The organism is Chryseobacterium hilariae (assembly GCF_051400735.1).
Taxonomy (GTDB): Bacteria; Bacteroidota; Bacteroidia; order Flavobacteriales; family Weeksellaceae; genus Chryseobacterium.
Genome location: NZ_JBLFFJ010000001.1, coordinates 570,432 through 628,102, shown reverse-complemented (window position 1 = coordinate 628,102; position 57,671 = coordinate 570,432). Strand labels below are relative to the sequence as shown.

Here is a 57,671-nt window from a genome sequence, read left to right as displayed (position 1 = left end):
TAATTACATTGACAGAAGGTCTCTGCGTGGCAACAATCAGGTGAATTCCTACTGCTCTTGCAAGCTGCGCGAGTCTGGCGATCGGAAGCTCAACTTCTTTACCAGCCGTCATGATAAGGTCGGCAAATTCGTCTACAACTAATACAATATATGGCAGAAAACGGTGTCCATTCTCTGGATTTAATTTTCTTTCTGTAAATTTTTTGTTGTATTCCTTTAAGTTCTTACAGAATGCATTTTTAAGAAGGTCATACCTTGTATCCATTTCTATACAAAGCGAATTCAGGGTATTAATCACCTTATTCGTGTCTGTGATGATCGCTTCCTCAGCATCCGGAAGTTTAGCCAGATAATGTCTTTCAATTTTTGAGTATAATGAAAGCTCCACCTTTTTAGGATCCACCATAACGAATTTCAGCTCGCTTGGATGTTTTTTATAAAGAAGGGAAGTGAGAATGGCATTAATCCCTACAGACTTACCCTGTCCTGTAGCACCTGCCATCAGTAAGTGAGGCATTTTTGAAAGATCGGCCATGAATACTTCATTAGAAATCGTCTTTCCGAAAACCACAGGAAGATCCATATCGGTATTCTGGAATTTGTGGGAAGCAATAACCGAACGCATGGAAACCATCGTAGGGTTTTTTCTAGGCACTTCAATCCCGATCGTTCCTTTTCCAGGCATTGGGGCAATGATCCTGATTCCTAAGGCAGAAAGGTTCAGGGCAATATCATCCTGAAGTTTTTTAATAGCTGATACTCTGATTCCGGCTTCCGGAACAATTTCATATAAAGTAACTGTTGGGCCTATCGTTGCCTTGATCTCGGAAATACCGACGTTGAAGTTCTTTAAAAGGCCTACAATCTTATTTTTATTTTCTTCTAATTCCTCCTGGTTAATTGAAATTTCTTCGCTGCCATAATCTTTCAGCAATTCCACTGTAGGCATCTGGAAACCCGCCAGATCAAGTTTATGATCATACAGGCCGTGTTTTTCTACAAGTTCCTGTGATTTTCTGTCTGAATCATCCAATACATCTACTACCGGAGCGATCTCTACATTAAATTTAATATTATCCTGAGCTGGTGTAGAAGCTGGTGGAACCGGGCTAACAACCGGACTTACCGGTGTCATATCAAATGCCTGTTCCGGAGTTGAAGCAGGAACAGAAGGTTTTGTATTCAGATTTAAGCTGACAGGCTTCTCTTCTTCTTCGAAAGAAGTCTGATTAGGCGTTACGATAGTTTCCAGATCTGTTACTGGCTGAACTTCAGGAAAACCTTTAGGAACGCTTACCGGTTCCTGCTCTTTAGCTTTAGCCTTATTTGAAACATCTGTAACAGTGACATTAAGACCCGCTTCTTCAGCTTCCTCCTGGAGTTCATCGTCTGCTTCAAAGTTTTCCTCTGAGCTAGGCATCATGGATCTAACTTTGCCGATCGTGCTATCATTAATCTTTTCCAGCTTAGCTTTAATGGAGCTTGGGCGAAGATTGAATTCCAAAATGAAATATAAAAGAATGCTTGAAACAAGTACTACCCAAAGTCCTACAGGTCCGATGATGGCATTCAGGTAATCCATGATCTGGTAACCGTAAACGCCTCCTAAAACACCCTGGCCTTTAGTTACAGCTCCCATAAAAATAGGAAGCCAGCAGATGAAAAACAAAGAATGTCCGATGGTTTTCCATGGTTTGAAGGTTCTTTTTTTAAGAATTAAGGTTCCCACAACCAAAAATAGAAAGGCAATGATGAATGATGCGATCCCTATGCTTTCGAATATGAAAATATTTCCCAGCCAGTCGCCCACCTTCCCAAAGATATTTGAGGATTTTATAGTTTTGTCGGTCATAGTTCCTGCCTGGCTCTGATCCGCTTTCCAGTTCATCAAATAGGAGACGAACGAAAATGCCAGAACGACAGAGAAAAGTATAAAGGTAAGCCCGAAAAATATACGCGGCTTAGATAATATTCTGCCTTTATCAGGCGATTCAGTCTGTTTTGTCTGTGTCTTTTTATCCATAATATCAATGTGGCAAATTTAATGTTTTTTCAACATTAATAGAATCTTTTTTTCTTCAAAAAGATAGCGTAATTTAGGGTTATTTTTTAAAATTATACAGCGTTTTTAAGATATTTTTTTCTTTGAAATGTAATACAGCAGGTACTTTTTGAATTAGTTCAAATGCCAGCAATTATTGCTCCACTAATTTTGTTCCATAAAGTTTAATAAACGTAAAAAATGAAAAATCTATTGCAAAACACTCTGGCGTTATGCCTGACTTTAATTTCATTAGTAACAATCAATGCACAACAAAAAAGAAACATGGAAAACACGGCTTTATTAATTATCGATGTACAGAATGATTATTTTCCTGGAGGAAAAATGGAACTGTCCGGAGCAGAACAGGCAGGTGGCAATGCCCGGAAGGTTTTAGACTATTTCAGGAAAAACAATCTTCCTGTCGTTCACATCAGGCATATTGCTCTGAATGAAGGTGCCGATTTTTTTCTTCCCGGTACTTCAGGATCTGAAATCAATTCTTTGGTTTCCCCTAAAGGCAATGAGAAAGTAATTATCAAACACTTCCCGAACAGTTTCCGCGAAACAGATTTGTTGGAATATCTACAGCAAGCCGATATTAAAAATTTGGTTATTACGGGAATGATGACCGATGTCTGTGTAGATTCTACCACAAGAGCAGCTTTCGATCTTGGATTTAGGAATACAGTGATCGGAGATGCTACAGCAACAAGGGACAGAGAGCTGTCCGGACAGATTGTAAGAGGGGCAGAAGTACAAAGATCATTTCTTGCCGGGATGTCTGCTTTAGGAAATCTATACGCAGAGATTATCAATACGAGAGATTTTCTGAACAGAAAATAATTCTAAAGCTATAAATCGGTAATAAAGGTATCCATAATATGGGTATCTTTATACTGTATAAGTAAAACAGAGCATGCTTGATCTCCTTTATAAAAATATCAGCAGATATCTTGAACTCTCCGATGAAGAATTTGAACGGTTTGGCAGACCTTTCAAACTTCGTAGATTTAAAAGAAAAGAGATTGTTCTCAGGGAAGGAGATTATTGCCTTTTTGAAGGGTTTGTGGTGAAAGGTTGTTTTAAGGTCTATTATCTGAATGAAAACGGATCTGAACAGACGTTATATTTTGCAGTGGAAGGATGGTGGATAACTGATATAGACAGCCTAATCAATAATATTCCATCTATCCTGAATATAGAAGCTCTTGAAGAAAGTGAAGTTCTGATGATTTCAAAGAAAGATAAAGAGAGGCTTTATGAAGAGGCGCCGCGGATAGAAAAACTTTTCAGAATCATGAATCAGCGGTCTTCGGTGGCTTTGCAGAGAAGAATTCTTTCTTTAACCGGGAAAACTGCAGACAAACGCTACCTTGAGTTTTTAGAAAAATACCTAGGACTTGAACAGAGAATTACCCAGCAGCAGGTAACTTCTTATCTGGGAATTAGCCATGAGTTTTTGAGTAAGATCAGAAAAAAGACTTCTCTGAATAAACAGCCTGAGGAATAGACAGTTTCAATCGTTGGAATAGGAATATTATATCCGGAATCCTATGATCTTAAAAATTGAATTTTCTTTAATAAATTTTATACTATTAAGAATGGTTCAAAATAACTGAAATAGGCTTTTAAATGACAAAAAACAGCTTTTTTTAGCCTCTTTGTTGTTTATCATCCTTATTTTTGCAAGTCAAGTAAAATAAATCATGAAGAAGCTCCAAGATATTCTTATCTCAACCAGAACAATGGCTGTGCTGTTACTGGTGTATGCATTTGCGATGGCATATGCAACGTTCTTAGAAAACGACTACGGAACTCCTACAGCTAAAGCGCTAATTTATGAAGCAAAATGGTTTGAACTAATCATGTTTCTGCTCATTCTCAACTTCATAGGAAATATCGCTCGATATCGTCTTTGGAAAAGGGAAAAATGGCCTGTTCTGGTATTTCACCTTTCTTTCATCCTTATTTTTATAGGAGGTGCTATTACAAGATATATCAGTTTTGAAGGTACAATGCACATCCGGGAAGGTGAAACTTCCAATGAGATTGTGACGGATAAGAATTTCTTTAAGATCCAGATTGAAGAGAAAGGAGATATTCTTAATTATCAGGATGTTCCTTATCTGATGTCTCCACTGCATAAAGATTTTAAGGCAACTTATGATTTCCACGGAAAGGAAATAAAGGTGTTTACAAAAGACTACATCCAGAGAAAAAAAGACAGCTTAATTGCTGAGCCCAACGGCGCAGAATACCTTCACCTGGTATCTACAGGAACTACCGGAAGACAGAATATTTACATCAAGCCGGGAGAAACAAAATCCATCAACGGAACTTTGGTAACGTTCAACAGAGCGATTGAAGGTGCAGTAGAATTCAAAAAAGAAGATGGAAAACTCTTCATCAAGACACCTGTTGATGCAGCCTTTATGACCATGGCAACACAGGCTACAGGAAGCACCAAGAAAGATGAATTCCAGCCTTTGGTATTAAGAAGCTTATATACCATCAACGAACTGAAACTGGTTGTTCCGGAAGGTCTTAAAAAAGGAAGACTGATGGCTTTTGAAGGTGATAAAAAGAAAGATGCCATGGTACCTGATGTAATGAGAATAGAACTTCAGGGGCCAAAAACAAAGCAAATGGTAGATCTTTCCGTAGAAAAAGGAAACCCGAATGCATATAAGCAGGTGACAATGGACGGTCTGAATATTATGGTAGGTTTCGGACCTAAAGTATATAATACGCCTTTTGCATTGAAATTAGATGATTTCGTGATGGAAACGTATCCGGGAAGTTCATCTCCAAGTGCTTACGAAAGCCACGTAAAGATCATTGACGAAGGAAAAGAAACCCCATATAAAATTTACATGAACCACGTTCTGAACCATAAAGGTTACCGTTTCTTCCAGTCAAGTTTTGATCCGGACAGAATGGGAACAGTACTTTCTGTAAACCACGATTTCTGGGGAACGATCATTTCTTACATCGGATACGGACTTCTGTTCTTAGGAATGTTTGTGATCTTCTTCTGGAAAGGAACTCACTTCTGGAAACTTAATAAAATGCTGACCGATGTTAACAAAAAGAAGACAGCAGCAGTACTTTTAGTGCTATTAAGTTTAGGCTTAAACGCACAGAAAATTGAAACACACGGGACCACTGACGGAAGCAGAGAACATGTACACGTAGAAGGTGACGGACATACACATGCACCAGCTCCATCTGTCCAGCCGCTTGATGCTGCTGCTCCCAAACAGAACTCTCTGGCAACACCAATGAACAAAATGAGATCTATCTCTCCGGATGAAATCATTGCAAGAAACAGAATCAGCAAAGAGCATGCGGACAAATTCGGATATCTTCTGGTTCAGAATTTTGAAGGAAGAATTGTTCCTATCAACACGGAGGCTCTGGATGTTTTAAGAAAGTTATATAAGAAAGACGAATTCAAAGGAACAGATGGAAAGTCTCTTACGGCTAACCAATGGTTCCTGTCGATTAATACAGATACACCGAGCTGGACTATGGTTCCTATGATTAAAGTAGGAACAAAAGGAGGTGACGAATTAAAAAACAAAACAAAGGCCGATGATGAAGGGTACACTTCGCTGATGAATCTTTTCCCGGCAGATGCCAACGGTAATCTTACCTATATTCTGGAACAAGATTACAATACGGCATTCCGTAAAAAACCTTCTGAACAGACTAATTATGATAAAGAAGTGATTTCTGTAAACGAAAGAGTACAGATCTTCAACGAGTTTTTCAGTGGTCAGTTTATGAGAATCGTTCCTGTAAAAAATGATGCCAACCACACATGGCATTCTTGGCTGGATCAAAAATTCGAGCCGGATATGGAATCGCAGCAGGTAATGGGGCCTTATTTTGCAGAAGCTCTTAACGCTCAGAAAACAGGAAACTGGAGCAAGGCAGATGCTGAACTGGCAAAACTTTCAGATTATCAGCAGAAGTGGGGTAAGGCAGTAGTTCCTGCAAAATCTAAAGTAGATCTTGAAGTTTTCATGAACAAAGTGAATATCAATTTCAAATTATTAATCTTCTACACTCTGATCGGAGGACTACTTCTGATCTTGGGATTTGTAGAGTTATTCAAATCTAATAAGCTTTTAAATAAAATAATCAAACTAATCATTGCTATAGGTTTAGTCGGATATCTTTGCCACTTCTTAGGCCTTGTAGCAAGATGGTATATTTCAGGGCACGCACCTTGGAGTAACGGATATGAAGCGATTATCTTTATCTCTTGGGTAGGTATTACGGCAGGACTTGTTCTCTACAGAAATGCCAATGCTCTGATCCCTGCAGCAGGATTTATGGTAGCAGTTATCATGATGGGATTTGCGCATGGAGGTTCAGCTCTTGATCCTCAGATCACACCGCTTGTTCCGGTATTGAAATCTTACTGGCTGATTGTTCATGTAGCGATCATTACATCAAGTTATGGCTTCTTTGCCCTGTCAATGATTATTGCTGTAATCTGTTTAGTATTCTTTATTATCGCCAATAAGGACACTCACAAGCTTCACCACGATACCACATTGAAAGAATTAACTATCGTTTCTGAAATGTCACTGACGATCGGTCTTTTTGCTTTAACCGTTGGAAACTTTTTAGGTGGTATCTGGGCCAATGAATCGTGGGGAAGATACTGGAGCTGGGACCCGAAAGAAACATGGGCTTTCATTTCTATCATGGTATATGCTTTTGTACTGCACATGAGATTGGTTCCGGGATTAAGAAGCAGATGGGCATTCCACGTAGCAACAATGTTTGCATTCTGTTCTATGGTAATGACGTACTTCGGAGTTAATTATTACCTGAGCGGACTTCACTCCTACGCAGCTGGAGATCCGGTTCCGGTTCCGGCTTGGGTATACATCGGATTAGGAACAATGTTTCTATTGTCAGCAGCTTCTTACTTCAAGTTTAAAGTTTTAACGAAGAAGTAGATTTCTATAAATATAAAATCAAAATCCTGGAATTTATTTCCGGGATTTTTTTGTGAGACAAAGTCCAGATTTACAAAGTTTATTTTATTTATCAATTTATCTGGGTCCTGATTCCATTTCCATGAAGGGGTGAATTTTTGCAAAATTAAAAGACGGTAGTCAAAAAGCTAATATCTTACAGGATCCGAATTGCTCCCATTTGCATCCTGGGGCCTACATTAAAAAAATCATTCCTCATAACTCAAAATTCAAAATTTATACATATCTTTATGATATCAAAATAATATCAAATTAAAAAATTACAATCATGGAAAAAGTATTAAAGCCCATGTCGGGCTATCTGGCATTAGTATTCTGTCTTGTTTTATTTGCCGGAGCGGTTTATTTTTTTATTTCCGGAGTTGAGAAGAGTATCACTTTTGTGATTATTTCGATGCTTTGTTTTCTGCTGTTCTGTTTCTTTCTGAAAGGCCTGATGATCATTCAGCCGAACCATTCGCGAGTGCTGAATTTCTTTGGAAAGTATGTAGGAACCGTAAAAGACAATGGATTGTTTTTTATCAACCCTTTGTACTCTTCACAGAAAATGTCGTTGCGTTCAGAAAACCTTCAGGGACAAACTCTGAAAGTGAATGATAAAATGGGTAACCCTATTGAAATAGCTGTTGTAATGGTTTGGAAAGTAGGAGATACTTATAAAGCGGCTTTTGATGTGGAGCGTTATTCGGACTTTGTAAGAATGCAGAGTGAAGCAGCAGTACGTCATTTGGCGATGAGTTTTCCGTATGATAATTTAGAAGATGATCATGCCCCGATTACTTTAAGAGAAGGTGGCGATAAGATCAATTCAATTCTGGAACAGGAACTTACGGACCGTCTTTCAAAAGCAGGAATCGTGATTCAGGAGGCCAGGATCTCACACCTTGCTTATGCCTCGGAAATTGCAGGAGCTATGCTTCAGAGACAGCAGGCAACAGCTATCGTAGCCGCAAGAACCAAGATTGTGGAAGGTGCAGTTGGAATGGTAGATTTGGCCCTGAAAAAACTTTCAGAGGAGAATATCGTAGAGCTTGATGATGAAAGAAAAGCGGCTATGGTGAGTAATTTAATGGTGGTGCTTTGCGGTGAAAAAGCTGCCCAGCCCATTTTAAATGCAGGAACTCTTTATAATTAAAATAAAAAGAGAAAAATGAATACTTAGATTTCATAACAAACTTAGCTGAGTAAAGCGCCTTTGCGAACTGGTACAAAAGTTTATTTAAACGAAATCTTTGCGTCTTTTGCGTTATTAAAAAAGTATTATTAAACAGGCAAAGAGAAAAAATGAAATCGGAAAAAACTTCAAAATCCTCTGAAACTAAAGGCAAAAAGTCATTCGTCATAAGAATCGACGAAGCTACCTATAAGCTGGTGGAGAAGTGGGCGAATGACGAATTCAGGAGTGTGAACGGACAGATCGAGTATTTGTTGCATCAAAGCCTGGTCAATTCAGGAAGGAAAAAGAAAGACGAAGAATAGAGTAAGTTGAAAAGATGAGACTGAAAATTGATCTTAATCCAACCTATAACAGTATAATAGCAATTCAGTTAACCTATTAAAAAGAAAAGCAGAGAAATTTCTCTGCTTTTTTATTTTATACAACTCTGAAGCGTATCCGCTCCAAAATAGAATATAACGAGCCAAATCAAGCCTTTGATCGTGAAAAAAGCAAATCCTGCCCAGCCTACACGCTTGAACCACTTCTTGAACTTAGAGTTGTTATTTTCCGGTAAATTTTCCATGTCTGAGTGTCAAAAGATTACATCACAAAGATAAAGCATGTTTATAATTAGTCCAAATAAAAAGCATGTTAAAAATTAAAATTTTGAGGTTCGCATAATATTTCTATCTTTAGAGGAAACGAAAAGTAAACATTTTATGTCTAAAAAAGTAAAGGATTTCGGAATCGAAAAAACACTCAAAAACCTTGGTATTAAAGAAGAAAATAAGGGGACTTCAGTGGGCGGAAAATATTTTGCTTCGGGGAAAACGATAGAAAGTTTTTCTCCTGTAGATGGCAGGCTAATCGCTAAAATTAAGACTTCCGGAGAAAGTGATTATGACAAAGTAATTGAGACGGCTCAGAAGGCGTTTCAGGAATTTAGATCCATCCCTGCTCCTAAAAGAGGGGAGATCGTTAGACAGTTAGGTCAGAAATTAAGAACATATAAAGATGACCTTGGAAAACTTGTTTCCTATGAAATGGGTAAATCTCTTCAGGAAGGTCTTGGAGAAGTTCAGGAAATGATTGACATCTGCGATTTTGCAGTAGGGGTTTCAAGACAGCTTCATGGTTATACGATGCATTCAGAAAGACCTGGTCACAGAATGTACGAGCAGTACCATCCGCTTGGTGTTGTGGGAATCATCACTGCTTTTAATTTCCCGGTTGCCGTATGGGCTTGGAATACAGCTTTAGCATGGATCTGCGGAAACGTTACGATCTGGAAGCCATCAGAAAAAACACCACTATGCGCTATCGCATGTCAGAACATTATGTCTGAAGTATTAAAGGAGAACAATCTTGCTGAAGGTATTTCAAGTGTACTGGTTGCTGATCACGAGATCGGGCAGAAGCTGGTTGATGATAAAAGGGTTTCCTTGGTTTCCTTCACCGGTTCTACAAGAGTGGGAAGAATGGTTTCTTCCAAAGTAGCAGAAAGATTCGGGAAATCTATCCTTGAATTAGGAGGAAACAACGCAATTATCATCTCTAAAGATGCAGATATAGACATGTCTATTATCGGAGCTGTTTTCGGTGCGGTAGGTACGGCCGGACAGAGATGCACATCTACAAGAAGACTGATCATCCATGAAAGCGTTTACAACGAAGTAAAAACAAGACTGGTAAAAGCATACGGACAATTGAAAATCGGAAATCCACTGGACGAAAATAACCATGTAGGGCCACTTATCGATGTAGATGCAGTGAATCAGTATGAAGAGGCTATCAAGAAATGTAAGAAAGAAGGTGGAAAATTTGTAGTTGAAGGAGGTATTTTAAGCGGAAAAGAATACGAATCCGGTTGCTATGTGAAGCCATGCATCGCAGAAGTGAAAAACTCTTACGAGATCGTTCAGCACGAAACCTTCGCGCCGATTCTGTATTTAATTAAATATAAAACATTGGAGGAAGCTATTGCTATTCAGAACGATGTTCCTCAGGGATTATCGTCTGCTATCATGACACAGAATTTAAGAGAAGCAGAATTATTCCTTTCTCATGCAGGTTCAGACTGTGGTATTGCCAACGTAAACATCGGAACCTCAGGTGCTGAAATAGGCGGTGCTTTCGGTGGTGAAAAAGAAACAGGAGGCGGAAGAGAGTCCGGTTCAGACGTTTGGAAATACTATATGAGAAGACAAACCAATACTATAAACTATACGGCTCAACTTCCTTTAGCACAAGGAATTAAATTTGATTTATAAAAATTAAGTTTAAGTCAATTCAATAAAAAACTAAAAATTAATAACCTGAATGTTTAAACTTTTTAATCATTCAATTATTAAATCACACAACTATTTTAATTATGGAACAAACAATTGATATAAAAGTAAATAAAGTAAAGGAAACCGTAGGAAGACACGTTTTGGCAGATGGTTTTGATTTTGTGATGGATATTGAAAAATCCCACGGATCATGGCTATACGATAAGCTCACAGACAAAGAGTACCTGGATATGTTCTCTATGTTTGCATCAGCTTCAATAGGCTATAACCATCCTTATCTGGTAGAAAGATCAGAGTGGCTGGGAAAAATGGCTGTCAACAAACCCACTTTGGCAGACGTGTATTCAGAGGAATATGCACACTTTCTGGAAGTTTTTGAAAGAGTAGTGATTCCTGAAGAACTGCAGTATGCTTTCTTTATCGAAGGTGGAAGTTTAGGGGTAGAAAACGCAATGAAGGCATGCTTTGACTGGAAAACCCGTAAGAATTTTGAAAAAGGACTTCAGACGGAAGCCGGGATCTGTATCCATTTCAGACAGGCATTCCACGGAAGAAGCGGCTATACTTTAAGCCTAACCAATACCTCCGATCCTAGAAAATATCAGTATTTCCCAATGTTTGACTGGCCAAGAATCTTAAATCCTAAGCTATCTTTTCCAATCACAGAAGAAAATTTAGAGGAAACCATCAAGAATGAAAGGCTGGCTCTTCTTCAGATTGAAGAAGCAATTCTTATAAACCCTAATAAAGTAGCTTGCATCATCATTGAGCCTATCCAGGCCGAAGGTGGTGACAATCACTTCAGAGACGAGTTCTTAATGGGCTTAAGAAACCTTTGTGACCAGAATGAAATCTTACTGATCTTTGATGAAGTTCAGACAGGTATTGCCATTACAGGTAAAATGTGGGCATTTCAGCACTTTACAGCCAAACCGGATATTATTTCTTTCGGGAAAAAAGCCCAGGTTTGTGGGGTTTTGGCTAATAAAGAAAAATTTGATGAGATCCCGAATAACGTTTTCAGAGAAAGCTCCAGGATCAATTCTACGTTCGGAGGAAACTTTATCGACATGCTTCGTTTTCAACTCGTGATGGAAGTTATCGAAAAGGAAAACCTGGTTGAAAATGCAAGAGTAGTTGGTGATTATCTGTTGGAAAGATTAAAAGAGCTGGCTCAGAAATATCCTGAGAAAATTTCAAATGCAAGAGGAAGAGGCTTGATGTGTGCTATAGATCTGCCTTCAGCAGAAGATAGGAACCGTTTAATGAACGAGCTTTTAAAGGATGGATTGATCATTCTTCCGTGTGGAGACTATTCACTTCGTTTCAGACCACATCTGAACGTAACCCAGGAAGAAATTCAATTGGCCATTGATAAAATAGAGAACAATATTAATAAAATTTAAATTCAAAGATTTGTAATTTTAAAAAATACATCGTATATTTAGATACTCAAACGATATAGAATATGGAAAGAAGTACGAGAGTATCGGTTTTTGAAAGTGACAAGCCTTCAGAAATCCAGCTAATAAAGTCTAAATTGGATGATGCACAAATTACAAACAGCGTCGAGAACAATTACCTTACCTTTACGACAACGCCTACCGCAACGTCATTAAAAATTATGGTAAAGCTGGAAGACGAGAAGAATGCATTTGAAGTTATAGATGCTTATCTTCAACAAAGTGAAAATCAATAAAACAATTTCATAATTTTAAATTTTACTACTTCGAACCGAAAATTAATTTTAATTAGTTTTCGGTTTTTTGATTCAAATGATATAAATTATTAAAAGATTTAAGCATTCAAAAATTTAAAAATTATTTGAGATGTAGAAGTTTGGAAATATTGGATTATAATTCAATTATACCACATTATTCAATAGAGGCAGGCTTTATAATGTTAAAAGTTACAATTAACTTAGCTAAAACTTAAATCTAAAATATCCGAATCCTTAATTTTTAAATATTTAAATACTTAAATCATTCAATCCAATAAACAACCAACAATGAATTCAGAGACCAAACTTAGAAAAGCTGAAATTGATGACAGGGATATAATTTGGGGAATTATCCAACAATCCATTGAAAGAAGAAAACAGGACGGGAGTACCCAATGGCAGAACGGATATCCCAATCTGGGAACCGTAGAAAGTGACATTTCAAAAGGCTTTGGATACGTCCTTACCGTTGAAGGAGAAATTGCCGTATATGCAGCACTGATTTTAAATGACGAACCGGCTTACAGCACTATTGAAGGAGCCTGGCTGAGCGACGGGGAATTCGTTGTCGTGCATAGAGTAGCCGTTGACGGAAAATTTGCAGGCCAGGGAATGGTGAAAAAATTATTTGATCACATTGAAGATTTTACAAGATCTCACGGAGTCCAAAGTATAAAAGTAGATACGAATTATGATAATAATGCCATGCTGAAGATCCTTGAAAGCAAGGGTTATTCCTATTGTGGTGAAGTATTATTGGCCGGAGGAATGAGAAAAGCCTATGAAAAGATTATAATTTAGAGCAAAAGTTAAATCATGTTTCATTGAATTTTTAAAAGACAGTCTATTTATAAACTCTATCATGTTTGTTCGTTTAGTTCTGAACTAATTTCTACTTTTGTCAAAATTTTTATATTATGCACCAAAGTATAGAAATTGATGAAAAAATTTTTCAAGATGCCGTAAAATTTTATGGCACCGTTTTCAACCTACCGCCTTTAGCTTCAAAAATTTATGCTTACCTCCTTTTCGATTACGAAAAAGTGGGAATCACCTTTGATGAATTTGTGGAAGTACTTTCCGCGAGTAAAAGTTCTGTTTCTACCAGTATATCACTACTGCTGAATGCGCAGCTGATTATTGACCACAACAAAATGGACGAGCGAAAACGGTATTTTTTCATCAATGATGAGTATAAAAAAATCAGATTTGAAAAAATTGTTCAAAAAATGGAGGACGAACTCAAATTACTGGATGACTTAAACAACTTTAAAAAAAATCATGATAATGAATACAACGAACGCATAGAAGCGTACAAAGCTCTCTTAAATAAGAACATAGAAAATATTCAGGAATCTCTTAATAAACTTTAAAATGAATAATAAGCTAGTTATACTTTCTATTGCAGCGCTTTCACTTACAGCCTGCAAAAAAGATGCTCCAAAACAGGACGGACCAAAACCGTATCCTGTAGTTTCTGTGGAGTCTAAAAATATAGTGGGCTATCAGACCTTTCCGGCCACGATACAGGGAAGAGTTAACAATGATGTCCGCGCAAAAATTCAGGGATATATTACTCAGGTGCTGGTAGACGAAGGACAGTATGTAACAAAAGGACAGCCATTGTTCCGTCTTGAAACCAATATCCTGACCGAAAATGCCGCTGCTTCCAAAGCCGGTATCGGTGCTGCAGAATCTACAATTGCAGCAGCACAGGCCTCTGTAAATGCGGCGCAGGTAGAAGTTAATAAGTTGAAACCTCTTGTTCAGAAAAATATCATCAGCAGTGTACAGCTGCAGACAGCTCAGGCTAACCTGGCCCAGGCTCAGGCTCAGCTGCAACAGGCGAATGCTGCAAAAAGACAGGCAGTTGCCAATTATAAAGGAGTAGAAGCCAATATTGAGTATTCTATCATCCGTGCTCCTATTTCCGGAGTAATCGGAAGGCTTCCATTGAAAGTGGGAAGTTTGGTAGGACCTACTGATCAGACAGCATTAACGACGATCTCCGATACTTCTGGGATTTTTGCCTATTTCTCAATGAATGAAAAAGAATATTTTGATTTCCTGGAAAAATCTCCGGGTGCATCTATGCCTGAAAAGATTAAAAACCTTCCGATGGTAGAACTGCAGCTGGCAAACGGAAGCCTCTATCCTGAAAAAGGAAGAATTGAAGCAATTACCGGACAGATAGACCCAACAACCGGAACAATCCAGTTCAGAGTAGCCTTTACCAATGCCCAGAAATTATTAAGTAATGGCAACAGTGGAACCATCAGATTCCCACAGCATTATGATAATGTATTGGTGGTGCCGGAAAGTGCAACTTACGAGCAACAGGGTATTGTTTATGTCTACAAAGTAGAGAAAGATACCGCTAAAAATGTTGTTGTAAATATCATAGACAGAATAGATAATCTCGCTCTTATAAAATCTGGTGTGAACAAAGGAGAAGTCATTGTTGCTGCCGGTATTGGAGGACTAAAACCGGGAACAGCCGTTAAGCCTAAAAAAGTCAAAATGGATAGTCTTGTTCAATCAATAAAACCGAAATTCTAAAAATGATTAAAAATTTTATTAACAGACCGGTTTTATCCACCGTTATATCAATTATTATTGTTATACTCGGTGTTTTAGGACTTATCTCGCTGCCGGTTACCCAGTATCCGGATATTGCACCTCCTACAGTAAGCGTCTCTGCGAACTATACAGGAGCCAATGCGGAAACTGTGATGAAAAGTGTTGTAGTACCTCTGGAAGAACAGATCAATGGGGTAGAAGGAATGGATTATATCACTTCCAGTGCCGGAAACGACGGCTCTGCTCAAATTCAGGTTTTCTTTAAACAGGGAATAGACCCGGATATTGCGGCCGTAAACGTACAAAACCGTGTAGCAAGAGCAACGCCGCTTTTACCTTCTGAAGTAACACGTTCTGGGGTGGTAACGCAGAAACAGCAGACCAGTGCCCTGATGTATATGTCTTTCTATTCCGAAAATAAGGATCTTGATGATGTATACCTTCAAAACTTCCTGAATATCAATATTATTCCTAACCTTAAAAGGATCAATGGTGTTGGGGATGCCAACGTTTTCGGCGGTAAAAACTATTCCATGAGAATCTGGCTGGATCCTGCAAAAATGGCGGCTTACAGTGTAACGCCTACAGATGTTACCAATGCCATCAACGAACAGAGTAGAGAAGCAGCAGCAGGTTCTATAGGACAAAACAACGGAAGCTCTTTTGAATATATCATCAAATATGTTGGTAAGTTCAATGATAAGGAGCAGTATGATAATATCATCATCAAATCTCTTGGAAACGGACAAAGCCTAATGCTGAAAGATGTGGCCAAAGTAGAACTTGCCGGCCAGTCTTATTCCGGTGTCGGAGAAAATGGGAACTACCCTTCCATCAGTATGGGAATTTTCCAGACTCCGGGATCCAATGCCCAGGAGATCATTAAAAATATTAAAGAATATCTGAAATCGGCTGAAGGTACCTTTCCGCAAGGAGTCAAGTATACCTTTAACTTTGATACGAACGAATTCCTTGAAGCTTCTATTGAAAAAGTAGTACATACCCTGATCGAAGCCTTCATTCTTGTATTTATTGTTGTATATATTTTCCTTCAGGATTTCAGATCTACCCTGATCCCGGCTATTGCAGTTCCGGTATCTATTGTGGGAGCGTTCTTCTTCCTGAATTTATTTGGATATTCACTCAACTTGTTAACCTTATTCGCATTGGTACTGGCTATTGGTATTGTGGTGGATGATGCGATTGTCGTCGTCGAGGCCGTCCATGCCAAGATGGAACATGGTATTGCGGATGCTAAAAAAGCAACTGTAGAAGCAATGGATGAGATCACAGGAGCTATCATTTCTATTACTTTGGTAATGGCAGCGGTATTTATTCCGGTAACTTTTATTACAGGCCCTACGGGAGTTTTCTACCAGCAGTTTGGGATTACTCTTATTATAGCGATCATTATTTCTGCGATCAACGCCTTGACTCTGAGCCCGGTTTTATGTTCATTATTTTTAAAGCCTCACTCAGAACATCACAAAGAATACAGCAGTCTTAATTTCCTTCAAAAATTCTTCTATAAATTCAATATTGCTTTCAAGACAGCCACTGAGCGTTACGGAAGAGGATTTGTATTCCTGTTGAGACATAAATGGGTAACCCTGATTATTTTCGCTGTTACAGGAGGTATTTTATTCTGGGCAAGCAGCACTATGAAAAAAGGTTTTGTACCTACAGAAGACAGAGGAATTATCTTTACAGACGTTCAGCTTCCTCCGGGAGCTTCCATGGAAAGAACATACAATGCCCTAAAGACACTTCAGGCTAATGCAATGAAAGTTCCGGGAGTACAGAATGTGACGATTTCCACCGGGAGAGGATTCCTTTCCGGAAACGGAAGTAACAACGGTCTTGCTTTCGTTAAGCTGAAACCGTTTGACGAAAGGAAAAAAGACGGACAGACTTCAGAAGATATCACCAAAAAATTATTTGGAATTGTAGGGTCCGTTCCTGATGCCAAAGTCGTATTCTTCCAACCGCCAAGTGTACCCGGATTTGGTAGCAGCGCCGGTTTTGAAATGGTATTGCTTGATAAATCCGGTGGAGATTATGCAGATCTGGATAATAAAACAAATGAATTCATCGGAAAGCTGATGGAAAGACCAGAAATTGAGTTTGCCCAGACCTCGTTCAATACAAAATATCCTCAGTATCAGATGGAGATCAATGTTCCTCTGACTAAACAGCTTGGAGTTTCCGTAAGTGATATCCTGGCTACCATGCAGGGGTATATCGGAGGTATTTATACTGCCGACTTTACAAAGTATGGAAAACAGTTCAGAGTAATGGTTCAGGCGCTTCCTGAAAACAGAAGAAATATCGAAAACCTGAACGAGCTTTATGTAAAAACAGGGTCCGGAATAATGTCACCTATTTCACAGTTTGTCACTCTGAAAAAAGCATACGGACCTCAGTCTGTAAGCCGTTACAACTTGTTTACTTCGGTGAAGGTGACAGGAGCAAACTCTGCAGGATACAGTTCCGGGGATGCCATTACCGCTGTACAGCAGGTAGCAGGTGAAACCCTGAACCAAAACTATGCAGTAGAATTTACCGGATTAACCAGAGAAGAATTAAATTCAGGTTCTCAGACTCTTCTGATTTTCGGATTAAGCTTAGTCTTTGTTTACTTTATTCTTTCTGCTCAGTATGAAAGTTATATTCTTCCGCTAATCGTTGTAATTTCTCTTCCTCTTGGGGTAATGGGAGCTTATTTCGGGCAGAAGATTATGGGCTTGGAAAATAACATTTACTTCCAGATCGCCCTGATCATGCTTGTGGGACTATTAGCGAAAAACGCGATCCTTATCGTTGAATTTGCGGTCCAGAGAAGGCATCATGGTGAAACCATTGTCATGTCCGCTATCAATGCGGCTAAAGCCAGGGTGAGACCAATTTTGATGACCTCATTTGCTTTTATTTTCGGTTTATTACCATTGGTTTTAGCGAGTGGAATTGGTGCGGTAGGTAACAGATCTATTGCAACGGGTGCCGCGATTGGATTATTAATAGGTACAATTTTAGGACTATTTGTAATCCCTGTCTTGTATGTGATTTTCCAAACTTTACAGGAAAAAGTGAAGCCGCTTAAAAAAGAAGAAATCAGTTTAGCAGAATAAAATTAATTAGAGAAGGTAGAGGTTAGATATTAGAAATGAGTTCTAAATCTAGCTTCTAACCTCTAATATCTAACTTCTAATTTCAAATAATGAAGAGTTTATTAAACATCATAAAAGGAATAACTTTTTCAGCTGTCATACTGGGCGCCATTACATCGTGCATGGCCAGAAAAGAGTATGAGAGACCGAAAAATGTTGTCGACGAAAAGCTTTTCCGCACAGATATGCTGCCTTCAGACAGTGCCAGTATTGGAGCTATTTCATGGAAAGAAATTTTTACAGATCCTGTATTGCAGGGACATATTTCCAAAGCTTTAGAAAACAACTTAGATATCAGGATCGCCCTGCAGAGCATTGGTTCCGCAGAAGCTTATCTGAAACAGAGCAAAGCAGCCTACCAGCCAACTCTTTCCGTAGGTCCGAACTATACATTCCAGACACAGTCTATCAATACCCAGTTTGGGCAGATCATCGGAGAAAGACGTTATGTCAACCAATTCGATATTACAGCAAGCATAGGATGGGAGGCAGATCTTTGGGGAAAATTGAAAGCCCAGGAAAAAGCACAGCTTGCTACTTATTTGGGAACAGTTGCTGCCCATAAAGCAGTGAAAAGTGATCTGGTAGCCTCTATTGCTTCTGCTTATTATCAGCTTTTAACTTTTGATGCTCAAAAAAGGATCATCAATGAAACGATTGCAGTAAGAGAAAAGAATTTAGAAACTACCAAAGCATTGAAGATCTCAGGAAATGTCACAGAAGTAGCTGTACAGCAGAGTGAGGCTCTTGTTTTTAATGCAAAATCTTTATTGATTGATATTGAGACTCAGACTCAGTTGCTTGAAAATACCATGAGCCTTCTGATGGGAGAGCCTTCTCATTCTATTGCAAGATCTACCCTGGAAACACAGAAGCTTCCGATTGATCTTAAATTAGGATATCCGGCACAGTTATTAGCTAACCGTCCGGACGTTATGAGAGCGGAATATAATCTTATGAATGCATTCGAGCTGACCAATTCAGCAAAAGCTCAGTTTTATCCTACTTTAAAGCTTACGGGAAGCGGAGGGCTGCAGTCGGTAGACCTTGATCATTTATTCAGTGTAAATTCATTGTTTGCCAATGTGGTAGCCGGTCTTGCACAGCCTATTTTAAATAAGAGACAGATCCAGACGAACTATGATGTAAGTCTTGCCAACCGGGAAACCGCTTATCTGAATTTCAGAAAGACCGTTCTTACGGCTGGAAAAGAGGTATCAGATGCAATTCGGGTATTTTCGGTTCAGGATTCCTTTATTGAATTAAAGCAAAAGGAGCTGGATGCCTATAAAAAATCTGTAGAATACTCTCAGGAGCTTGTAAACTATGGAATGGCAAACTATCTTGAAGTACTGAACGCCAGCGTTAATTCATTGAATGCAGAATTGAATATTTCCAATGCGGAATACAATAAAATGAAAGCTGCTGTAGAGCTGTATCAGGCCCTTGGTGGTGGATGGAAATAATAATTTCATTTTGATTAATAATACAAACGTACATCCAACGATGTACGTTTTTTATTTAAAAAACTGCTTGAATAATAAAGCTAAAAATAATATAAATAATAATTTTATTTGCATATATGTAGTTAACTACGTAGTTTTGTTATATAAAATAAAACTTATGAAAATAAATATCAAGCAATTGGATAATAGCTATTCGGAACAGCTTATTGATTTGATCCTTACTATACAGCAGAAAGAATTTAACGTACCTATTACAATAGAAGACCAGCCTGATCTTAAAGAGATTGAGAACTTCTATATGGAATCTGGCGGGAACTTTTGGGGAGCTTTTATAGAAGGAGAGCTGGTAGGCTCCATAGCATTGGTTAAATTTGATGAAAGGGAAGGAGCGGTGAGAAAGATGTTTGTAAAAAAAGAATTCAGAGGAAAAGAACTGAATATTGCACAGGAACTTCTGGAAGTTTTGATTTCTTTCTGTCGCGACAATGGAATAGAAGCTATATATTTAGGAACAGTTTCAATACTGAAAGCGGCAATGCGGTTTTATGAAAGAAATCATTTTATACAGGTTAAAAAAGAAGATTTACCGACCCGTTTTCCTTTGATGAATGCTGATAATGTTTTCTATACTTTAAATGTAAACCAGACTGTATGAATATAATAGATGAATCAGGAATCTTGGCCATTTCAACGAGGCTGCAGCGTCTCAGTGAGCAGCTCAGAAAAGATGGTGCCATGATCTATAAATCTTTCGGCATTGACTTTGAACCTAAATGGTTTCCTGTAATCTTTACCTTGCACCACAAAAAAATGCTGAGTGTAGTAGAAATTGCAAACGAAATAGGGTATACACATCCTTCAACCATAAGCTTGCTAAAGGAGCTGGAAAAACAGAAGCTTATTCAATCCAAAAAAGATAAGGAGGATGAGCGAAGAAGACTGATTATACTTTCTCCAAAAGGCCTTGAACTCATCGAAAAAATGAAGCCGGTTTGGGAATTGGTCTCAAAAGTACTGGGAGAAATTGCAGACAATGAGAATCATCTTTTGGCAGCCATTAATGAGGCTGAAGAAAAAATTGCTATGCAGTCTTTTTACCAGCGTGCTATGCAGATGAAGAAGGCAGATTGAATCATTTGAATATCAGCAATTTGTTGAATATTATATTCCTTTTTTATGACCAAACCGCTTCAAGTATTGAATGACAGGGGAAAAATTTAGTATGGATTATGATAAAAAAAGAGCGAAAATATTTGGATATGTAGTTTAAATACTTACTTTTGTACCGCTTTAAGAAAGTAGGGGGATTGGCGCAGTTGGCTAGCGCGTTTGACTGGCAGTCAAAAGGTCACGGGTTCGAATCCCGTATTCTCCACTAAGCAGATGATTAAAATTTCGTCAAAATGCTCAAAAAAGCTTATTAATCCTGTGATTTTCAATAATTACAGGATTTTTTATTTTTAGATGGAATCTGCATAACCTCTATAATTAGGAGAATAGCTATTACTATTGGCAGAAGCAGGCGCGGCCGGCAAAACTTTCCATGTTGCCACTCCATTGGCATCGGATGTTAAAACCTTATCCGTACCTTGTGTTCCATCTGCGATTTTCAAAGCTCCGCTGGTGCTGGATTCGAGATGAAGTTTATTGGTAGGATTTGTGGTACCAATACCTACATTCCCGGCAGGAGTAATTGTCATTCTTACACCATTATCTGCCATCAGATTCAGATTATTTGGAGTAGTGGTCCCTACATAACCTGCTCCTGCTCCGATATACGTTTTCAGATTAACCGTACCATTGGTATGATTTAAACCGAAACTATTATCAGGTGTACTGATGGTAAGTTTAGTATCTGGTGTTGTGGTACCGAGACCTACACGATGAAGGGCTGCATCCACTGAGAAGGTACTTCCATCTACAGAAAATGCATTGGTATGTGTCCCTGTAAATGCCAGGGTATTAGCTCCCTGTGTAACGGTACGGTTTCCTGTCAGGGTACCATCTGTGTTATAAATATTGGCAGAAGCAGGCGCGGCCGGCAAAACCTTCCATGTTGCCACTCCATTGGCATCGGATGTTAAAACCTTATCCGTACCTTGTGTTCCATCTGCAATTTTCAAAGCTCCGCTGGTGCTGGATTCGAGATGAAGCTTATTGGTAGGACTTGTGGTACCAATACCTATATTTCCTGAGGATTTGATAGTCATTCTTGGCGCAAAATCTGTAGCATTTCTGGTGAAAAACTGTAAACCGGCATAACTGTTGACTGCATCACGGTCAATACCTGTAATGCTAGCCCCCGAAAGACCTGTTTCAGATGTTGATGGAATGAAACCCAACTCAGCAAACTGGCCGCCTGTGCTATTTAAATTATACAGAGTAATATTTCTTGATACTCCTTGTCCGCATGGAGTTCCACAGTTTTCAATTCCCGCGGAAATGGTATTGGTTGTAGCTCCCGGGTTATTTTGAACCGATAGGGAAGAAGAAGGAGCTGTGGTACCAATTCCCACTCTGCTATTGGCGGCATCCACTGAAAGATTTTTCCCATTTACAGAAAATGCATTGGTCTGTGTCCCTGTAAATGCAAGTCTATTAGCCCCCTGCGTAACGGTACGGTTTCCGGTAAGAGTTCCGTCCGAATTGTAGATATTGGCAGTTACAGCATTTGCAGGATTATGCAGCTTTACCCAAGCTGTTCCATTGTAATAATAATATCCTACAGCATCAATATTTATAGCTGTTCCGGTTTGCGTTCCCGTGCTTATGCTGTTTACATAGATTAGTGTTGACACTGGAACTCCGTTCATACTCTGAGTTCTTTGCCTGTCCACTCTGGGAACAAGCAGGTCTTCTACTGCTGAAGCTGTACCTGTGCTATTTTTAGCTGTTACGTCAAGTGTTGCTGCCGGGGTTGGGGTATTAATTCCCACCTGTGATTTTGCCACCTGTGAAAACATGGTAAGCATGCCTGCTAGTAATAAATTTTTTTTCATAATGTATCAATAAATAATTAGAAATTACTTCATATAGATATTTTGTGTTTTAATTAAATGGTCTGTCAGTTACTGTTGTATATTGTTCAACTTTAAACATAGAAGCTGGTCTTTCATATTACTTTCCTTAAGCTTAAATGAGGCGCAAATATAACACTTATTGAAGGTTTTAATTTAAAACAGAATGCCTCATACATACATCATATATACATCATTAATGATGAAAATGAATATTTTATGAAAAAAGTCTTAATAAAATAAATCACAAATAGATGAGAAAAAAATAAAAATACCTGAATAGCTGGTTTATGCCTTAAATAAATCAATTTTAAAGATGCCTGAGCATTTATTCTTGCTTCCATTCGTGAATAGGACCGTCAGAACAACCAGTCGGTCTTTGAAACAATTGCAAACAGTAAGGGGAATCAACAGTATTTTAATTATAATCTTCTGCATTAACATTAATCTTAAATTTTACTGATATTACTTTATAAGCTCTTCGTATTTCGTAGAAGAGGATTTGAGCATCTTTGCCAGATGGAAAATTTAGTATACTTTATTGTAGTAGGTGTCAGTAAAGCATGCATTTAAAATCTTAATGGACAAAATGAATAAACGATCTAAATATCTATACACTTAACATGTGTTTTTTTAGCTATAAAGTATTTTAAAGACTGCCAATCTGTATGGATGTTGTATTTATGATGTATGTATTTGTTGTTTATTTTCCTGCTTTTTTATTAATATTGCCTGAAGTAACACAAACATTTCACATATACATGAGAAAATAGTCTTAATCTATTTTATTAAGTATATTAAATAACACAAACACATGAAAAAAGCATTTTTTTTACTTTTTATTATTTTTATTCATTCTTGTCAGACCAATAAAAATAATTCTACCTCAGTAATGCCTTATAAAACGGCACAGCACTATTTTATAAAAAACAATCTTCAGATAAATGAATTTGTAGAAAAAGTAATAACCAATCAGGTTGAGTTTAACGAACTTTTTGGTGAGGCAGCTTTTATGGGAAAAGGCGGAAAGCCAACCCCTATAGATTTTTCAAAAGAAAATGTAATTGTCCTGATCCATCCCAAAACCGACAGAGCCGTTGAAATAATTCCTGTAAAACTTGAGAAAACCCAAACGGGTGAAGCCATTTGTCACTATCAGGTAAAAAATGGAGAAAAAAAATCTTTTGCTACCATTCCAAAACTAATGATCATTGTCGATAAAAATGTAGAAAAAGTAACGTTCAAAAAGGAATAATTATTTTAAAAATAAATTGTTAGGTATAAAGTGTTTTCTATGTCAATTTTGTAATATTTTATACATTTAACCTAGCTAAAGTGTTGTAATTGAGAGATATGTTGGGTTTATCTCAATTCTTTATTATCTTTATGTAATTATTTATCATGATTCTTTTTTTTAAAAAAACCAATATAATATTTTGTTTTTCTTTCATAATCTGTTGTTCCAAATTATTTTCACAACAATATACCGAAAGAGATATTGATTCTCTATTGATAAAAACGAACGAAGTGCTTCGAACAAGGATACCTGATAGAGATCTCATCCTTTGGAATAAAAAAATTATAAAATCAGCAGTTGACATTGGCTACCGAAACGGAGAGGCAATGGGATATGTGAATATTGCGAACCGGTATTTATTTGAAGGAGATACCCAAAAAAGTCTGGAATATTTAGACAAAGCATCAGATATATCTAAAGGAAGTGAGGATGATTTTCTTTCCGGTAAACTGTATCAGGAGTACTCCCAGATTTATCATAAAATGAACCTCAGCAGCCTGGCTCTGGATTACAGTTCGAAAGCTATGCATTATGCTTTAAAATTAAGAAAAGATAACCGTGACTGCCGCTTATTTTTACGCTATGTTTATTCAACCAGAGCCGTTTCTATGCATGCTGTTAATAGGCCTGACTCTGCACTTATCTATCTTCATAAAGCGATTAAAATAGAGCCTAATCCGCTAGATATGGCTAATACTGGGAAGCATCATATTTTTTACACTAAGAAACCTGATTCTGCTGAATATTACTTCCGGAAAGCTTTTGATCTTTTGAAGACTAAAAATTTTAAGCATAACAAATATCAGAGAGCTGTTGTTTTGCGTAGTTATGGATTATTCCTGCAAAGTCAGAAAAAAAACAATGAAGCGATCATAGCCTTGAAACAATCAATTGAGCTTGCAAAGCAGGTCAAAAGGCCGGTTCTTATGCTTGAAAGCTATAAAGAATTGTCCGCACTTTATAAAGAAGCAGGCAATCCTAATAAAGAAAATGAATACCTGAAAAAAGCAAATTCATTGAAAGACAGTCTGGACAATAACGAGACCCAGGCTATAGATCTTTCTATTACTAAACTGAATGAAGAAAAAGAAAAAATTCAGCTTGAAACTAAAAGCAACATAGCTTTGTGGTACGGAGGTATCTCATTACTATTGATTATTGCATTGACAATTTATTTTTATTTACGCATCATAAAAAAGAGAAAAAAACTTGCAGAAAGTAACAAAATAATTATTGAAATAGAAAAAGAAACAAAAAAATTAAGGAAGAAACTGAGTGAAAATTATGACAGTATCATACAGCTTGCCAGAGAAAACAATATTGATTTTTTTCCTAAATTTCAGGAAACATACCCAGAATTGTGTAATGAACTGCTAAAAATTAATCCTAACCTTTCCAAATCCGATCTATCCTTTTGCGCCATGATATGGCTTGGATTTTCTTCAAAGGAAATCGCTCAGTCTACCTCTATGGAACACAGATCCGTACAGACAAAAAAGTACAGGATACGAAAAAAACTGAATTTAGAAAGCGAGGTTGATCTGCATCATTTTTTCAGATCATTATCAGATACATAGATGTAGATTAGATAAATGTGAGATCTTTGATCTCACATTTATTGCAATTATTCATTTCCTTCTGAAAGCATTGTGACTGGGTTTAATATTTTCTTACACAAATTATTCGAATATTCTGTTGTTGCTTTTCACTTCCAAATATTTTCTAACTAAACACAACAACTATTCTTTCTATTTATTTCGTAGGTTTTGAGACAAATGTCAGAGTAAATAACAGCGATGTCGTTCAGTCAATTAACTTAGTCATTCTTTAGTATTGTTGCTTAACTTACTAAACGCAGGTGTTAATTTTTTTGTTGTATCATGAAGAGATAACCTCAAATGTATTGAGAACATTTCAGAAGCATGTTTAGTATGAATTATATTTATACTTCGAAAAGTCTGTAATATGTGTATAATGCATAAATGATGTACTTGATATGCATATGTGATGTAGGGATAATTTGCTAAACAGATCTCAAGTAGACTAATATTGTACTAACAAATGATTAGTTCCACAGATGATGAAAAAAAAATTATTATTAGCAGGTTTGTTTATTACCTTTTCCTTCATGGTAAAATCACAAGTTGGTGTTAATACGAGTCGTCCTCAGGGAGTATTTAATGTTGACGGGTTAAAAAATAATCCGTCAACAGGTACTCCAACTGCCGTTCAGGTTAAAGACGATTTAGTGATGACTTCCAACGGTAATGTGGGGCTTGGCCTTACAGCTCCCGGTACAACATTGGATGTAAACGGAGCGATTACCAACCGTGAAACCATATTAGCTGTTACGGGCAATGCAGTGTCTGTACCCATCAATGTGAGCCAGGTACAGCTTACCGGCACTGCTACGGCAACAATAACCATTAAAGCATTTGCCGCTCCTAACCCTGGTCAGCGTCTTATTGTATATAATAATACTAAAGGTGGATTTGGTGCAAAATTGGATGGAGTTACTGTTCCTAATGGTGAGGCATTGGAATTTGTTTTCAGTAATTCATACTGGAGATCTATCGTCGGAGGCAGCGATGGAGCACAAAATATTGGCGATGTTAAACCTAGCTTTTCAAAATCTGATCATAGCGGCTGGGTAAAATTGGATGGAAGACCAGTAGGTAATCTGACCAGTACCCAAAGAGCAGCGGCAAATTCTTTAGGTTTCTCATCATATATTCCTAATGCTACCAGCTCCTATTTAGTGCAGGACGGTACAAGATTGGGAAGTATAAATAGTAACAACTCACGTACAATATCAAGAAATCAACTGCCTAATTTTCAGTTATCCGGTACAACAAATTCAGTGGAACCTACTATAAAGTATGATATTATTAATAACAATGGTAAACCAGCAACTGATAACTATTCATATACTTTTTTAGCAGGAAAAATTGGTACGGGAACAAGAAATCGCGATAATGTGAATACTAATGCATTGCATCAGAATCCGCACTCCCATTCATTTACAACTAACAGTGTCAATGGAGGGGTAGCACAGCAGGCTATCAATATACAGCCTCAGAGTTTAAGTGTAAATATGTTTGTTTATCTAGGAAAATAAATAACTCAGTACCTTCAAAAAAGTGATAAATTTTTCAGTATCATGAGTATGATAGTATATTTCTCAAATTATAAAAAATAAGTTTAAAATAATAAAAAACAAAAAAATTAAATATGAAACCAATGATAAGCTCGTTTTTTCTGTCAGTTTTCCTGTTCTTAACAGGATTTACAAGTGCTTTTGCACAAAAAATTTCAGATGGCCAAACCAGTGACATTAATGGCATAAGTGTGTCTATAACAATTACCAGTAAAGAAACGGTTGAGATCAAAGGGAAAAACTATGAAAGGTATAAGGTAACTGCAACTGCTAAGAATAATTCAGGAAAGTCATTTTATAGCAGAGAAACCAGCTATCCGGAATATTTTAAAAAGGTAAAAGGTATTGAATTTAATTGTACTAATGCCACAGGGTTAAGATTAACGACAAAGCAATTAATGCTTAGGCCCCAAACACATACTGTAAAGGCTACCATACAAACCTATGATAATACTGGAAAGTCGGTAAGCAAAACCTACAATATCATAGCTGGTTATTATTTTGATCCGGAAGACACTTTACAAGGTAGTGAGATATTCATTGTTCCGGCAGGAGAGAAGCCCGATTTTTCTGTGGTAAATTCACTCTGATGTTTTGATTTGTAACCAAAATATTAATGACCACTTAACATACATAAAAACTATGAAATTTTTATACTTGTTCATATTTCTATGTTCCTTCACGGGCTATTCTCAAACTGAAAAGCCAAACAAGGAAAAGTTTGAAATAGACACTTCTTATATTAAAAGCTTTTCCGAAAAAGTGGTATTAAAGGCCAATGTAGATAATAAAATCAATGAATTTAATGTAAAAAACAATGATGTACTATTAAAATTTGTTCCTAATATAACCCATAAATACAATATATCTGTTGAATATGACTTTTTATCCCTTTCGATTGGTTTGCCGAAAAGCTGGACGGGTACTGAAACCGACAATCAAAAAAAAGGGCGAACACAAGGGTTTGACATTTCTTTTACCATTTTTAAAAATCATTGGATGCAATCTGTATATTACAATCAAACGAAAGGGTTTTATATTAAAAACACTCATGATCTTTTGCCATTTTGGACAGATGATTCACCTTACGTACAGTTTCCAGATTTTAAAGTCATGAAAGTTGGCGGAAGCACTTCTTATGTTATTAATGCAAAAAAATTATCTTTCAGAGCAGTAAATAATCAAACAGAAATGCAAAAAAAGAGCGCGGGCTCGTTTATTTTTACAGCGAACTATAATTATACCCAGCTTGATAATAAAGAGGAAAATCAGAAGAGCAATCAAAACAGGTACAACATAATTCCAGAAATATCTTACCAGTATAATTGGGTTTTACTAAACAAAAATCTGTTATTGTCTGGTAGGGCAGGAAGCGGATATGGCTTCAGCTATGCACAGGATAAATCCGGTCAAAATAAAAAAACTTACGGAACAGGGATTTTAGATTTAAATCTGAATTTAAGCCTTAACTATCAGTGGAAAAATTTCTTTGCTGGCATCCAACACCAGATCAATTTTCAGAACTATAAAGAAGACGGATTTAAAGTGAATTATACTCTGCAGTATTCTAATTTATATGTGGGATATAGATTTAATGCACCAAAAGTTTTACAGAAAAGCTCAGAATGGATTAAAAATAAAGTGGATTTTTTATAATTAATACTTAATTCATGAAAAAAAATAATATGATCATGCAATATAAATAAGGAGCTATAATTTTTTTGATTAATGTTTTGCTTATTTAAAATAAAATCGATTCACTTATTAATAGCCTTTTTAAATCTGAAAATGTTAAATATGAAGATTTCAAGCAAATTCCTCAGTATACTTAAAAATAGATAAGCTATAAGTGCATATTTACTTATGGAGTAAAATAGTAAGTTCTCGGAGAGTTATTTACAGTGAGACTTAACTCATTTTTCACCATAAAAGGATTGAATAGTTCTAAAAATTAAATTTATGAATAATTATAATAAAAGTTTTATAGATTCTTCTCAGAAGACTGTGCATCATCCCATTTTAAGGAAATTAGGCCTTATTGGAGGTCTTTCCTGGCATTCAACTGTAGAATATTACATTTATCTGAACCAAATAATCAATGATCATTTCAGTAATAATACAAACCCTCCACTTGTATTATTAAATCTTGATCAGAATCATATCCATGCATTACAACGATTAGATAATTGGGATATAATAGCAACGATGCTTATTGAGGCTTGTCACCAATTATATGAAGCCGGTGCATCTGCAGTTATTTTTTGTGCTAATACACCTCATAAAATGTATGAGGATGTACAGCAGCATAGCATGATTCCTATACTGCATATTGGTGATGCGATAGGAGTTGCCGTCAGGAGAAAAGGACTCCGCAAGGTTGGGCTTATTGGAACTATATTTACCATGGAGGAGCCATTTATTGCAAAAGTCTTAAAAGAGGGCTATGGTATTGATATGATTGTACCTGATAAAAAGGAAGACAGAAAAAAGCTTCACACAATTATACAAAAGGAACTGTCTCTCGGTATTTTAAAACCTGAAACAAAAAAATATGTCTTGGACCAGATACTACAACTGGAAGCAAGGGGAGCTGAAGGTATTATATTGGGGTGTACAGAATTTCCGCTTATTGTAGGACAAAATGATCTGGAGATCCCAATATTCAATACCACATTACTGCATGCTCAGATGGGGGCAGACTTTATCCTGGGAGTTTGATAATATTTTAATTTGTTTATTCTAAATTCTAAATACAATGAAAAAAAAGATTTTATTATCCACCATATCATTTATCTTGATGTTTATTATAAGTTCATCCGTAAATTTAACAGCACAGAAGATAAGCCCAGTTATTGATTTTTCTGGATATAAAATACTCAAGGTGAAACCCAGCGAAGCTGATCCGTCGGTGAAGAACTGGGACAGTGTGCACGTTGTATATTATGATAAGGGCATTAAAAATAATAAGGTACTGTTATGGCTTACAGGTACCAATGGGACGACTAATCATGTTCCAAAGGATTTTTTTAAAACAGCTTTGGATCAAGGGTATAGAATTATAGCACTCTCTTTTATTAGTTCACCCGGTGTTTCGCAGGTATGTGTGGGAGACTATCTAAATAAAAATGTTGACTGTGCGGCTGAATTTCGTAGAAAACGGATCTACGGTGATAATGTTTTCTTACAGATTCCGGATCAGTATCAAGATGCAATCATACCTCGTTTGATAAAGCTTTTACAGTATTTGACAAAAAATGATAAGGAAGGGTCATGGTCTCAATATCTAAATCAGACTACTGGTAAACCAGTTTGGAGCAAAATAGCGATAGCGGGACAGTCCCAGGGTGGAGGAATGGGCGAATTGCCCAGCATGAATCGGTGGCGAGAGTCCTGAGCTTTTCCGGAGGATGGGATTACAGTAATTCAAAAACGAAAAAAATTGCAGGCTGGTACTCTAAAAAATTCGTCACGCCACCTAAAAACGTTTATGCAACCTATCACGTGCAGGAAGCTGCTGCTGCACAGTTAGATGAAATTTGTAAAGCATTACATATACCTATGGATAATGTTTTTGCATTAGACAAACCTATTGAGAAACAAACGAAGAACAATAATAATCCGTATCATGTAGAGGGAATTAAGAATCCCGCTTATAAACCTATTTGGATAAAAATGCTTGGCTCGGGATTATAGAATTTAGAGAGAGCCAAGAAAGTCTTTAAAAAGAAGAAGCTTTTACCACTGTATTTTATCTGTTTTACTGATCAATAGAATTGATATTTAATACTGATAAATTTATCTGTGATGACTGGTACTAAGGTGTTTGGAATTTGTAAGTAAGGATTTGTATTTTTAGTTTTTACATTAAAACCAAAAAAGCTTCCTTAGAGGAAGCTCAAAAACATAATTAAAAAAGTTCCATAAAAATGGAAAGTATAAATATAATATTTAAAATAGAAAAAAATGGAATATTTGAATTTATTTAATTAAAATGAAATTTATATGCTTCCAAACGGCTATTTATATTTAGTAGCGGGAATTTTCTAATAAATAATATATTCAGTTTTAATATAAAAACTACTACAATTTATATATTTCCAAAGTATAAAAAACTAAAAAATAAGGATTTTATAAAAAATAGTAATAAGACAAAAATTTTTCATTTTTAAATATAATTTTTTCTAATACACAGGATTATTTTATATTTTGGATGATGAGAGATTACTTATGATGGTACCAAAAAAGCCAGCTATCCGGAGTATTTTAATAGAACGAGGTATTATTTTATTAATTCAACAGGATTAAAACGTATCAGAAGCTTACTTTTTAAAACAAATAAGCAACCTCATTTTGAGGCTGCTTATTCTGTTTTTTATCTGGTAATATGTTACTGTTTCCAGAAAGTCCAGACAGTGCCGTTATAAACAGCTAACTGTTTATTAAAAGTATCATACACCATCATACCCGGGGCAGGGTTGATGATATTAAGATGTGGGCTGGCAACTTTCGGTAATATCATTGCCTTATTGCTGTCTTCCAAAACCAAAATACCCGGAGTAGAGGTTGGGGTACCTATGGATGTTTTGGCGGCTGTGTTTTCTGTAGCTGTATTTTGGATAGTCACACCATCCACACTAGTCACCGGATCAACGGTAGTTCCCGAATTATTTACCGAGAGATCTTTCCAACCTGAAACATATTTTACCTTCACTTTTTTATCGCTAAGGTCATATGCCATTGTCCCGTTCACAACACCTGTTACAGCTCCCGTTGAAGTTACCCAGGGTAATATTATTCCCCGGTTAGCAGTTCCAAAATCCAATGAAGCGGATGGAGATGAAACGGCTGTTTTACCTATGGCAACCTGGGAAAAAACAATCCCAGAAAATAGAGTCAATATAATTACAAATATATTTTTCATTTTGAAGATATTAAATGTTAATTAATTAGTAGGACAAGTTTGGGTATTAAAGCATGCCCATCCGGCAGCAGTTCCATTAGTGTTGACCTGTAAACAATCCAGGGTAATATTATAGACCATCATTCCTTCTACGAGATTAGCAGCCGGAATAGCAGTAATCTGTGCCGAAGTCAGCCTGTTGAGAACAAAGCCTTTCGTTTTGGCCTCAAGAGCAGTCCATGCGCCTTTTCTTACCATCGGCCAATTATTGCCTCCTGTAGAAGCCCCTGCTCTTGCAAGGGAAGTAATTCCCATAGGAGTGTCTAAAGCAGTTCCTGCTGTCACCGCCGGCTTGTAACATACTGCCTGGGTATTAGTATCTGTTGCCGTATTATTGGTATTATTGACTTCAGTTATATTAGACGGAGGAGTAATGGTTACTGTATTAACAAGGTTTCCAGAATAGGCAAGAGGTATATTTACCACAACTGTATACGTTACAGTACCTCCAACAGGAAGGCTTACCAGATCATTTATTGCTCCTGATTGCGTTCCTGATACGGAGGTAGTGGCACCACCTGCTGCAATTGCAGTATAACTGACATTCGCAGGTGGAATTCCTGAAGGTACAGGATCTGAAACAGTAGCGCCCAGAACTCCAAACGGACCACTGTTACTTGCCGTTATAGTATAAGTGGTAGTGGTACCGGGAGCATATGTAGAAACTCCATCTGTTTTAGTTACGCCAAGATCAGCACTAAAAGCTATAGCGGTAGAAACACAATGCGCACCATCATTTCCGGAACTTGGAGGCGCATTTGAGATGAGAACCCTCTGTCCTGTGGTAAGATTAAACTGATAGAATCCTCCTGCATTATCAACCCCAAACATTTCACTTGTGCTGGAAGCAAACATGGCTCCAAAATTAACAGCTCCAGGCGTAATTCCTATTGGAACCACAGTTCCAGTAGTCGGATTAACAGACACAAGCTGTCCATTAGTTGAGTTAACACCATACAGCAGTCCGGTAGTTATGCTATATGCCATATCGGGTAAATTAACACTTGCTGAAAGTGTAATCAATGTAGCGGTTAACGTTGTAAGATTTATTCTGTAAATCTGGTTATTATTGGTATTTAATTTTACATAGTAGTTCCCCAGATTATCTATTTCTCCGGCGTTGTATATAACTGCACCAGGCAACCCTGTTACCGTTCCGAGCGTATTATAGGTTCCATTGGCATTGATACGAATAATCGTATTAGAGCTGGCAAGCATTCCGTACATAAAACCATCCAGCGGATTAATGCCTATCGCATTATAATTTGTAGCGGAAGCGGGGCCGATCTGTGTATAGGTAAACGGATTGGTAGTAGTATCTACATTATATAAAGTATTTAATTGAGAAAGGTACATATTGGTAGTACACCCGAATCCTGTTAAACACTGAGTATCCTGAATCGCCGAATTAGCTGAAGTCCCGGCTCCTTGTCCCTGATCCGCGCCTACATCTGCAGCTCCACCAGAATTTACGATTACGGGTACCCCTTGGGCATCAACAGCTCCTGCAATGCTTCCATTTGGATTTAGCTGTGCAGTAGCTACATTTTCATCCCCTTCAAGGGAATCGTAACAGCCATCTCCATCAGAATCCAGATCCAGATAATCCGGTGTTCCATCTCCGTCTGTATCTCTATGGTTACAGAAGGTAATTGTATTCTGTGAAATAGTTATTAGTCCTCTGTCACCAGCATTCCCGGCACCTGTGCCTGCTGTACTGGTAAATGCTGTGTAATTCCATGTATAGGTATTACCATAATTTATCCCAAAAGGTAATGTTGCAGCGCCAGCCCCTGTATTGGTAGTATTCTGGAGCTGCATCCTTGAATAATATCCGCTTCCCAGGACCGCTCCGGAATTGGAGGCATTGAAAGATGAAAATAAATTGAGTGCAGTATTGCTGCTATAAGAAGAAGTTCCCGTTACTGTAGGTAAACTGCCTATGGTAGTGGTGAAATTCCCCAATTGGGTAATTCTATTGGTGCTCAGCAGATATCTAAACCATGAATCTGGTGTATTTGGTGATGCACCACTCTGATCTTCAGTAGTCGTATTATTAGTAGGTAAACCTGTATACAGAGAAGTCATATTAGGAAGTATCCTGAATTCAGTTGTTGAAGTATTGAATACGCTCCAGGTATGATTTTGTGCATTAACCGTATTGTTAAAGTCCGAATAGGCGAAAGGAACATTAAAACTACTTCCTAATGATGCCACTGCAGGGCCGGAAGTTAGGGCATATACCAGATTAAAGCTTCCGCCGTTAATACCTATGGTAGCTCCTGCCAGGGTGCTGGCCATGTTCAGAGTATAGACACTTTGAGATGTACAATAACCTTCAGCCGTATCTAAAATACCGTCATTATCATCATCCAGATCCAGGGTATTGTCAATTCCATCACCATCTGTATCCGTAATAACCGGCGTTGGTGTTACACTGGCAGTATTATTTGTAGTGTCAGGATCCAGAAGGTCTCCTGAAATAGTAGCTGTGTTTACATAGCTACCTGAGCTTTTTACAGTAGCATTGACTTGTAAAGTAGCACTTGCACCAGCATTTAGATTTCCTATAGTCCAGACTCCGGTGCCACTATTATAAGTTCCTGTGGAGGTTGTAGAACTAACATAAGTATATCCAGAGGGAAGAAGATCATTTACGGTCACATTGGTATTATTGGAAGCTCCTAAGTTACTTGCAGTAACAGTAAAACTAATGTCACTTCCTGCAGGCGGGGTAGAGTTATTTACTGTTTTTGTAACTCCTAAGTTCGATTCTGAAGCAGTTACCCCCAACATATATCCATCTCCTGCTGTATTTGTTGTTCCATGCCAGTTAGTACCTGTATTTGCGGCCGCTCCTCGTGTAAATATTCTTAAGGTTATTGTTGTTATACCTGTACCTGATATTAATACGGTTCCCCTGGACGCATTTGCAGCTGCACCATCAGGAGTTGTAGCTGAATTTAGTATCTGAGTAGGCGTGACATTCAAAAGTGCTGTACCCGATATCTTTGAAAACGATACCGGTACATTGGAAGATACATAATCAAATTCTGCAGTATAAGATTGCCCATTGGACTGCCCGCCTAATGCATTAACCTGTAAATATGGATTGTTAACCGGCCTACTGAAGGTAAGAGTTAAATCCGCCATTTGCCAGCGTTGATTTGTCGCTCTTCCAGCAACGGTCAGCGGTTGAACATTGGTGGAGAAATTGACAGCTCTGTTTGTTGTAATATCAATCCCAGTCCCTACCGGTGCACCACTGCTCGTAAAAGGAGTATTAACAGTTGTACTTCCGAAAGCATTCATTAATGTTAGAATAGGTTCCGCCGGATATCCCATGAACACAACTCCGTTATAGCCTGTAAAATTAGTTTGTGTATACTGTTGATTACTCATAGTATAAGTAACATTAAAGGCTGTGGGATTTGCATAAGTAGCATAAGTACTGCCAGTAGGGTTGTCCGTATTATTCCGCAGCCTAATTACAGTACTGCCTACAACATTTGTTACATTGGCAGTGGGGTTGCTGTCGCCTGCGGTCATCTCTAAGGAAGGAGATTGAGCTTTTAAACAAACAGTGGATAATATCACTATCAGTAAAAAAAGCCCGCTCTTAATGGCTTCCTGGTCTTTGGTGACTTTAGAAAATAAGCTTTTTATCATAATTTATATTTTATTATACTAAAATAATAATAATAGTTTATAAAAAAGACAAGTATTTAGTTAATTTTTATTGAAATTTTAAAAAACATGAAGATTGTTAAATAAATTGGGTATTTATTTCATTTTTAATAAAATGCTCATGAACTTATCAGCCTAAGAAAAAGTCCAGACGATGCTGGTTATTGATGATTATACTGATAGGTAAATGTTTAATGATTATTTATTTAATTTTTCAGAAATTCCTCACTTGCATTTTACCATTCTTTAGACCTTTAAAAAGACAAAACTAATACTAGTTTTCAGTTTATCATTTTTCCTAAAGTAAAGAATTCATTCATTCGGAATTCTAACGATCAATGATATTAACGAAGGCATTTTACCAGGAGATAATGGCTATAAATGCCTCAACAGCCAATACCCGGAATATTCTTATAATGCTTTCAGAAGGAATAATTTTATCTTCACTGAACAGTAAAACAAAGAAAAAATAAGTAGCATTACTGGCTTTTAATTTATTAATTTTACAAACACATGTTTAACACGGAGAAGCTAACAATAATCTTTCATGTCCTAAAATGATAAAGGAATTTTCATACAAAAAATTTGGTAACCTGGAATTCAGCAAAAACTCAATTCAAAACGATTCTCTCACAACAATAAGTGAGCATATCAAAGTCTTGTTTATTCCTCAAAATGCTATTATTCAGGTGGATTTCCAAGAAATCGAAGTGAAAACCGATACCTTGTTATTCATTAATCCTCATGTCATTTTAAAGCCCTGTGAAACTATTGGAGGCCAGCTAATACATTTTAACCGAGACTTTTATTGTGTAGAAATCCATGATCAGGAAGTGGCGTGCGATGGTATATTGTACAATAATGTGTTTGAAATCCCTTTTATAAATTTAAACGAAGAACAATCCGCTGAGATTCAAAAGATCATTAGGGATATTCAGTCTGAACTGAAAGATGGAGATTCCGGTACAGAAGAAATGTTAAGGACATTGCTAAAACTAATTATTCTGAAATCTACCCGTATCTGGAAACAGCAGAATCAATTATCGGACACGGACCAGCAGGCTGATGTTCAGTTTTTAAGAAAATTCAGCAAATTGGTGGAGCAGCATTATAAAACACTTCATACCGTTGCGGATTATGCGGATTTGCTGCATGTCACTCCAAAAAAATTGAGTAAAAAGATAGGATTAGTTAGCAAGGACACTCCAAATGAAATTATAAAAAACCGTATTATTCTTGAAAGTAAACGGCTTCTAGCATATACAACAATGAACGTGAAAGAAATTGCCTACAGTCTGAATTACGAAGACGATGCGTACTTTGTCCGCTTTTTTACAAAACATGTAGGGATATCACCCACCAGCTTCAGAAAACAGTTTTAAAAAAACTACCTTTTATATACCATACCCAATAAGGTACGATCTGTATAAATAGTTCAAAGCCGTAAGTAAAAGATTTGAATTAATATTTAATAAATTAGCAAAAATGCTAAAAAATGGATAACCGGATTTATAATCCAAATTATCCATTGTCTGATCTATAAAATGCTATCCGGTTTATCTTGTTGTATAACCTCCGTTTGCAAAAATGGTCTGTCCGGTGATCCACCAGCCATCAGTCACTAAAAATTCTACTAACGGAGCGATGTCATTAATATTCGTCAATCCGCCTAATGCTGATGCCGATTTGTGATAAGCCACTGCATCTTCACTTTCCTGTCCGTAAAAGAAAGGCGTATCCATTGGGCCAGGAGCAACAGCTGTTACAGAAATTCCTCTTGCTCCGAATTCTTTCGAAGCTGCTCTTGTAAAATGTTCTACCGGAGCCTTGGCACCTGCATAAGTAGAATACAAGCCCGTATAAGCAGCCAGCAATGAAGTTACAATAGTACAGATCTTGCCATTATCGTTTAACTTTTTACCGGCTTCCTGTAAAAAGAAATAAGCCGATTTGGAGTTGATTCCGAACATTTTGTCATATTCTTCTTCAGTAGTTTCTGTAAACGGTTTCTTCAAAACCATACCCACCGTGTTGATGGCAATATCAATACCTCCGAATTTAGCAACAGCTTCATCAAAAAATTTGGTTACATTTTCTACTTTGGTGAGATCACCCTGAAATAAAAATGCTTCCGCTCCTAAAGCCTGAACTTCAGATAACGTTTTTTCACTTTCTGCTCTTGAGCTTTCGCTGTTGTAATGTATAGCAAGCTTTGCCCCTTTAGCTGCGAAATCTTTGCTTAATAATCCACCAAGGTTTTTGCCACCTCCAGCAATTAATACAACTTTTCCCTGTAAATCATTTTTTGACATAATATTGTTTTTTAATTTTTATACTATACAAATGTGGTCATTTAGCTATCTCTAAACATGGTGAACTTTTCAGAAGTTGATAGAATTCCGAATTTATTTGACATGACAATCGAAAATCCAATCTGCAAATGCAGAAAATTTTACAAGAAGAATCTTTTTTAGCACCTCAAATACTAAAAATTAAAAGTTACATTCTGAGTTCTCTTTCGACATCGGTGGACTGAGAAGATGCTATTTCCTGGAAAGACATCACGAAAGTAGATATGGTTAGACTTGGAAAATACAAAACACTTAAAGCCATCATACATTATTCTGGCAGAAAACTGGAGCTCGATAATGGGTTCTATCTCAAAGTAAAGTTCAACAGGATTTTATTGCTTTTAGAAACGAAAATAACTCCGGAATTATTTACGGAACAATATCAGGATATCCCGCCGTAACATTAAATAATATATCGATTTAGTGATTATTGGCTGTCTTTGCAATGATCTATATTTTTTTAGAAACTAGAATTATGCATTCTCAAAAAAAATAGCCGCATAATAAAATACAGCTATTTTCTTTCTAAAAAAAAATGTTTACTAGTTACTTCTTGAGCGTGATATAGATAAGAGATAGACAAGATGAGCAAACATACTTCTTTTCACAGACTCTACTTTGATATCACCTGTTGTTTGGTTGATTGTGGTTACGAGATCTGCATTACATTGCCCGGAGAAGGATCCGCTTCCCAAATAGTTGGCCGCATTGGCAACAGGGTAGGAAATTCTGGGATAATCGGGGGCAACCTGCTCAGCGGCTGTTGTTCCGCCTACATAACCTTTATTATCAATAAAGCGCGCAGCCCAGGTTCCCAAAAACTGCCCGTTACCCGTATTAATGGTTTGCCCTACCACGATTTGAGTATCTATCGCCTTCGTAAAGCCTGAACATGAGCTATAATGATTCACACTAACCGTGCATGAAGAGGCATTATCAGTCGGTTGGAAACATTTTCCTTCATATACGGTCAGCCTTTGTTCAGTCGCAGACATAGAAGTGTTTAATAGGGCTTTCGGAGAGAAAATCTCTTCAGGTGAAACTAACGTTAAAACTCCCTGCGGGTCTGCTGCAACTATTTTTCTTTCCGCATTGGCCAATCCTCTGACCCTAACCAGTCCGTTGACATCCAGAGTGTGGGAGGGCGATGCAGTATTAATCCCTACCTGAGCTTCTAAACTGCCGGACAAAAAAACTACAGCAAAAAATACTATTCCTGTTTTCATGTTATTATTGATTTAATGGTTTTATTAGATTTTTCACTAAAGTAAGAAATATTTATAATTTTAGAACCAAATTTTATAAAAAATATTCTTAATAGAAAAAAGATAATTAAAGCATGAATCAATGGAATCAGTTACAATAGACAATATGATAATTTCACCCTGTTTTATATTATCCCGATTGACTTGTTTCCATTTGATAAATAATTGTATTTTAGCCAAAATATGCTCCTTATTCATAAAAATATAAACGGCTGATTAAAATTCAGATAATCTGAACGGAAAAAATTAGTAGATTTGCACGGGACAAGACAAAATAATAAAACTGATTCAGTTTTCTATTGATAAAGTAGAATATGAATAAATAATTATAAAATTTGATTAGCTTATAAACTATTAGAAACTATGAAGAAACTTTTTTTACTCCTTTTAACAGCTTTTTTATTTATCGGATGCAGCTCTGATGATGATACTATTTATGACTATATAGGAACATGGTCGGGAAAATACACCGGAAGCGATGATGGAACCTGGAACCTTGTGGTTGCCAGTGACGGAAAAGTAACCGGAACGATGCACTCTACAGTCAATGACGAAAATTATAACATTTCTGGAAATTTAACTGAAACCGGAGATCTTACTGCTGTAATCGGGCTTCCTTCCGATGGAGAATTCAAAGGAACCCTTTCAAGAGAAAAAAATGGAAACGGAAACTGGTCAAACGCTGTTCCTACACCGGCTAGATACGGAACCTGGACAGGAAACAAACAATAAACAGAAAGCCTGCAGATCAATCTGCAGGCTTTTTTATTTCAATAAATCCCATATGGGTAATTTCTTTCTTCTTTCTGAATACTAAAAAACAGAGCAGGAGGCCGGCATTTTGGAAATGCCTCTTAAAACGGATTTCTTCAGCATTCAACAAAAGCTTATCTTCAAAATATTCAGCAGAATAGACTTCCAAGTCAGGCTGTATAGTGATCATCACTGCTTCATCTGCTGAAAATTGATCAACTCCATTTACAATAATACTTTCCTTTTCTTCAAAGGCAAAAGTTTCACTACTGAAATTCTCTTTATTTCCAAATTTAAATTCCTTCAGGAGTGTCAGGCCTTGTTCAGTAAGAAGTCCGTTTTGTACAGTTCTTTTCCCCTTTTCGGAAATCATATCCAAATCTTTAATCGTCGTCATCAGCTTTGCAAATCTTTGGTAAAGCAAAGGTTCATCACATTCCTTAATATAGGTTTCAATACAGCTCCGTATCGTTTTACCAGCCTTCGAACAGTGTCCGAATTCAGAGCTGTTCTGCCTTACCTTTTCATAAGAAGGACTTTTTTTGAAAGCCGTTTTATTGAATCCACTTTTCTTCCGTACCACATTTTTACCATTCAGGCTGTAAAAAACCAGATCACCTACACTGCCTTTAATCTTTATCAAACTTTCGTACGTTGCCATATCACAAAATTGACTTCAAATATACTAATAAATATAAAGAAATATAATTTTAACATATATTTATTATATAGTTGTAGTATAGTTATATTATAATTAATATATAAAATGTATATTTGTACAATAATTAGTTACTTCATTTAAAATCAGATGACTATGATACCGGGATTATTTGAAAAAAACTTAAGAATAAAGCAGCTTTCCATTCTTATGATTGCCTCTGCTATTGCAGTTTCCTGTGGATCCTCAAAGAAGGTGTCTTCCAAAAAGAATACAGGAACAAAAACTGTTGTAAAAGCTGAAAATCTCAGGAAATTAGATTCTAAATTTGATGGGAATATCTCCAGATCTGTCAGTGATATCTTAAAGGATGCTGAAAAGTATCTCGGAACACCTTATAGATTCGGAGGAAATACATCTTCAGGTTTTGACTGTTCCGGGCTTACCGTAAAAGTTTTTGAAGAAAATGATTTCTCACTTCCACGCAGATCGACAGATCAGGCCGGTGCCGGAAAAAAAATCGATATCAAAGAAGTAAAGCCCGGAGATTTGCTTTTTTTTGCAACAGCCGGAGGAAGCAGGGTTTCCCATGTAGGCATCGTTCATGATATCGGGGCAGACGGAGAAGTGAAATTCATCCATGCTTCCACATCAAAAGGAGTGATTATCTCCTCATTGAACGAAAAATACTGGAATAAGGCTTATCTTCACGCTCAGAGAGTGTTATAAAGAGAGTGTTATAATAAGACTATTATCTGTGCATAAAAGTATAAATAAACAATAATTACAACAATGCAAGGTTTGTGACTTAACTTGTATACTATAACAATCTTTTGTACTTTTGGCCTTCAGAACTGTGGGAAGCTGCAGGGATAATTTATACTAAAATCAAACAAGAAACATGTCGTTACAACAAACTATTGAAAACATTTGGGATAATAGAGATTTATTACAGAACGAAGACAGCAAGAAAGCGATAAGAGAAGTTATTTCTTTATTGGATTCAGGAGAACTTCGTGTGGCTGAACCTACGGAAAACGGATGGCAGGTGAATGAATGGGTAAAGAAAGCCGTAGTAATGTATTTCCCGATTCAGAAGATGGAAACTATTGAAGTAGGTCCGTTTGAATTTCATGACAAAATTCCTTTGAAGAGAAATTATGCTGAAAAAGGAGTAAGAGTTGTGCCGCATGCCATTGCCAGAGAAGGATCTTTCGTTGCTTCAGGAGTGATTTTGATGCCGTCTTACGTAAATATCGGAGCTTATGTAGATTCAGGAACTATGGTAGATACCTGGGCAACAGTAGGAAGCTGTGCACAGATCGGTAAAAATGTTCACCTGAGTGGTGGTGTGGGTATCGGTGGAGTATTGGAGCCTTTACAGGCTGCTCCTGTTATCATTGAAGACGACTGTTTCATCGGCTCAAGATGTATCGTTGTAGAAGGTGTTCACGTAGAAAAAGAAGCGGTATTGGGTGCTAACGTTGTATTGACTGCTTCTACAAAAATCATTGACGTTACAGGTGATCAGCCTGTTGAAATCAAAGGAAGAGTTCCTGCCCGTTCAGTAGTCATTCCGGGAAGCTATACAAAACAGTATCCGGCTGGAGAATACCAGGTTCCATGTGCATTGATTATCGGCCAGAGAAAAGAATCTACAGATAAAAAAACATCCCTTAATGATGCTTTAAGAGAAAATAATGTAGCTGTATAAGCTGTGTATTCTCTAAATTTTGAAGTTTCATTTTAAAATTTATACAATAAACCCTGAATAGCCATTTAGGGTTTATTTTATTTATACCTTTAAACAGTTAAAAAAGCTTATTAAAAACTTTGATATGAAAATTGCCTTCGATGCAAAACGTTTTTTTCACAATACGTCCGGATTGGGCAATTATTCAAGAGACCTTGTCAGGATACTCTCTCAGTACTATCCTGAAAATGAATACCTGCTGCTGAACAAGAACAGTTCGGAAAGAGGCAAAGAAATCCTGGAGAAACCCAATGTCCGGTTTGTAGAAACCTCAAAGGGTAACCTTTCCCGTCAGCTTAAAATGGGAAAAGACGCCCAAAAACAGGGAGCAGATATATTTCATGGCCTTTCCGGTGAGCTTCCATTGAAATGGGGCAAAGAACCCATCAAAAAAATTGTAACAATCCATGATCTGATATTCATGAGATATCCGCAGTATTATTCCTTCTTTGACCGGAAAATACATCTTTGGAAATTTAAAAAAGCCGCCGCTTCCGCAGATAAGATTATTGCTATTTCAGAACAGACTAAAAAAGATATCATCACCTATTTGAAAGTCCCAGAAAGCAAAATTGAAGTTATTTATCAGGGATGCCACAAAGCTTTTAAAGAACAGCAATCATATGAATTTATACAGGAAGTAAGGAACAAGTTTAATCTTCCTGAACGATATATTTTAAACGTTGGAACCATTGAAGATCGCAAAAATCTTCTGAATGTTGTTAAAGGCATAAACGGAACAGATATTCCCTTAATTGTCGTTGGAAGAAAGACTAACTACTACAAAAAAGTAGAAGCATTTATCAGGAAAAACAAGATGGAAAAACAGGTGATTTTCCTGGAAGGGGTTTCCATGGATGAACTGGCTGTGATTTACAAACTGGCAGACATCTTTGTGTATCCAAGCTTTTTCGAGGGATTTGGGATTCCCGTAATAGAAGCCCTTTTTTCAAAGACAGTGACAATCACAAGCAATGCCAGCTGTCTGCCGGAAGCAGGAGGAAAAGACTCCGTTTACATCAATCCCGCCAATTATCTCGATATCGGTGCCAAGATAAAATTTCTCTGGGAAAATGAATCCGAAAGAAAACGCCGTGCAGAAAAGAGTTTCGAGTTTGTTCAGAAATTTAATGACGAACCCATTGCAACACAGCTGATGAATCTCTACAAAAAAAATCTGTAAAAAACTTTGCAGTTTAAAAATAAACCCTACATTTGTACCACAATTCAAACAATGAAACCTAATTTTTTAACACTTCATCATTACTATCATCATCTCTGCTAAGACGGAATTGGTTGATAGAAACATGTGTTAAAATCAAAAATAATTAAAACCGTCTGAGTAAACAGACGGTTTTTTTGTTTCCCGGATTCTTCCGGAAGTATCCAACAGATCAGTTTTCATTTACTCAGATTTATCTTAAAACAATACAATGAGTAAATTAAAAATTGCGATTCAGAAAAGCGGCCGGCTCTACGAAGATTCTCTTCAGCTCCTCAAAGACTGCGGTATTTTTATCAACAACGGGAAAGACCAGCTAAAAGTTTCCGTAGATAATTTTCCGATGGAGATCATGTATCTCAGAAACTCAGATATCCCACAATACCTGGAAGACGGAGTGGTAGATATTGCTGTCGTTGGTGAAAATCTTTTAGCAGAAAAACAGAAGAATATCCAGATTGTACAGAAGCTTGGATTCTCAAAATGCCGTGTTTCCTTAGCCGTTCCCAAAGATGTGGAAACCGATGAGCTATCTTACTTTCAGGGTAGAAAAATCGCCACTTCATATCCTAATACCCTTAAAAATTTCCTTGAAGAAAAAGGAATCACTTCCGACATCCATATTATTTCCGGTTCAGTGGAAATTGCCCCCAATATTGGATTGGCAGACGGAATCTGTGATATTGTAAGTTCCGGAAGCACCTTATTTAAAAACGGATTAAGGGAAACCGTCACGATTCTAAAATCAGAAGCTGTTTTAGCAAAGACCTCTTTGCTTGATACTCAAAAAGAAGCCATTCTGGATAAATTCCTGTTCAGAATTAAATCTGTCTTAAAAGCCAAAAATTCCAAATATATTCTCATGAATGTTCCTGATGATAAGATCAGCGCTATTGCCTCAGTTCTTCCCGTCCTGAAAAGTCCTACCGTTATTCCTTTGGCAGAAAAAGGATGGAGCAGCATTCATTCTGTGATTGACGAAGAAAGATTTTGGGACGTGATTGATGAACTGAAAGAAAACGGAGCCCAGGATATACTCATTATTCCAATTGATAAAATGGTGATTTAATTATGAAAATATACAGATATCCAGAGAGAAATACATGGCCTGATCTTGTAAAACGACCTGTTTTTGAACGAAAAGAAATATCCGGGTTTATTGCAGAAATATTCGAATCTGTCGAAAAAAATGGAGATCAGGCACTTATTGAATTCAATAAAAAATTTGATAAAGCAGTAACTCTACAAATTGCAGTTTCAGAAACCGAGCTGGACAAAGCAGAAAACGAAATTTCTGAAGATTTAAAGAAGGCTATTCAGCAGGCAAAAGAAAATATATCAAAATTCCATGCTTCCCAAATTGTAGAAGCAGAAAAAATTGAAACCGTAAAAGGAGTAACCTGCTGGAGAGAGAACCGCGCAGTTGAAAAAGTAGGAATCTATATTCCGGGAGGCACAGCACCTTTATTTTCAACAGTCCTCATGCTTGCAGTACCTGCAAATCTGGCAGGATGTGGAGAGATTGTTCTCTGTACACCACCCGATAATAACGGGAATATTAACCCGGCTATTCTGTTTACAGCAAAACTTTGCGGTATTACAAAAATCTTTAAAACCGGAGGAGCACAGGCCGTAGCAGCGATGGCTCTGGGAACAGAAAGTATCCCGAAAGTGTATAAAATTTTTGGACCCGGAAACCAATTTGTCGTTGCAGCAAAAGAATACGCACAGCGTTACGGTGTAGCGATTGATATGCCTGCGGGGCCCAGTGAAGTCCTTGTTATTGCAGACAGCAAGGCCGTTTCCGAGTTCTGTGCAGCAGATTTGTTGTCACAGGCAGAACACGGAAGTGACAGCCAGGTAGTTTTTATGACTACAGATTTTAAAATTTTCACCGCAACCATTGAAGCTGTGGAGAAACAGGTTAAAAAACTTCCAAGAAATGAAATGGCCGGTCACGCGTTGGATCACAGTCTTTTTATTCTGGTAAATTCCATTGATGAAGCCTTGGAATTCAGTAATCTCTACGCTCCGGAGCACCTTATCCTCGCATTGGAAGATTTTAATCGATATATACCAATGATTGACAATGCAGGATCTGTTTTCCTTGGGAATTATTCCTGTGAGAGTGCCGGAGATTATGCCAGCGGAACTAATCATACACTCCCTACCAATGCTTATGCAAAGAACTACAGCGGTGTATCTCTCGACAGCTTTGTTAAGAAAATCACCTTCCAGCATCTTTCTAAAGAAGGTCTGGAAAAAATAGGAAAAACAATAGAAATAATGGCAGAAGCCGAAGGTCTTATCGCCCACAAAAATGCAGTATCTATCAGATTAAAATAATATAATGAAAGAATTTAACCTCAATACTTTAGTACGAAAAAATATATTAGGTCTACAGCCTTACATCAGTTTCAGGGATCACAATGAGTTCAACGCTCCTGTAATGCTGGATGCGAATGAATGTCCGTTCGGGGAGCTCAACAGGTATCCTGATTCGTCACAGAAAAAACTTAAGAAAAAACTGGCGGAATTTAAAGGCGTTTCATCCAATCAGATTGCCTTAGGAAACGGAAGTGATGAACTGATCGACCTGATCATCAAAATCTTCTGCGAACCTAAAAAAGATGCTATTCTGATGATGAATCCTTCTTTTGCTATGTACGCATTCTATGCTGCTGTGAACGAAAATGAAGTTTTAAAGCTGGATCTGGATGAAAATTTTGAAATCGTAAAAGACGATTTTTTAAAGACAACCCAGGAACGCGAAATTAAAATTTTCTTCCTGTGCTCACCAAACAATCCGACAGGAAATAGCGTTGAGGATATCGAATTTTTCATCCAAAACTTTGATGGTATTGTTGTCATCGATGAAGCCTACATTGAGTTTTCAGGAAACAGATCTGGAATTACACTGCTGAATAAATACTCCAATTTAATTGTTTTGCAGACATTTTCTAAAGCCTGGGGAACAGCCGGAGCGAGGGTAGGTGCTGCCTATGCTTCCGAAGAAATCATTCGTTTTATCAATACGGTGAAAGCTCCTTATAATGTGAATTCTCTAAGCCAGGAACTTATTTTAAACCTTTTGGACGATAAAAGTAAGCTTAAGGAAAATGTTGACAGTATACTCAGGGAAAGAGCCTGGCTGAAAGAGCAGTTTAAAGCTATTGAATGTATCGTAAAAGTATTTCCAACGGATGCCAATTTCTTTCTGATTAAAATAAAAAATGTTGAAGAAGTGTACAATGGAATGCTTGAAGAAGAAATCCTGACCAGTAAAAGAGCGCCTGCGATTCCGGACTGCATCAGGATTAATGTGGGAAACCGCGAAGAAAATGAAAAATTGATCAATGTTTTAAAAGGATTAACCTCATGAAAAAAGTATTGTTTATAGACCGGGACGGAACGCTTATTATAGAACCGCCCGAAGATTTCCAGGTAGATTCGCTGGAAAAGCTTGAATTTTATCCCGGAGTTTTTCAGAATCTTTCCAAAATTGTCAGGGAAATGGATTACGAATTGGTCATGGTAACCAATCAGGATGGTTTAGGAACAGAAAGTTTTCCCTATGAAGATTTTATCAAACCACAGGAAAAAATGCTGATGACCTTTGAAAACGAAGGAATTATTTTCAGTGATATTCTGATCGACAAAAGTTTTGAGCATGAAAACCTTCCCACGAGAAAACCCGGGATTGGAATGCTTTCGAAGTACATCTACGGAAGTTATGATCTTGAAAACTCTTATGTTATCGGAGACCGGGTTACAGATATTCAACTCGCTCAAAATTTGGGAACTAAAGCTATTTTTATCAATGAAAGCTTTAATGAAAATGCTGCGCTTACAACAACAGATTGGTCTGAGATCTACCGATTTTTAAAGCAGGAATCAAGAAAGGCTAAAGTCTACAGAAAAACCAATGAAACTGAGATTGATATTGAAATAGATCTCAATGGAAAAGGAATGGCAGAAATTTCCACCGGACTTCATTTTTTTGATCATATGCTGGATCAAATCGCCAGACACGGAAATTTAGACCTTAAAATTAAAGTTAATGGAGATCTTAAGGTAGATGAGCACCATACGATTGAGGATACAGGAATTGCTTTGGGAGAAGCTTTTATAAAAGCACTGGGTAACAAGAAAGGAATTGAGAGATATGGTTTTTTGCTTCCGATGGACGACTGTCTGGCTCAGGCTGCCATTGATTTCGGAGGCAGATCCTGGATCGTCTGGGATGTTGATTTCAAAAGAGAAAAAATTGGGGATGTTCCTACAGAAATGTTCTTTCACTTTTTCAAGTCATTTACAGATTCTTCAAAATCCAATCTTAATATTAAGGCAGAAGGAAATAATGAACACCATAAAATAGAAGCTGTTTTCAAAGCATTTGCAAAAGCGGTTAAAATGGCGGTGAACCAGTCGGACAGCAGCTTTAATTTACCATCAACCAAAGGAAGTTTATAGTATGATTGCGCTAATAAAATATAACGGAGGAAATGTAAGCTCGGTTCAGAATGCTTTGGATCGGCTGGGTATAGGCTCCATCATTACGGATGATCCTGAACTGATCTTAAAAGCAGATAAAGTTATTTTTCCCGGTGTTGGAGAAGCTTCTTCAACGATGAAAGTCCTTAAGGAAAAAGGTCTTGATACGCTTATTCCAAGTCTGAAACAGCCCGTTTTGGGAATCTGTCTGGGAATGCAGCTGATGTGTGGTGATAATGAAGAAGGAAATGCAAAAGGAATGGGAATTTTCGACGTTGACGTTAAACAGTTTCCGCCTGAAGACCTGGTTCCTCACATGGGCTGGAATACCATTTCCGGACTGAAATCTCCGCTTTTTTCAGGAATTGAGGAAAACAGTGATGTCTACTTTGTTCACAGCTATTATTGTGGAAAATCAGCGGCTACCGTTGCAGCATGTGACTATATTTTGCCGTTCAGTGCCTCCCTGCAGAAAGATAATTTTTTTGCGGTACAGTTTCACCCTGAAAAATCTGGAATAACGGGCAGCAGAATATTAAACAACTTTATAAAATTGTAAATAATGAAAATTATTCCAGCTATTGATATCATAGACGGAAAATGTGTCCGTCTTTCAAAAGGAGATTATTCTACCAAAAAAATATACAGTGAAGATCCCGTAGAAACAGCCAAAGAATTCGAAAGCTTTGGAATTCAGTTTCTTCACCTTGTAGATCTTGACGGTGCTAAATCTAAACATATTGTTAATCAAAAAGTGCTGGAAAACATAGCCAGGGAAACTTCGCTTCATATTGATTTTGGTGGCGGATTAAAAACCGGGAACGATATAGAAACGGCTTTTAATTCAGGGGCAAAGCAGATCACTCTCGGAAGCATTGCCGTACAGGATCCGGAATTCTGTTTTGAAATGATTCAAAAATATGGCAACGACAGAATTATTTTAGGTGCTGACTGTGAGAACAGAAAGATTAAAACATCGGGATGGCTGGAAGAAAGTACTTTAGATATCATAGGTTTTCTCCTTCAGTATCAGGAAAAAGGAATCAGCCAAACGATATGCACGGATATTTCAAAAGATGGAATGCTTGAAGGACCTTCCACAAATCTTTATAAAGAAATATTGAATAAAACTTCAGTGAGGCTTACCGCCAGCGGTGGGATTTCCTGTATGGAAGATGTGTACAGCATGAAGGAGATAGGATGTTCTGGGACTATTATTGGAAAGGCTATTTACGAGGGAAAAATAAGCTTACCACAACTAAAGAAATTTATTGAAAATGCTTAAAAAAAGAATCATTCCGTGTCTGGATATTAAAGACGGAACTACGGTGAAAGGAATTAACTTTGAAGGGCTCCGGAATGCCGGAGATCCGGTAGAGCTTGCCGTTAAATACGAAATGGAAGGTGCTGACGAGCTGGTTTTTCTGGATATTACAGCAACACTGGAAGACAGAAAAACATTTGCAGATCTGGTAAAGAAAATAGCCCGCCAGCTAAGTATTCCGTTTACAGTAGGTGGTGGAATTTCTTCTGTGGAAGATGTCAGGAGGCTTCTGGAGGCCGGAGCAGATAAGATTAGCATCAATTCTTCAGCCGTTAAAAAACCGCAGCTTATTGATGAGCTTGCCAAAGAATTTGGAAGCCAATGTATTGTCGTAGCTGTTGATACCCGCTTTACAGACAGGGCAGATCTTGTATACGTCAGAGGCGGAAAACAGGCCACCAGTTTAAATACTGTAGATTGGGCCAAAGAAGCAGCATCTTTAGGAGCTGGGGAGATTTTATTGACCTCAATGGATGGTGACGGGACAAAAAATGGATTTGATATCCGCATCACCAAGCTGGTTTCAGATGCTGTATCTATTCCTGTAATTGCTTCAGGGGGAGCTGGAAGCGCAGATGACTTCATTAAAGTATTTCATGAGACAAAAGCTACAGGAGCATTGGCAGCCAGTATTTTCCATTTCAATGAAGTGCCTGTTCAGGAATTAAAACAATACTTAAAAACTCAAAAAATACCCGTACGATGAAAATAGATTTTGATAAAAATAACGGACTCGTCCCGGTAATTATCCAGGACAGCAGAACACAGCAGGTACTCATGCTTGGCTATATGAATGAGGATGCTTTTAAAAAGACAGAAAAAGAAGGTGTTGTTACCTTTTTCAGCCGTTCCAAAAACAGGCTATGGACAAAAGGAGAGGAGTCCGGTAATTTTCTGACCGTAAAAAATATAAGCATAGACTGCGACCAGGATACGGTTTTAATACAAGCTACACCTAAAAATACAGTCTGCCACACCGGAAGTTTCAGCTGTTTTGGTGAAAAAGAAAGCAAAGGTTTTTTATATGAATTAGAAGCAAAGATTGCCGAAAGAATTGATGATAAAGCAGAAAATTCATATACATATGCTCTTTATCAGAGAGGCATCAATAAAATGGCTCAGAAAGTGGGAGAGGAAGCCGTAGAACTGGTTATTGAAGCTAAAGACAGCAATGATGAGCTTTTTAAGAATGAAGCTGCAGATCTGCTTTACCATTTTCTTATTCTGCTTAAGGCAAAAGGATTTGCAATGGAGGATATTGAAAAAGTTCTTCAAAGCAGAAATAGGTAAATAAAACCCAATTTTTACAAAAAAAGCAGGAAGTAATTCCTGCTTATATTTCTTATTTAACCTGAGTTTGGGATAAGAAAATACCTGAACAAATTGGTATTTTTATCGCAAAGGCAAGTAAAGTAGTTTTTTTTAACATGTTAATAAAGAAAACAAGGGCATTCCATTCAGAAAAATAAAACCAATATATTTCCCTGTATTGCTTACCAATAAGTGAAACGGCTCTGGTCATCTTAAAAAAATCTAATGAATATTTTTTTAGGCTTTGTCTATCCTTGCGTTTAATTTAATCCTTATCCCGAATTCAGGTTATCTTTCAACCAAAATTTTTCGTACAGCAGTCTGTCCATCAGCTTTAATAACGCCTATATAGGCTCCTGCGGCCAGCCCGGAAACATTGACCGTCTTTTCGTTAGTCGTTTTAAGGAGTGACTTTCCTGACAGATCTGTAATTTCGAAACTGAAATCTTTTCCGCTGGTATCGGGAAGCTCAATATTGATAATATCTTTAGAGGGATTGGGATAAATGGATACGGCTTCAAGGGAATGATTTGAAGCGGTTTCCTTTGCTTCCAGCGCGATGGAACTCACAGAAGTGGCAACGGCAAAATGCTGCAGGGCTCCCACTGTTGCTTTTCCTATTTTGTAAATATAAATAGGGTCTGTGTTTGCAAAAGTATCACTGGAAGTATGCGGATAGGTACTTCTTATTCTTTCAAAAAAACCAGTGATCACTTCACCTTTTCTTTCAAATGGAATATAATCTGTGGCCTCTGCAGGATCCACATCTGTCAGAAGAGGAGAATAAAGTTCCGTACAGTTTCTGAGTTGTTGTGTTACTGCAGCCGAAGCGGCATTATTACTTGTAGGCCCTGCCATGTCCTGATCACAGTATACCGTATTATTGTTGTTGCCCATAACACCGCCTACCTGGTCAAGATTGAATACCAGCTTAATGTCCAATACTCTTATCCCATTTTGATAAGCTACATTATTCGCGTAATGGGTACTTCCTCTCAATCCCTGTTCCTCACCGGAAAAATGGATAAATTTAATTGAATATTCTGTAGGAACATTTTTTAAAATCCTTGCAGCTTCTAAAATAATAGAGGTTCCGCTTCCGTTATCGTTCACCCCTGGGCCGTAGATACTGTCAAAATGCCCGCAGATGATCACATACTTATTAGGATATACCGTTCCTGTTTTGGTAATGACAAGATTTTTAGAACTTGTACTCCCAAACGTGAAAGGATCTTCTACGATCTGGCTGGCAGAATATCCAAACGAAGTGTACTTATTTTTCAGCCAGGTTAATGCATTGGCATTTTTGAGTGAACCTGTAGTTTTAATGCCAAGATTTGAGAACTGCTGTAAGTTCGTGGTAATATTGGTTTGTGAAACCAGATTGGCCCTGTCCTGATAAGCCTGGATAAAAGTCTGGGCCTTACTGCTGAACACTGCCAGACAAACAGAAAAAATTGTGATTGTTTTTTTCATTTTAATTATTTTAAGATTGTGATGATTGGTGATGGATCTAAATAATAAAAATCCCGGACAAAAAAGCCGGGACTTAAGCTGTATTTATTTTTCAATAATGATCTTTCTGGTAACACTGGAACCTTCAGTTTTTACCGTACATAAATAGATTCCGTTGTTTAAACCTGAAACATTTATTTGAGACTGATTTTCTGCCTTCAATGCAGAAAGACCTTTAAGATCGGTAATTTCAACGGTGAAATCTTTTATTGCTGGATCAGGTAATTCTACTGTTAAAATATCTGTAGCAGGGTTTGGATAAATTTTTACAGACTCCAGTGATTTTACCGCCTTTTCTTTACCTGCAGAAACAGCTGTAACAGTGGAAGATGCTGTTGCGAAATGCTGCATGGCACCTACTGCAGCTTTGGCTACTTTAAATACATAAACAGGATCTACATTGGCAAAAGTATCGTTCACCGTATGTTCAGTATAACTTCTGGTATATTCATAAAAGCCTGTAATCACATATCCTTTCTGTTCAAAAGGCATATAATCTGAGGAATAGGCATTGGAAATACTGGTCTGAAGAGGAGAGTACAACGTAGTGCATGCTGCCAGCTGCTGTGTAACGGTATTGGAAGCTGCATTGTTTCCTGATTGTCCGGCAGTATCTCTTTCGCAGACGATCTTAGTATTGGTTTTGCCTAATTTACCGCCTACCTGGTCGAGGTTAAAAACTAGTTTGATATCCAGCTTTTTTACCCCGCTTTGGTATGCAATATTATTGGCATAATGAGAGCTTCCATATAAGCCCTGTTCCTCTCCTGAGAAATGAATAAACTTGATGGAATATTCCGTAGGAACATCTTTTAAAATTTTAGCCACTTCTAATATAACTGAAGTTCCGCTGCCGTTATCATTTGTTCCGGGGCCCGTGACAGTATCGTAATGCCCGCAAATGATCACATATTTATCAGGGTATAAAGTTCCCGTTTTGGTAATGACCAGATTCTTAGAGCTCGTACTTCCAAAAGTAAAAGGGTCTTCTACAATCTGGCTGGCAGAATATCCATAAGAAGTATATTTGTTTTTGATCCAGGCCAGGGTATTGGCATTATTCAGTGATCCTGTGGTTTTTATCCCTAAATTGGAAAACTCCTGTAGATTGGTAGTAATGCTGGTCTGGGAAACCAGATCAGCCCTATTCTTGTAGGCCTGAACAAAAGTTTGGGCACTAACCTAACGTTTCCGACCGCTAATGCAGCCCATAAAAAGGTGGCAAGTTTTTTCATATTAAATATTTTGGGTTGGTGTGTGATTATTTTTCTATGATGATTTTTTTGGTGATGCTGTTTTTATCGGATTTTACAGTGACCATATAGGCTCCGTTTGCCAGGCCGGAAGTATTTATTTTCTTTTCGTTCTCTGCATTTAAAATTAAGCGGCCATTCATATCACTAATTTCTACCTTAAAGCTATTATGGTTCTTTGGCGGTTCAATATTTAAAACATCACGGGCCGGATTAGGATAGATGCTGGTTGCTTCTAACGAATTTTCAGTCTGTACATCATCTGTTGCCAAGGTAACGGTGGAAGCTACTGCAAAGTGCTGCAATGCGCCTAAAGCTGCTTTTCCAACGTTAAATACATAAACGGGATCTACATTGGCGAAAGTATCATTGGGAGTATGTTCATTATAGCTTCTGATCGTTTCATAAAATCCTGTAATGATATCCCCTTTATTTTCGAATGGCATATAATCCGAATTATAGGCATTTGACATAGTGGTCTGAAGCGGTGAATATAACGTGGTACAGGTCGCTAGTTGTTGTGTTATCGCCAATGAAGCTGCGTTATTTCCGGATTGCCCGCTCTGATCGCTTTCACACTTGATATTATTATTTATATTTCCCAGTTTTCCTCCAACCTGATCAATATTGAAGACCACTTTCAGGTTAAGCTGGCGTACATTATTCTGGAAAACAACATTGTTTACATAATGAGTACTTCCCAAAAGATTCTGTTCTTCACCGGAAAAATGAATAAATTTCACAGAATATTCTGTAGGCACATCCTTTAAAATTCTTGCTGCTTCCAGCATAATAGAAGTTCCGCTGCCATTGTCACTGACTCCCGGACCAGCTACTGTATCGTAATGACCGCAGATGATCACATAAATGTTTGGGTAAACGGTACCTGTTTTGGTGATAATTAAATTTTTTGAAGTGTTGCCATTATAGGTAAAACTATCTTCTGTTATCTGGCTTGCATCATACCCGTAAGATTGGTATTTTGTTTTGAGCCAGTTCAGAGCGTTTGTATTTTCTAGAGTACCTGTGGCTTTTATCCCAAAATCTCCAAAGGTCTGGAGGTTTGCTGTAATATTGGCTTGGGATATATTGTCAACCCTTGTTTGATAGGCCTGTATAAAATTCTGACCATGAAGGTTATAAGCTGATAAAGAAAGGAGTAAAATAGTCGTTATTTTTTTCACTTTTAACTAAAGTTTTATAGATTTAATAATTCAACAAATGTAGATAATAAAAATCAATTTTATTTTATGGAAAAAGGAAAACTTTTAATCTGATTTTATTTTTTGAGTACATTTTTCAGAATCACGAAATTTCTCTAGTTTATATAAAATGCTATGAAAAAAAATAATAGGATATAAAAAAATCCCGGACATTAGCCCGGGATTTATATTGATAACAAAAAATTCTACATTATTTTACTTGATCTACAACTGCTTTGAAAGCTTCAGGATGATTCATTGCTAAATCAGCTAAAACTTTTCTGTTAAGCTCTACGTTGTTCTTTTTAAGAGCTCCCATAAACTGAGAGTAAGACATTCCATGCTCTCTGGCACCCGCGTTGATACGAGTAATCCAAAGTGATCTGAAGTTTCTCTTTTTCTCTTTTCTTCCACGGTAAGCGTATTGCATTGCTTTTTCTACCGCGTTTTTAGCTACAGTCCAAACGTTCTTTCTTCTACCGAAAAAACCTTTAGCTTGCTTAATAATTTTCTTTCTGCGAGCTCTTGAAGCTACTGCATTTACTGATCTTGGCATAATTTAAATTGTTTTTTTGAAAGGGGCGGCAGCTCAACTGCTCTTAGTGGCACCATTTCAGGGTTAAATTGTTGAATTTGTTTGAATTCTTATAAACCGAATATAGATTTATAAAAACTACTTAATGGCTAATTGACGTAGAACGCTTTTTGTATCCACAGCTGCAACATAAGAAGTCTGCGTAAGATTTCTCTTCTGCTTAGTTTCTTTCTTAGTTAAGATGTGGCTTTTGAAAGCATTCTTTCTTTTAATCTTCCCTGTTCCGGTAAGTTTAAAACGCTTTTTAGCACCTGATTTCGTTTTTAATTTTGGCATTGTTCTGCTTTTTTATTGTTTTGTTATCAATATCTTGTTCCTGATTCCTTCGTAAAGACTTAGGAATAACAGTTTGCAAAATTACGAAAAAAACGTGAAGCCGACTAATTTTTAGAATAATTATTTAAGTAATGCCGGATAAAGGAACAGTGCTGTTTGTGAAATCAGTTTATCCGGAAAGCTGTGAAGATTTTAGTTAAGTAAAAAACTGCGGACAAAAATGCCTGCAGTTTCCGTATTTGTATTTAATAAAAATTATGATTTAAAAAATTCCAAAAGATCTTTATTGATTGTTTCAGCCTCTGTCGTAGGCATTCCGTGAGGGAAGCCGGGGTAAGAAATCAGCTTTCCGTTCTTAAGAAGTGTAGCCGCAACCTTACCTGTTGTTTCAAACGGTACAATCTGGTCATCTTCACCATGCAGTACTAAAACCGGTACTTCTGTACTTTTAAGGTCTTCTGTGAAATCTGTTTCAGAGAAAGCTTTGATACAGTCGTAATGAGCTTTGATAGATCCATTCATTCCTTGTCTCCACCAGTTCCTTTGGATACCTTCAGAAACTTTAGCTCCTTCTCTGTTATACCCGTAAAAAGGGAATGTAAGGTCAATATAGAATTGCTGTCTGTGATGAGCAGTATTATTACGGATATCATCGAACACAGACATGGGTACACCATTCGGATTGTTTTCGTTTTTAACCATAATTGGCGTAACGGCACTTACTAAAACTGCTTTTGCCACTCTTCCTTTTCCATGCTGTGCCACATATCTGATCACTTCACCACCTCCGGTAGAATGTCCTACATGAATAACATCTTTAAGATCTAAAGCTTCTACAATTTCTGCAACATCAGAAGCATAGGTGTCCATGTCATGTCCTTCTGCAGTCTGCTCAGACCTTCCGTGGCCTCTTCTGTCGTGGGCAATAACCCTGTAGCCCTGTTCCAGGAAAAACAGCATCTGCGCATCCCAGTCATCGCTGGATAATGGCCATCCATGATGAAAAAATACAGGCTGGCCTTTTCCCCAGTCTTTGTAATACATCTCTGTTCCGTCTTTTAATGTAAGTGTGCTCATTGTTTATTTTTTATGATTAATAAATGAATTGTTTATATATCACAAATGTATATGGAAAATATTTGCAATATGTTGATCTAAGATAATATATTGATCAAAATATAAAGCAACGTAATTTATTATTAATGCTAAATTAACAGAGCATCTAAGGAAAACAGTATCTTACATGATTAAAGTATAACTGATAAAACAGAATAAACTAAAAAACCCCATTATCAGGGATATTTTTATCTAATACCTTTGATTATCTTTAACTCAACGATTATTAAAAATAAAACAATGAAGCAAAACGATTTCCGAATGGCCTGAGAAACACTGTTTCGAAACAGGTTAGCAGGTATTTTCCTATATTTACGTTTTTTTAATTGAATAAAACCTAATAGAGACAAGAGTTTGATGTACAGGCTGTTATTTATTTTTACTTTATGTATTTGTCCGTTTTTTGCTCAGGCACAGAATGTTTTAAGCAAATTAGAAAAGGAATATGACCATGCTTCAAAAAATACGACAGAGCAGCTAAATCTGGCTCCCAAATTCGCTACTGCTTTATTTTTCCATAAATTTAAATCCAGATCTTACCAGATTTTAGAAACAAACATTCCCATTGCAGCCAAACAGGCCGATGGAAAATACACTACCATTTTGTATGCGGTACAGGCTATGAATTATCGGCTTGATAATAAAGAAGCTGAATCTTTAAAAAGCCTGGACATGGCAAGGATGTATAGTTTAAAAACGAGCAGCAACGAAGCTAAAGGCTACTTCCAGTATGCAAAGGGCTGGATTCTGATCCGTAATAATAAAACGGCCGATGCTGTTGCTGCTTACCTGAAAGCCATCGACTATTACGAAAACTCGCCCACGACTTCTACACTGTACGGAAGATTTGGCAACGCGGCTAAAGAGTTGTCCACTATTTATTCTAACCTTAATGAATACCAGCTGGAAGAAAAATACAGTAAACAGTTTTTGCTGTTGGCATCCAGGCAAAATGACCCTAATCTCATCTTCGATGCCTATATGCGGATGGGTTACGTATATGAACAGAAATACGCTCAAAAT

Annotated in this window: 52 protein-coding genes and 1 tRNA gene (2 of these 53 cut by a window edge); 39 read left to right on the top strand and 14 right to left on the bottom strand. The window is 37.3% G+C overall.

The window, feature by feature from the left end:
• Window positions 1–2,023: the 5' portion of an FtsK/SpoIIIE family DNA translocase gene (locus ACMGDK_RS03025; RefSeq protein ID WP_436806569.1), read on the bottom strand. 524 nt of this gene lie to the left of the window's left edge; only the first 2,023 of its 2,547 coding nucleotides appear in the window; its start codon is at window positions 2,021–2,023; its stop codon lies off the left edge, out of view.
• Between the two features lie 219 nt (window positions 2,024–2,242).
• On the opposite strand from ACMGDK_RS03025, the gene ACMGDK_RS03020 reads away from it, so the two are divergent.
• The 5 genes from ACMGDK_RS03020 (at window position 2,243) to ACMGDK_RS03000 (ending at window position 8,538) form a co-directional block, all read left to right on the top strand.
• The gene (locus ACMGDK_RS03020) at window positions 2,243–2,887 is read left to right on the top strand and encodes a cysteine hydrolase family protein (protein ID WP_436806568.1); all 645 of its coding nucleotides are present in this window, start codon (window positions 2,243–2,245) and stop codon (window positions 2,885–2,887) included.
• Between the two features lie 73 nt (window positions 2,888–2,960).
• The gene (locus tag ACMGDK_RS03015; protein ID WP_436806567.1) at window positions 2,961–3,554 is read left to right on the top strand and encodes a Crp/Fnr family transcriptional regulator; all 594 of its coding nucleotides are present in this window, start codon (window positions 2,961–2,963) and stop codon (window positions 3,552–3,554) included.
• A gap of 196 nt (window positions 3,555–3,750) precedes the next feature.
• Window positions 3,751–7,020 (top strand): c-type cytochrome biogenesis protein CcsB, encoded by a 3,270-nt coding sequence (ccsB, locus tag ACMGDK_RS03010; RefSeq protein WP_436806566.1) that lies wholly within the window; start codon window positions 3,751–3,753, stop codon window positions 7,018–7,020.
• Between the two features lie 307 nt (window positions 7,021–7,327).
• Window positions 7,328–8,194 (top strand): SPFH domain-containing protein, encoded by an 867-nt coding sequence (locus tag ACMGDK_RS03005; protein ID WP_436806565.1) that lies wholly within the window; start codon window positions 7,328–7,330, stop codon window positions 8,192–8,194.
• Between the two features lie 149 nt (window positions 8,195–8,343).
• Window positions 8,344–8,538, top strand: coding sequence for a type II toxin-antitoxin system antitoxin (locus ACMGDK_RS03000; RefSeq protein ID WP_426048923.1), 195 nt, complete (start codon window positions 8,344–8,346; stop codon window positions 8,536–8,538).
• Window positions 8,539–8,648: 110 nt separating this feature from the next.
• On the opposite strand, the gene ACMGDK_RS02995 is transcribed toward ACMGDK_RS03000, so the two are convergent.
• Window positions 8,649–8,801, bottom strand: a complete 153-nt coding sequence (locus tag ACMGDK_RS02995; RefSeq protein ID WP_429933927.1) for a hypothetical protein — start codon at window positions 8,799–8,801, stop codon at window positions 8,649–8,651.
• 136 nt (window positions 8,802–8,937) lie between these two features.
• Between ACMGDK_RS02995 and amaB the strand changes: the two genes are divergently transcribed.
• The 11 genes from amaB (at window position 8,938) to ACMGDK_RS02940 (ending at window position 20,817) form a co-directional block, all read left to right on the top strand.
• A complete protein-coding gene (amaB, locus tag ACMGDK_RS02990) occupies window positions 8,938–10,488 on the top strand; it encodes an L-piperidine-6-carboxylate dehydrogenase (protein WP_436806564.1) in 1,551 nt (516 codons plus the stop codon).
• Window positions 10,489–10,589: 101 nt separating this feature from the next.
• Window positions 10,590–11,915: an L-lysine 6-transaminase gene (gene lat, locus ACMGDK_RS02985; RefSeq protein ID WP_436806563.1), complete on the top strand. Its 1,326-nt coding sequence runs from the start codon at window positions 10,590–10,592 to the stop codon at window positions 11,913–11,915.
• A gap of 62 nt (window positions 11,916–11,977) precedes the next feature.
• The gene (locus tag ACMGDK_RS02980) at window positions 11,978–12,208 is read left to right on the top strand and encodes a DUF2007 domain-containing protein (protein ID WP_111953226.1); all 231 of its coding nucleotides are present in this window, start codon (window positions 11,978–11,980) and stop codon (window positions 12,206–12,208) included.
• 309 nt (window positions 12,209–12,517) lie between these two features.
• The gene (locus ACMGDK_RS02975; RefSeq protein ID WP_436806562.1) at window positions 12,518–13,030 is read left to right on the top strand and encodes a GNAT family N-acetyltransferase; all 513 of its coding nucleotides are present in this window, start codon (window positions 12,518–12,520) and stop codon (window positions 13,028–13,030) included.
• A gap of 116 nt (window positions 13,031–13,146) precedes the next feature.
• Window positions 13,147–13,602, top strand: coding sequence for a transcriptional regulator (locus ACMGDK_RS02970; RefSeq protein WP_116011749.1), 456 nt, complete (start codon window positions 13,147–13,149; stop codon window positions 13,600–13,602).
• 1 nt (window position 13,603) lies between these two features.
• Window positions 13,604–14,788 (top strand): efflux RND transporter periplasmic adaptor subunit, encoded by a 1,185-nt coding sequence (locus ACMGDK_RS02965; RefSeq protein WP_436806561.1) that lies wholly within the window; start codon window positions 13,604–13,606, stop codon window positions 14,786–14,788.
• A gap of 2 nt (window positions 14,789–14,790) precedes the next feature.
• Window positions 14,791–17,937 (top strand): efflux RND transporter permease subunit, encoded by a 3,147-nt coding sequence (locus ACMGDK_RS02960; protein ID WP_436806560.1) that lies wholly within the window; start codon window positions 14,791–14,793, stop codon window positions 17,935–17,937.
• A gap of 89 nt (window positions 17,938–18,026) precedes the next feature.
• A complete protein-coding gene (locus ACMGDK_RS02955) occupies window positions 18,027–19,442 on the top strand; it encodes an efflux transporter outer membrane subunit (RefSeq protein WP_436806559.1) in 1,416 nt (471 codons plus the stop codon).
• A gap of 157 nt (window positions 19,443–19,599) precedes the next feature.
• Entirely contained in the window at window positions 19,600–20,097 is a 498-nt protein-coding gene (locus ACMGDK_RS02950; protein ID WP_436806558.1) for a GNAT family N-acetyltransferase, read from the top strand.
• Complete coding sequence (locus tag ACMGDK_RS02945; RefSeq protein ID WP_436806557.1) at window positions 20,094–20,573, top strand: MarR family winged helix-turn-helix transcriptional regulator; 480 nt, start codon at window positions 20,094–20,096, stop codon at window positions 20,571–20,573. Before ACMGDK_RS02950 ends, ACMGDK_RS02945 begins: the two co-directional genes overlap by 4 nt.
• Before the next feature lie 170 nt (window positions 20,574–20,743).
• A tRNA-Ala gene (locus tag ACMGDK_RS02940) sits at window positions 20,744–20,817 on the top strand.
• Window positions 20,818–20,902: 85 nt separating this feature from the next.
• Here ACMGDK_RS02940 and ACMGDK_RS02935 read toward each other — a convergent pair.
• Window positions 20,903–22,441: a phage tail-like protein gene (locus ACMGDK_RS02935; RefSeq protein WP_436806556.1), complete on the bottom strand. Its 1,539-nt coding sequence runs from the start codon at window positions 22,439–22,441 to the stop codon at window positions 20,903–20,905.
• Window positions 22,442–23,273: 832 nt separating this feature from the next.
• On the opposite strand from ACMGDK_RS02935, the gene ACMGDK_RS02930 reads away from it, so the two are divergent.
• The 8 genes from ACMGDK_RS02930 to ACMGDK_RS02895 all read left to right on the top strand — a co-directional run bounded on the left by ACMGDK_RS02930 (window position 23,274) and on the right by ACMGDK_RS02895 (window position 30,606).
• Window positions 23,274–23,714, top strand: coding sequence for a hypothetical protein (locus ACMGDK_RS02930; protein ID WP_436806555.1), 441 nt, complete (start codon window positions 23,274–23,276; stop codon window positions 23,712–23,714).
• A gap of 272 nt (window positions 23,715–23,986) precedes the next feature.
• Entirely contained in the window at window positions 23,987–25,333 is a 1,347-nt protein-coding gene (locus ACMGDK_RS02925; RefSeq protein ID WP_436806554.1) for a LuxR C-terminal-related transcriptional regulator, read from the top strand.
• A 500-nt stretch (window positions 25,334–25,833) separates the two neighbouring features.
• Complete coding sequence (locus ACMGDK_RS02920) at window positions 25,834–26,874, top strand: hypothetical protein (protein WP_436806553.1); 1,041 nt, start codon at window positions 25,834–25,836, stop codon at window positions 26,872–26,874.
• 113 nt (window positions 26,875–26,987) lie between these two features.
• Window positions 26,988–27,503 carry a hypothetical protein gene (locus ACMGDK_RS02915; RefSeq protein ID WP_436806552.1) on the top strand — a complete coding sequence of 172 codons (516 nt, stop codon included), beginning with the start codon at window positions 26,988–26,990 and terminating at the stop codon, window positions 27,501–27,503.
• Window positions 27,504–27,555: 52 nt separating this feature from the next.
• A complete protein-coding gene (locus ACMGDK_RS02910) occupies window positions 27,556–28,569 on the top strand; it encodes a DUF4421 family protein (RefSeq protein ID WP_436806551.1) in 1,014 nt (337 codons plus the stop codon).
• Between the two features lie 303 nt (window positions 28,570–28,872).
• Complete coding sequence (locus ACMGDK_RS02905; RefSeq protein WP_436806550.1) at window positions 28,873–29,631, top strand: aspartate/glutamate racemase family protein; 759 nt, start codon at window positions 28,873–28,875, stop codon at window positions 29,629–29,631.
• Window positions 29,632–29,668: 37 nt separating this feature from the next.
• Window positions 29,669–30,307, top strand: a complete 639-nt coding sequence (locus ACMGDK_RS02900) for a BPSS1187 family protein (RefSeq protein ID WP_436806549.1) — start codon at window positions 29,669–29,671, stop codon at window positions 30,305–30,307.
• The gene (locus ACMGDK_RS02895; RefSeq protein ID WP_436806548.1) at window positions 30,292–30,606 is read left to right on the top strand and encodes a hypothetical protein; all 315 of its coding nucleotides are present in this window, start codon (window positions 30,292–30,294) and stop codon (window positions 30,604–30,606) included. Before ACMGDK_RS02900 ends, ACMGDK_RS02895 begins: the two co-directional genes overlap by 16 nt.
• A 694-nt stretch (window positions 30,607–31,300) precedes the next feature.
• Here the strand turns inward: ACMGDK_RS02895 and ACMGDK_RS02890 are convergent.
• A complete protein-coding gene (locus tag ACMGDK_RS02890; protein ID WP_436806547.1) occupies window positions 31,301–31,834 on the bottom strand; it encodes a phage tail-like protein in 534 nt (177 codons plus the stop codon).
• 21 nt (window positions 31,835–31,855) lie between these two features.
• The gene (locus ACMGDK_RS02885) at window positions 31,856–35,542 is read right to left on the bottom strand and encodes a DUF6923 family protein (RefSeq protein WP_436806546.1); all 3,687 of its coding nucleotides are present in this window, start codon (window positions 35,540–35,542) and stop codon (window positions 31,856–31,858) included.
• 575 nt (window positions 35,543–36,117) lie between these two features.
• Here ACMGDK_RS02885 and ACMGDK_RS02880 point away from each other — a divergent pair.
• A complete protein-coding gene (locus ACMGDK_RS02880; RefSeq protein ID WP_436806545.1) occupies window positions 36,118–36,942 on the top strand; it encodes a helix-turn-helix domain-containing protein in 825 nt (274 codons plus the stop codon).
• Between the two features lie 174 nt (window positions 36,943–37,116).
• Here ACMGDK_RS02880 and ACMGDK_RS02875 read toward each other — a convergent pair whose 3' ends face one another.
• The gene (locus ACMGDK_RS02875) at window positions 37,117–37,872 is read right to left on the bottom strand and encodes an SDR family oxidoreductase (RefSeq protein ID WP_436806544.1); all 756 of its coding nucleotides are present in this window, start codon (window positions 37,870–37,872) and stop codon (window positions 37,117–37,119) included.
• A 263-nt stretch (window positions 37,873–38,135) separates the two neighbouring features.
• Here ACMGDK_RS02875 and ACMGDK_RS02870 point away from each other — a divergent pair, with 263 nt between their 5' ends.
• Window positions 38,136–38,312, top strand: a complete 177-nt coding sequence (locus ACMGDK_RS02870; RefSeq protein ID WP_436806543.1) for a hypothetical protein — start codon at window positions 38,136–38,138, stop codon at window positions 38,310–38,312.
• 141 nt (window positions 38,313–38,453) lie between these two features.
• Here ACMGDK_RS02870 and ACMGDK_RS02865 read toward each other — a convergent pair whose 3' ends face one another.
• Window positions 38,454–39,137, bottom strand: coding sequence for a hypothetical protein (locus ACMGDK_RS02865; protein ID WP_436806542.1), 684 nt, complete (start codon window positions 39,135–39,137; stop codon window positions 38,454–38,456).
• A 402-nt stretch (window positions 39,138–39,539) separates the two neighbouring features.
• Here ACMGDK_RS02865 and ACMGDK_RS02860 point away from each other — a divergent pair, with 402 nt between their 5' ends.
• Window positions 39,540–39,908 carry a hypothetical protein gene (locus tag ACMGDK_RS02860; protein WP_436806541.1) on the top strand — a complete coding sequence of 123 codons (369 nt, stop codon included), beginning with the start codon at window positions 39,540–39,542 and terminating at the stop codon, window positions 39,906–39,908.
• A gap of 16 nt (window positions 39,909–39,924) precedes the next feature.
• On the opposite strand, the gene ACMGDK_RS02855 is transcribed toward ACMGDK_RS02860, so the two are convergent.
• Window positions 39,925–40,590, bottom strand: coding sequence for a hypothetical protein (locus tag ACMGDK_RS02855; RefSeq protein ID WP_436806540.1), 666 nt, complete (start codon window positions 40,588–40,590; stop codon window positions 39,925–39,927).
• A gap of 153 nt (window positions 40,591–40,743) precedes the next feature.
• Here ACMGDK_RS02855 and ACMGDK_RS02850 point away from each other — a divergent pair, with 153 nt between their 5' ends.
• The 11 genes from ACMGDK_RS02850 (at window position 40,744) to hisIE (ending at window position 50,670) form a co-directional block, all read left to right on the top strand.
• The gene (locus ACMGDK_RS02850) at window positions 40,744–41,316 is read left to right on the top strand and encodes a C40 family peptidase (protein WP_436806539.1); all 573 of its coding nucleotides are present in this window, start codon (window positions 40,744–40,746) and stop codon (window positions 41,314–41,316) included.
• A gap of 172 nt (window positions 41,317–41,488) precedes the next feature.
• On the top strand, window positions 41,489–42,301 hold the full coding sequence (locus tag ACMGDK_RS02845; RefSeq protein ID WP_111953256.1) for a 2,3,4,5-tetrahydropyridine-2,6-dicarboxylate N-succinyltransferase: 813 nt from the start codon (window positions 41,489–41,491) through the stop codon (window positions 42,299–42,301).
• 124 nt (window positions 42,302–42,425) lie between these two features.
• Entirely contained in the window at window positions 42,426–43,523 is a 1,098-nt protein-coding gene (locus ACMGDK_RS02840) for a glycosyltransferase family 4 protein (RefSeq protein WP_436806538.1), read from the top strand.
• A 250-nt stretch (window positions 43,524–43,773) separates the two neighbouring features.
• Window positions 43,774–44,631, top strand: a complete 858-nt coding sequence (gene hisG, locus ACMGDK_RS02835) for an ATP phosphoribosyltransferase (RefSeq protein ID WP_436806537.1) — start codon at window positions 43,774–43,776, stop codon at window positions 44,629–44,631.
• A 2-nt stretch (window positions 44,632–44,633) separates the two neighbouring features.
• On the top strand, window positions 44,634–45,908 hold the full coding sequence (gene hisD / locus ACMGDK_RS02830) for a histidinol dehydrogenase (RefSeq protein WP_436806536.1): 1,275 nt from the start codon (window positions 44,634–44,636) through the stop codon (window positions 45,906–45,908).
• Between the two features lie 4 nt (window positions 45,909–45,912).
• Window positions 45,913–46,944, top strand: a complete 1,032-nt coding sequence (gene hisC / locus ACMGDK_RS02825) for a histidinol-phosphate transaminase (protein ID WP_436806535.1) — start codon at window positions 45,913–45,915, stop codon at window positions 46,942–46,944.
• A complete protein-coding gene (hisB, locus tag ACMGDK_RS02820; protein WP_436806534.1) occupies window positions 46,941–48,035 on the top strand; it encodes a bifunctional histidinol-phosphatase/imidazoleglycerol-phosphate dehydratase HisB in 1,095 nt (364 codons plus the stop codon). The genes hisC and hisB overlap by 4 nt, the downstream gene beginning before the upstream one ends.
• A gap of 1 nt (window position 48,036) precedes the next feature.
• The gene (hisH, locus tag ACMGDK_RS02815; protein WP_436806533.1) at window positions 48,037–48,615 is read left to right on the top strand and encodes an imidazole glycerol phosphate synthase subunit HisH; all 579 of its coding nucleotides are present in this window, start codon (window positions 48,037–48,039) and stop codon (window positions 48,613–48,615) included.
• 3 nt (window positions 48,616–48,618) lie between these two features.
• The gene (hisA, locus tag ACMGDK_RS02810; RefSeq protein WP_436806532.1) at window positions 48,619–49,341 is read left to right on the top strand and encodes a 1-(5-phosphoribosyl)-5-[(5-phosphoribosylamino)methylideneamino]imidazole-4-carboxamide isomerase; all 723 of its coding nucleotides are present in this window, start codon (window positions 48,619–48,621) and stop codon (window positions 49,339–49,341) included.
• The gene (hisF, locus tag ACMGDK_RS02805) at window positions 49,334–50,086 is read left to right on the top strand and encodes an imidazole glycerol phosphate synthase subunit HisF (RefSeq protein ID WP_436806531.1); all 753 of its coding nucleotides are present in this window, start codon (window positions 49,334–49,336) and stop codon (window positions 50,084–50,086) included. Before hisA ends, hisF begins: the two co-directional genes overlap by 8 nt.
• A complete protein-coding gene (hisIE, locus tag ACMGDK_RS02800; protein WP_436806530.1) occupies window positions 50,083–50,670 on the top strand; it encodes a bifunctional phosphoribosyl-AMP cyclohydrolase/phosphoribosyl-ATP diphosphatase HisIE in 588 nt (195 codons plus the stop codon). The genes hisF and hisIE overlap by 4 nt, the downstream gene beginning before the upstream one ends.
• A gap of 309 nt (window positions 50,671–50,979) precedes the next feature.
• On the opposite strand, the gene ACMGDK_RS02795 is transcribed toward hisIE, so the two are convergent.
• From ACMGDK_RS02795 to ACMGDK_RS02770, 6 genes are all read right to left on the bottom strand, one after another.
• Complete coding sequence (locus ACMGDK_RS02795) at window positions 50,980–52,167, bottom strand: M28 family peptidase (protein ID WP_436806529.1); 1,188 nt, start codon at window positions 52,165–52,167, stop codon at window positions 50,980–50,982.
• A gap of 84 nt (window positions 52,168–52,251) precedes the next feature.
• Window positions 52,252–53,115 carry a M28 family peptidase gene (locus tag ACMGDK_RS02790; RefSeq protein ID WP_436806528.1) on the bottom strand — a complete coding sequence of 288 codons (864 nt, stop codon included), beginning with the start codon at window positions 53,113–53,115 and terminating at the stop codon, window positions 52,252–52,254.
• 352 nt (window positions 53,116–53,467) lie between these two features.
• Window positions 53,468–54,643 carry a M28 family peptidase gene (locus ACMGDK_RS02785; RefSeq protein ID WP_436806527.1) on the bottom strand — a complete coding sequence of 392 codons (1,176 nt, stop codon included), beginning with the start codon at window positions 54,641–54,643 and terminating at the stop codon, window positions 53,468–53,470.
• Between the two features lie 229 nt (window positions 54,644–54,872).
• On the bottom strand, window positions 54,873–55,217 hold the full coding sequence (gene rplT / locus ACMGDK_RS02780; RefSeq protein WP_034705993.1) for a 50S ribosomal protein L20: 345 nt from the start codon (window positions 55,215–55,217) through the stop codon (window positions 54,873–54,875).
• A gap of 117 nt (window positions 55,218–55,334) precedes the next feature.
• Window positions 55,335–55,532, bottom strand: a complete 198-nt coding sequence (gene rpmI, locus ACMGDK_RS02775) for a 50S ribosomal protein L35 (RefSeq protein ID WP_047453167.1) — start codon at window positions 55,530–55,532, stop codon at window positions 55,335–55,337.
• A 255-nt stretch (window positions 55,533–55,787) separates the two neighbouring features.
• The gene (locus tag ACMGDK_RS02770) at window positions 55,788–56,609 is read right to left on the bottom strand and encodes an alpha/beta fold hydrolase (protein WP_436806526.1); all 822 of its coding nucleotides are present in this window, start codon (window positions 56,607–56,609) and stop codon (window positions 55,788–55,790) included.
• A gap of 396 nt (window positions 56,610–57,005) precedes the next feature.
• Here ACMGDK_RS02770 and ACMGDK_RS02765 point away from each other — a divergent pair, with 396 nt between their 5' ends.
• Window positions 57,006–57,671, top strand: the 5' end (the start) of a protein-coding gene (locus ACMGDK_RS02765; RefSeq protein ID WP_436806525.1) for a tetratricopeptide repeat-containing sensor histidine kinase. The gene runs 1,542 nt beyond the window's last position; 666 of the gene's 2,208 nt are visible here — the first part of the coding sequence; its start codon is at window positions 57,006–57,008; the stop codon falls past the right edge of the window.

Coding starts and splice junctions, on each gene's coding strand:
- ACMGDK_RS02770 (WP_436806526.1), bottom strand. CDS start 56,609: ATGAGCACACTTACATTAAAAGACGGAACAGAGATGTATTACAAAGAC.
- ACMGDK_RS02920 (WP_436806553.1), top strand. CDS start 25,834: ATGATGAAAAAAAAATTATTATTAGCAGGTTTGTTTATTACCTTTTCC.
- ACMGDK_RS02955 (WP_436806559.1), top strand. CDS start 18,027: ATGAAGAGTTTATTAAACATCATAAAAGGAATAACTTTTTCAGCTGTC.
- ACMGDK_RS02935 (WP_436806556.1), bottom strand. CDS start 22,441: ATGAAAAAAAATTTATTACTAGCAGGCATGCTTACCATGTTTTCACAG.
- ACMGDK_RS02975 (WP_436806562.1), top strand. CDS start 12,518: ATGAATTCAGAGACCAAACTTAGAAAAGCTGAAATTGATGACAGGGAT.
- hisA (WP_436806532.1), top strand. CDS start 48,619: ATGAAAATTATTCCAGCTATTGATATCATAGACGGAAAATGTGTCCGT.
- hisB (WP_436806534.1), top strand. CDS start 46,941: ATGAAAAAAGTATTGTTTATAGACCGGGACGGAACGCTTATTATAGAA.
- ACMGDK_RS02865 (WP_436806542.1), bottom strand. CDS start 39,137: ATGAAAACAGGAATAGTATTTTTTGCTGTAGTTTTTTTGTCCGGCAGT.
- ACMGDK_RS02970 (WP_116011749.1), top strand. CDS start 13,147: ATGCACCAAAGTATAGAAATTGATGAAAAAATTTTTCAAGATGCCGTA.
- ACMGDK_RS02870 (WP_436806543.1), top strand. CDS start 38,136: ATGGTTAGACTTGGAAAATACAAAACACTTAAAGCCATCATACATTAT.
- hisG (WP_436806537.1), top strand. CDS start 43,774: ATGAGTAAATTAAAAATTGCGATTCAGAAAAGCGGCCGGCTCTACGAA.
- ACMGDK_RS03015 (WP_436806567.1), top strand. CDS start 2,961: ATGCTTGATCTCCTTTATAAAAATATCAGCAGATATCTTGAACTCTCC.
- ACMGDK_RS03020 (WP_436806568.1), top strand. CDS start 2,243: ATGAAAAATCTATTGCAAAACACTCTGGCGTTATGCCTGACTTTAATT.
- hisH (WP_436806533.1), top strand. CDS start 48,037: ATGATTGCGCTAATAAAATATAACGGAGGAAATGTAAGCTCGGTTCAG.
- amaB (WP_436806564.1), top strand. CDS start 8,938: ATGTCTAAAAAAGTAAAGGATTTCGGAATCGAAAAAACACTCAAAAAC.
- ACMGDK_RS02850 (WP_436806539.1), top strand. CDS start 40,744: ATGATACCGGGATTATTTGAAAAAAACTTAAGAATAAAGCAGCTTTCC.
- ACMGDK_RS03005 (WP_436806565.1), top strand. CDS start 7,328: ATGGAAAAAGTATTAAAGCCCATGTCGGGCTATCTGGCATTAGTATTC.
- ACMGDK_RS02890 (WP_436806547.1), bottom strand. CDS start 31,834: ATGAAAAATATATTTGTAATTATATTGACTCTATTTTCTGGGATTGTT.
- ACMGDK_RS02995 (WP_429933927.1), bottom strand. CDS start 8,801: ATGGAAAATTTACCGGAAAATAACAACTCTAAGTTCAAGAAGTGGTTC.
- hisD (WP_436806536.1), top strand. CDS start 44,634: ATGAAAATATACAGATATCCAGAGAGAAATACATGGCCTGATCTTGTA.
- ccsB (WP_436806566.1), top strand. CDS start 3,751: ATGAAGAAGCTCCAAGATATTCTTATCTCAACCAGAACAATGGCTGTG.
- ACMGDK_RS02905 (WP_436806550.1), top strand. CDS start 28,873: ATGAATAATTATAATAAAAGTTTTATAGATTCTTCTCAGAAGACTGTG.
- ACMGDK_RS02945 (WP_436806557.1), top strand. CDS start 20,094: ATGAATATAATAGATGAATCAGGAATCTTGGCCATTTCAACGAGGCTG.
- ACMGDK_RS02930 (WP_436806555.1), top strand. CDS start 23,274: ATGAAAAAAGCATTTTTTTTACTTTTTATTATTTTTATTCATTCTTGT.
- ACMGDK_RS02845 (WP_111953256.1), top strand. CDS start 41,489: ATGTCGTTACAACAAACTATTGAAAACATTTGGGATAATAGAGATTTA.
- ACMGDK_RS03000 (WP_426048923.1), top strand. CDS start 8,344: ATGAAATCGGAAAAAACTTCAAAATCCTCTGAAACTAAAGGCAAAAAG.
- hisC (WP_436806535.1), top strand. CDS start 45,913: ATGAAAGAATTTAACCTCAATACTTTAGTACGAAAAAATATATTAGGT.
- hisIE (WP_436806530.1), top strand. CDS start 50,083: ATGAAAATAGATTTTGATAAAAATAACGGACTCGTCCCGGTAATTATC.
- ACMGDK_RS02950 (WP_436806558.1), top strand. CDS start 19,600: ATGAAAATAAATATCAAGCAATTGGATAATAGCTATTCGGAACAGCTT.
- ACMGDK_RS02915 (WP_436806552.1), top strand. CDS start 26,988: ATGAAACCAATGATAAGCTCGTTTTTTCTGTCAGTTTTCCTGTTCTTA.
- ACMGDK_RS02980 (WP_111953226.1), top strand. CDS start 11,978: ATGGAAAGAAGTACGAGAGTATCGGTTTTTGAAAGTGACAAGCCTTCA.
- ACMGDK_RS02855 (WP_436806540.1), bottom strand. CDS start 40,590: ATGGCAACGTACGAAAGTTTGATAAAGATTAAAGGCAGTGTAGGTGAT.
- ACMGDK_RS02840 (WP_436806538.1), top strand. CDS start 42,426: ATGAAAATTGCCTTCGATGCAAAACGTTTTTTTCACAATACGTCCGGA.
- ACMGDK_RS02880 (WP_436806545.1), top strand. CDS start 36,118: ATGATAAAGGAATTTTCATACAAAAAATTTGGTAACCTGGAATTCAGC.
- rpmI (WP_047453167.1), bottom strand. CDS start 55,532: ATGCCAAAATTAAAAACGAAATCAGGTGCTAAAAAGCGTTTTAAACTT.
- ACMGDK_RS02795 (WP_436806529.1), bottom strand. CDS start 52,167: ATGAAAAAAACAATCACAATTTTTTCTGTTTGTCTGGCAGTGTTCAGC.
- rplT (WP_034705993.1), bottom strand. CDS start 55,217: ATGCCAAGATCAGTAAATGCAGTAGCTTCAAGAGCTCGCAGAAAGAAA.
- ACMGDK_RS02900 (WP_436806549.1), top strand. CDS start 29,669: ATGAAAAAAAAGATTTTATTATCCACCATATCATTTATCTTGATGTTT.
- hisF (WP_436806531.1), top strand. CDS start 49,334: ATGCTTAAAAAAAGAATCATTCCGTGTCTGGATATTAAAGACGGAACT.
- lat (WP_436806563.1), top strand. CDS start 10,590: ATGGAACAAACAATTGATATAAAAGTAAATAAAGTAAAGGAAACCGTA.
- ACMGDK_RS02885 (WP_436806546.1), bottom strand. CDS start 35,542: ATGATAAAAAGCTTATTTTCTAAAGTCACCAAAGACCAGGAAGCCATT.
- ACMGDK_RS02960 (WP_436806560.1), top strand. CDS start 14,791: ATGATTAAAAATTTTATTAACAGACCGGTTTTATCCACCGTTATATCA.
- ACMGDK_RS02860 (WP_436806541.1), top strand. CDS start 39,540: ATGAAGAAACTTTTTTTACTCCTTTTAACAGCTTTTTTATTTATCGGA.
- ACMGDK_RS02875 (WP_436806544.1), bottom strand. CDS start 37,872: ATGTCAAAAAATGATTTACAGGGAAAAGTTGTATTAATTGCTGGAGGT.
- ACMGDK_RS02965 (WP_436806561.1), top strand. CDS start 13,604: ATGAATAATAAGCTAGTTATACTTTCTATTGCAGCGCTTTCACTTACA.
- ACMGDK_RS02910 (WP_436806551.1), top strand. CDS start 27,556: ATGAAATTTTTATACTTGTTCATATTTCTATGTTCCTTCACGGGCTAT.